Origin of the sequence: Syntrophotalea acetylenivorans, assembly GCF_001887775.1 — a bacterium.
GTDB classification, from domain to species: domain Bacteria; phylum Desulfobacterota; class Desulfuromonadia; order Desulfuromonadales; family Syntrophotaleaceae; genus Syntrophotalea_A; species Syntrophotalea_A acetylenivorans.
Window position 1 is genome coordinate 1,729,011 of record NZ_CP015519.1, and the last position, 57,671, is coordinate 1,786,681.

At 54.7% G+C, this 57,671-nt stretch carries 52 protein-coding genes (2 of these 52 cut by a window edge); 10 read left to right on the top strand and 42 right to left on the bottom strand.

Annotated elements, in window-relative coordinates; genetic code table 11:
• Nucleotides 1-1,068: the 3' portion of a KamA family radical SAM protein gene (locus tag A7E78_RS07935; protein ID WP_072283720.1), read on the top strand. It extends 54 nt beyond the left edge of the window; 1,068 of the gene's 1,122 nt are visible here — the last part of the coding sequence; its start codon lies off the left edge, out of view; its stop codon occupies nucleotides 1,066-1,068.
• 85 nt (nucleotides 1,069-1,153) lie between these two features.
• On the opposite strand, the gene A7E78_RS07940 is transcribed toward A7E78_RS07935, so the two are convergent.
• The 5 genes from A7E78_RS07940 to A7E78_RS07960 form a co-directional block, all read right to left on the bottom strand.
• Nucleotides 1,154-1,582: a macro domain-containing protein gene (locus tag A7E78_RS07940; protein WP_072283721.1), complete on the bottom strand. Its 429-nt coding sequence runs from the start codon at nucleotides 1,580-1,582 to the stop codon at nucleotides 1,154-1,156.
• A gap of 9 nt (nucleotides 1,583-1,591) precedes the next feature.
• Entirely contained in the window at nucleotides 1,592-1,882 is a 291-nt protein-coding gene (locus A7E78_RS07945) for a hypothetical protein (RefSeq protein WP_072283722.1), read from the bottom strand.
• A gap of 39 nt (nucleotides 1,883-1,921) precedes the next feature.
• Entirely contained in the window at nucleotides 1,922-2,170 is a 249-nt protein-coding gene (locus A7E78_RS07950; protein ID WP_072283723.1) for a MerR family transcriptional regulator, read from the bottom strand.
• Between the two features lie 165 nt (nucleotides 2,171-2,335).
• A complete protein-coding gene (locus tag A7E78_RS07955; RefSeq protein ID WP_072283724.1) occupies nucleotides 2,336-2,656 on the bottom strand; it encodes a DUF5320 domain-containing protein in 321 nt (106 codons plus the stop codon).
• Between the two features lie 234 nt (nucleotides 2,657-2,890).
• Entirely contained in the window at nucleotides 2,891-3,871 is a 981-nt protein-coding gene (locus A7E78_RS07960; RefSeq protein ID WP_072285085.1) for a class II fructose-bisphosphate aldolase, read from the bottom strand.
• 290 nt (nucleotides 3,872-4,161) lie between these two features.
• Here A7E78_RS07960 and A7E78_RS07965 point away from each other — a divergent pair, with 290 nt between their 5' ends.
• Entirely contained in the window at nucleotides 4,162-5,607 is a 1,446-nt protein-coding gene (locus A7E78_RS07965; RefSeq protein ID WP_072283725.1) for a glyceraldehyde-3-phosphate dehydrogenase, read from the top strand.
• Nucleotides 5,608-5,693: 86 nt separating this feature from the next.
• Here the strand turns inward: A7E78_RS07965 and rpsU are convergent, their stop codons facing one another.
• A complete protein-coding gene (gene rpsU / locus A7E78_RS07970) occupies nucleotides 5,694-5,888 on the bottom strand; it encodes a 30S ribosomal protein S21 (RefSeq protein WP_072283726.1) in 195 nt (64 codons plus the stop codon).
• Nucleotides 5,889-5,999: 111 nt separating this feature from the next.
• Complete coding sequence (locus A7E78_RS07975; protein ID WP_072283727.1) at nucleotides 6,000-7,112, bottom strand: THUMP domain-containing class I SAM-dependent RNA methyltransferase; 1,113 nt, start codon at nucleotides 7,110-7,112, stop codon at nucleotides 6,000-6,002.
• A 150-nt stretch (nucleotides 7,113-7,262) separates the two neighbouring features.
• Here A7E78_RS07975 and A7E78_RS07980 point away from each other — a divergent pair, with 150 nt between their 5' ends.
• The gene (locus A7E78_RS07980; protein WP_201257995.1) at nucleotides 7,263-8,171 is read left to right on the top strand and encodes an ATP-binding protein; all 909 of its coding nucleotides are present in this window, start codon (nucleotides 7,263-7,265) and stop codon (nucleotides 8,169-8,171) included.
• Nucleotides 8,172-8,243: 72 nt separating this feature from the next.
• On the top strand, nucleotides 8,244-8,975 hold the full coding sequence (locus A7E78_RS07985) for a PilZ domain-containing protein (RefSeq protein WP_072283728.1): 732 nt from the start codon (nucleotides 8,244-8,246) through the stop codon (nucleotides 8,973-8,975).
• 362 nt (nucleotides 8,976-9,337) lie between these two features.
• Here A7E78_RS07985 and aat read toward each other — a convergent pair whose 3' ends face one another.
• From aat to A7E78_RS08000, 3 genes are read right to left on the bottom strand one after another with little or no spacing between them, the layout of a single operon-like run.
• Entirely contained in the window at nucleotides 9,338-10,033 is a 696-nt protein-coding gene (gene aat, locus A7E78_RS07990) for a leucyl/phenylalanyl-tRNA--protein transferase (protein WP_072283729.1), read from the bottom strand.
• Between the two features lie 22 nt (nucleotides 10,034-10,055).
• Nucleotides 10,056-12,296, bottom strand: coding sequence for an ATP-dependent Clp protease ATP-binding subunit ClpA (gene clpA, locus A7E78_RS07995; protein WP_072283730.1), 2,241 nt, complete (start codon nucleotides 12,294-12,296; stop codon nucleotides 10,056-10,058).
• A gap of 11 nt (nucleotides 12,297-12,307) precedes the next feature.
• Complete coding sequence (locus A7E78_RS08000; RefSeq protein WP_083553203.1) at nucleotides 12,308-12,595, bottom strand: ATP-dependent Clp protease adaptor ClpS; 288 nt, start codon at nucleotides 12,593-12,595, stop codon at nucleotides 12,308-12,310.
• A gap of 255 nt (nucleotides 12,596-12,850) precedes the next feature.
• On the opposite strand from A7E78_RS08000, the gene hflK reads away from it, so the two are divergent.
• Together hflK and hflC are read left to right on the top strand one after the other, a co-directional pair.
• Nucleotides 12,851-13,813: an FtsH protease activity modulator HflK gene (hflK, locus tag A7E78_RS08005; protein WP_235606719.1), complete on the top strand. Its 963-nt coding sequence runs from the start codon at nucleotides 12,851-12,853 to the stop codon at nucleotides 13,811-13,813.
• On the top strand, nucleotides 13,810-14,745 hold the full coding sequence (gene hflC / locus A7E78_RS08010; protein WP_072283732.1) for a protease modulator HflC: 936 nt from the start codon (nucleotides 13,810-13,812) through the stop codon (nucleotides 14,743-14,745). The genes hflK and hflC overlap by 4 nt, the downstream gene beginning before the upstream one ends.
• A gap of 110 nt (nucleotides 14,746-14,855) precedes the next feature.
• Here the strand turns inward: hflC and A7E78_RS08015 are convergent, their stop codons facing one another.
• Nucleotides 14,856-15,794, bottom strand: a complete 939-nt coding sequence (locus A7E78_RS08015; RefSeq protein ID WP_083552880.1) for an OmpA family protein — start codon at nucleotides 15,792-15,794, stop codon at nucleotides 14,856-14,858.
• Nucleotides 15,795-15,813: 19 nt separating this feature from the next.
• Entirely contained in the window at nucleotides 15,814-16,191 is a 378-nt protein-coding gene (locus A7E78_RS08020) for a DUF4398 domain-containing protein (protein ID WP_158516087.1), read from the bottom strand.
• A 488-nt stretch (nucleotides 16,192-16,679) separates the two neighbouring features.
• On the opposite strand from A7E78_RS08020, the gene A7E78_RS15040 reads away from it, so the two are divergent.
• On the top strand, nucleotides 16,680-16,817 hold the full coding sequence (locus A7E78_RS15040) for a hypothetical protein (protein ID WP_158516088.1): 138 nt from the start codon (nucleotides 16,680-16,682) through the stop codon (nucleotides 16,815-16,817).
• 79 nt (nucleotides 16,818-16,896) lie between these two features.
• Here A7E78_RS15040 and A7E78_RS08025 read toward each other — a convergent pair whose 3' ends face one another.
• The 7 genes from A7E78_RS08025 to A7E78_RS08055 form a co-directional block, all read right to left on the bottom strand.
• Nucleotides 16,897-17,802: a pyridoxamine 5'-phosphate oxidase family protein gene (locus tag A7E78_RS08025; RefSeq protein ID WP_072283734.1), complete on the bottom strand. Its 906-nt coding sequence runs from the start codon at nucleotides 17,800-17,802 to the stop codon at nucleotides 16,897-16,899.
• A 274-nt stretch (nucleotides 17,803-18,076) separates the two neighbouring features.
• The gene (locus A7E78_RS08030) at nucleotides 18,077-19,678 is read right to left on the bottom strand and encodes a putative bifunctional diguanylate cyclase/phosphodiesterase (RefSeq protein WP_072283735.1); all 1,602 of its coding nucleotides are present in this window, start codon (nucleotides 19,676-19,678) and stop codon (nucleotides 18,077-18,079) included.
• 198 nt (nucleotides 19,679-19,876) lie between these two features.
• Nucleotides 19,877-21,985, bottom strand: coding sequence for a methyl-accepting chemotaxis protein (locus tag A7E78_RS08035; RefSeq protein WP_072283736.1), 2,109 nt, complete (start codon nucleotides 21,983-21,985; stop codon nucleotides 19,877-19,879).
• 83 nt (nucleotides 21,986-22,068) lie between these two features.
• A complete protein-coding gene (locus A7E78_RS08040; protein ID WP_072283737.1) occupies nucleotides 22,069-22,551 on the bottom strand; it encodes a chemotaxis protein CheW in 483 nt (160 codons plus the stop codon).
• 36 nt (nucleotides 22,552-22,587) lie between these two features.
• Nucleotides 22,588-22,965, bottom strand: coding sequence for a response regulator transcription factor (locus A7E78_RS08045; protein ID WP_072283738.1), 378 nt, complete (start codon nucleotides 22,963-22,965; stop codon nucleotides 22,588-22,590).
• A 294-nt stretch (nucleotides 22,966-23,259) separates the two neighbouring features.
• On the bottom strand, nucleotides 23,260-24,684 hold the full coding sequence (locus A7E78_RS08050) for a sigma-54-dependent transcriptional regulator (protein WP_072283739.1): 1,425 nt from the start codon (nucleotides 24,682-24,684) through the stop codon (nucleotides 23,260-23,262).
• Nucleotides 24,681-27,857, bottom strand: coding sequence for a PAS domain S-box protein (locus A7E78_RS08055; RefSeq protein WP_072283740.1), 3,177 nt, complete (start codon nucleotides 27,855-27,857; stop codon nucleotides 24,681-24,683). Before A7E78_RS08055 ends, A7E78_RS08050 begins: the two co-directional genes overlap by 4 nt.
• A gap of 526 nt (nucleotides 27,858-28,383) precedes the next feature.
• On the opposite strand from A7E78_RS08055, the gene A7E78_RS08060 reads away from it, so the two are divergent.
• Nucleotides 28,384-29,061, top strand: a complete 678-nt coding sequence (locus tag A7E78_RS08060; protein WP_072283741.1) for a Crp/Fnr family transcriptional regulator — start codon at nucleotides 28,384-28,386, stop codon at nucleotides 29,059-29,061.
• Here the strand turns inward: A7E78_RS08060 and A7E78_RS08065 are convergent.
• The 9 genes from A7E78_RS08065 to A7E78_RS08105 form a co-directional block, all read right to left on the bottom strand.
• Nucleotides 29,030-29,782 (bottom strand): glutamine amidotransferase, encoded by a 753-nt coding sequence (locus tag A7E78_RS08065; RefSeq protein WP_072283742.1) that lies wholly within the window; start codon nucleotides 29,780-29,782, stop codon nucleotides 29,030-29,032. The genes A7E78_RS08060 and A7E78_RS08065 overlap by 32 nt on opposite strands.
• 262 nt (nucleotides 29,783-30,044) lie before the next feature.
• Complete coding sequence (locus A7E78_RS08070) at nucleotides 30,045-31,181, bottom strand: alpha/beta hydrolase (protein WP_072283743.1); 1,137 nt, start codon at nucleotides 31,179-31,181, stop codon at nucleotides 30,045-30,047.
• Between the two features lie 147 nt (nucleotides 31,182-31,328).
• Nucleotides 31,329-33,452, bottom strand: a complete 2,124-nt coding sequence (locus A7E78_RS08075) for a putative bifunctional diguanylate cyclase/phosphodiesterase (RefSeq protein WP_072283744.1) — start codon at nucleotides 33,450-33,452, stop codon at nucleotides 31,329-31,331.
• Nucleotides 33,433-33,873, bottom strand: coding sequence for a response regulator (locus A7E78_RS08080; RefSeq protein WP_072283745.1), 441 nt, complete (start codon nucleotides 33,871-33,873; stop codon nucleotides 33,433-33,435). Before A7E78_RS08080 ends, A7E78_RS08075 begins: the two co-directional genes overlap by 20 nt.
• A 113-nt stretch (nucleotides 33,874-33,986) precedes the next feature.
• Complete coding sequence (locus tag A7E78_RS15045) at nucleotides 33,987-35,567, bottom strand: sensor histidine kinase (protein WP_072283746.1); 1,581 nt, start codon at nucleotides 35,565-35,567, stop codon at nucleotides 33,987-33,989.
• 5 nt (nucleotides 35,568-35,572) lie between these two features.
• Nucleotides 35,573-36,640 (bottom strand): ABC transporter substrate-binding protein, encoded by a 1,068-nt coding sequence (locus tag A7E78_RS08090; RefSeq protein WP_072283747.1) that lies wholly within the window; start codon nucleotides 36,638-36,640, stop codon nucleotides 35,573-35,575.
• Nucleotides 36,641-36,669: 29 nt separating this feature from the next.
• Nucleotides 36,670-37,674, bottom strand: a complete 1,005-nt coding sequence (locus tag A7E78_RS08095; protein WP_083552889.1) for an ABC transporter substrate-binding protein — start codon at nucleotides 37,672-37,674, stop codon at nucleotides 36,670-36,672.
• A 50-nt stretch (nucleotides 37,675-37,724) separates the two neighbouring features.
• Nucleotides 37,725-38,732, bottom strand: a complete 1,008-nt coding sequence (locus tag A7E78_RS08100) for an ABC transporter substrate-binding protein (protein ID WP_083552891.1) — start codon at nucleotides 38,730-38,732, stop codon at nucleotides 37,725-37,727.
• Nucleotides 38,733-38,782: 50 nt separating this feature from the next.
• Nucleotides 38,783-39,796 (bottom strand): ABC transporter substrate-binding protein, encoded by a 1,014-nt coding sequence (locus A7E78_RS08105; RefSeq protein ID WP_072283748.1) that lies wholly within the window; start codon nucleotides 39,794-39,796, stop codon nucleotides 38,783-38,785.
• A 259-nt stretch (nucleotides 39,797-40,055) separates the two neighbouring features.
• On the opposite strand from A7E78_RS08105, the gene A7E78_RS08110 reads away from it, so the two are divergent.
• Both A7E78_RS08110 and A7E78_RS08115 read left to right on the top strand, forming a co-directional pair.
• Nucleotides 40,056-41,609, top strand: coding sequence for a c-type cytochrome (locus A7E78_RS08110; protein WP_072283749.1), 1,554 nt, complete (start codon nucleotides 40,056-40,058; stop codon nucleotides 41,607-41,609).
• Nucleotides 41,606-42,661, top strand: a complete 1,056-nt coding sequence (locus A7E78_RS08115; protein ID WP_072283750.1) for a hypothetical protein — start codon at nucleotides 41,606-41,608, stop codon at nucleotides 42,659-42,661. The genes A7E78_RS08110 and A7E78_RS08115 overlap by 4 nt, the downstream gene beginning before the upstream one ends.
• Nucleotides 42,662-43,045: 384 nt before the next feature.
• On the opposite strand, the gene A7E78_RS08120 is transcribed toward A7E78_RS08115, so the two are convergent.
• The 14 genes from A7E78_RS08120 to A7E78_RS08185 all read right to left on the bottom strand — a co-directional run.
• The gene (locus A7E78_RS08120; protein WP_072283751.1) at nucleotides 43,046-43,723 is read right to left on the bottom strand and encodes an endonuclease III domain-containing protein; all 678 of its coding nucleotides are present in this window, start codon (nucleotides 43,721-43,723) and stop codon (nucleotides 43,046-43,048) included.
• Between the two features lie 24 nt (nucleotides 43,724-43,747).
• Entirely contained in the window at nucleotides 43,748-44,494 is a 747-nt protein-coding gene (locus A7E78_RS08125) for a ComF family protein (RefSeq protein WP_072283752.1), read from the bottom strand.
• 39 nt (nucleotides 44,495-44,533) lie between these two features.
• Nucleotides 44,534-46,075: a 2,3-bisphosphoglycerate-independent phosphoglycerate mutase gene (gene gpmI, locus A7E78_RS08130; RefSeq protein ID WP_072283753.1), complete on the bottom strand. Its 1,542-nt coding sequence runs from the start codon at nucleotides 46,073-46,075 to the stop codon at nucleotides 44,534-44,536.
• A 1-nt stretch (nucleotide 46,076) separates the two neighbouring features.
• Nucleotides 46,077-47,435: a tetratricopeptide repeat protein gene (locus A7E78_RS08135; protein WP_072283754.1), complete on the bottom strand. Its 1,359-nt coding sequence runs from the start codon at nucleotides 47,433-47,435 to the stop codon at nucleotides 46,077-46,079.
• Nucleotides 47,436-47,629: 194 nt separating this feature from the next.
• The gene (gene rlmH / locus A7E78_RS08140) at nucleotides 47,630-48,103 is read right to left on the bottom strand and encodes a 23S rRNA (pseudouridine(1915)-N(3))-methyltransferase RlmH (protein WP_072283755.1); all 474 of its coding nucleotides are present in this window, start codon (nucleotides 48,101-48,103) and stop codon (nucleotides 47,630-47,632) included.
• Nucleotides 48,100-48,480 carry a ribosome silencing factor gene (gene rsfS / locus A7E78_RS08145; RefSeq protein ID WP_083552897.1) on the bottom strand — a complete coding sequence of 127 codons (381 nt, stop codon included), beginning with the start codon at nucleotides 48,478-48,480 and terminating at the stop codon, nucleotides 48,100-48,102. Before rsfS ends, rlmH begins: the two co-directional genes overlap by 4 nt.
• A gap of 5 nt (nucleotides 48,481-48,485) precedes the next feature.
• Nucleotides 48,486-49,142, bottom strand: a complete 657-nt coding sequence (gene nadD, locus A7E78_RS08150) for a nicotinate-nucleotide adenylyltransferase (RefSeq protein ID WP_072283757.1) — start codon at nucleotides 49,140-49,142, stop codon at nucleotides 48,486-48,488.
• Nucleotides 49,143-49,319: 177 nt separating this feature from the next.
• Nucleotides 49,320-50,576 (bottom strand): glutamate-5-semialdehyde dehydrogenase, encoded by a 1,257-nt coding sequence (locus tag A7E78_RS08155; RefSeq protein ID WP_072283758.1) that lies wholly within the window; start codon nucleotides 50,574-50,576, stop codon nucleotides 49,320-49,322.
• A gap of 3 nt (nucleotides 50,577-50,579) precedes the next feature.
• Nucleotides 50,580-51,734: a glutamate 5-kinase gene (gene proB / locus A7E78_RS08160; RefSeq protein ID WP_072283759.1), complete on the bottom strand. Its 1,155-nt coding sequence runs from the start codon at nucleotides 51,732-51,734 to the stop codon at nucleotides 50,580-50,582.
• Nucleotides 51,735-51,809: 75 nt separating this feature from the next.
• Nucleotides 51,810-52,847, bottom strand: coding sequence for a GTPase ObgE (gene obgE, locus A7E78_RS08165; RefSeq protein ID WP_072283760.1), 1,038 nt, complete (start codon nucleotides 52,845-52,847; stop codon nucleotides 51,810-51,812).
• Between the two features lie 170 nt (nucleotides 52,848-53,017).
• Nucleotides 53,018-53,272, bottom strand: a complete 255-nt coding sequence (gene rpmA / locus A7E78_RS08170) for a 50S ribosomal protein L27 (RefSeq protein ID WP_072283761.1) — start codon at nucleotides 53,270-53,272, stop codon at nucleotides 53,018-53,020.
• A gap of 12 nt (nucleotides 53,273-53,284) precedes the next feature.
• Nucleotides 53,285-53,593, bottom strand: a complete 309-nt coding sequence (gene rplU / locus A7E78_RS08175) for a 50S ribosomal protein L21 (protein ID WP_072283762.1) — start codon at nucleotides 53,591-53,593, stop codon at nucleotides 53,285-53,287.
• A gap of 255 nt (nucleotides 53,594-53,848) precedes the next feature.
• Complete coding sequence (locus A7E78_RS08180) at nucleotides 53,849-55,351, bottom strand: Rne/Rng family ribonuclease (RefSeq protein ID WP_072283763.1); 1,503 nt, start codon at nucleotides 55,349-55,351, stop codon at nucleotides 53,849-53,851.
• 38 nt (nucleotides 55,352-55,389) lie between these two features.
• Nucleotides 55,390-57,671, bottom strand: the 3' portion of a protein-coding gene (locus A7E78_RS08185) for a TIGR03960 family B12-binding radical SAM protein (RefSeq protein WP_235606720.1). Its footprint extends 274 nt past the window's final position; 2,282 of the gene's 2,556 nt are visible here — the last part of the coding sequence; its start codon lies beyond the right edge, outside the window — the gene reads right to left on this strand; it ends in the stop codon at nucleotides 55,390-55,392.

A 57,671-nucleotide genomic window follows, 5' to 3' on the forward strand; every position in this document is an offset into this window, starting at 1 on the left:
ATACCCGCCGCCGAGCTTCGAAAATTAGAAGAAGTAGAACAACGCTATGCGTTTCGCAGCAATGAATACTACCATTCTCTGATTGACTGGAACGACCCCCAAGATCCGATTCGCCGCATTGTTATACCCCACAAGGATGAATTGGAACGCTGGGGCCAACTCGATGCTTCCGGAGAGCATAATTATGCCAAAACCCGCGGCCTGGAACACAAGTATCCCGACACCGCCCTATTGCTGACCAGCGATGTCTGCGGCGGCCTGTGCCGTTTCTGTTTTCGCAAGCGCCTCTTCATGGCCGACAACAACGAAGTCAACCGTGACGTCTCGGCCGGGCTCGAATATATTCGCAACCACCCGGAAATCAACAACGTGCTGCTGACAGGCGGCGACCCGCTACTCCTTTCGACCCGGAATCTGGAAACGATCATATCCGAACTCCGCACAATCGACCATGTTCAAATCATCCGCATTGGCAGTAAGCTACCGGCCTTCAATCCCTTCCGCATTTTAGATGACCCCGATTTGCTGCGCATGCTCAAGCAATACAGCCTGCCCGAACGTCGAATTTACCTCATGGCCCAATTTAACCATCCTCGGGAGCTGACCCCCGAAGCAGTTCAAGCTTTGACACAAATCCGGGAAGCCGGGGTTGCCGTCATGAACCAAACACCTTTGATCCGCGGCGTAAATGATGATGCCGCGACACTGACCGAACTGCTTAACAAGTTATCGTACATGGGCGTTTCCCCTTATTACGTATTTCAATGTCGCCCAACCGAGGGAAACAGCGCCTATACCGTTCCCATCGAGGAAGGTTACCAAATCTTTTCCGAAGCAATCAGCAAATGCTCAGGCCTGGCCAGACGCTGTCGTTATAGCATGTCCCATGTCAGCGGAAAGATCGAGGTGGTCGGCATGACCGCCGAGCAAATATTTTTTCGCTATCATCGCCCGGCCGACCTTGATCAGAATCCCGGAGAAATCATCGCCTGCACACGAAATCCGGACAGCTATTGGTTCGATGACTATATGGACGACGGCCCCGCCGCAGTTGCCAACTGCCGCTAACCGTCAGCCCGACAGAGCAAAAAACACCAACACCCCGCGCGTCCAATGACGGCGGGGTGTTTTGTTTAGCGTTCTCGGGCCGGGATCAAGCCTGGGTGATGATATAAAAACGCTTATCGAAGTGCCGTTCCAGCAAAGGCCGCACCTGACGCCATTCTAAGCCACCCCCACCGCAACCAGGGCGGGGCAACACGACCTTCGACCAGCCCTGCTGATTCGTGAGCTCGACCAGTTCTCGGCAGGAACGTTCGATGATACTCAACTCCGGCACTTCGAAGGGGCTATTTTCGACCGGGAAACTGTACAGACCGTTGCCAAGGTGAAAGACATGATTGCCTTCGACTCGAATGAGAGAGCCCAGCTTCTCCGGCAGATCGGGGAAGCGATCTTTGGCCTGTCGGGCACAGCCGCGGGGCATCATGCATTGCCCTTTCCTGCTCACCTGGCCTCCCGTGGTTATGCCGACGGCAGCAGTACCGTAATAATCCCACAGATCACCAAAGATTTCCTCCACAGCCGACTCCTATCCCACAATGTCGCGCAACTGATCGACGAGGAAATCGAACATATCCTCCCGTTTGGGCTGATAGCCGGGAGGGATACTGTTCACGATGTTTTCCAGCTCATTCAGCACCCTGCCGTCCGTACTTTGCACGGCATCCATCACCGCCTCGAACATGGGGATCACCTCGTAAAGATCTTCACCGTCAAAAGGCAGGGGGTCCGGTTTGCCCTGAAATTTCTGTTCATCTCGAAGCTCTTTTTTACGGCGATACTTAAACTGCAAATCCGACGGCTTTATAGTAACTCCCACTGCGACCTCCCTCTCTTTCTGCCTGTATTTTAGGCATCTTTACTCACAGCTGCCGCAGCCACCGGCCTTACTACAAGCCGACCGACAGGTCGCACGGCCATTCTGCCCGGCTTCGCTGGCGCGAAACGCCGCAAAACTTTCCTGGGCCACTACCCAGCCGCCTTCACTCTCCAGACCTTCCAGCAAACCGCGCTTGATAAAGAGAAGCACGTTGACTGGCGTGGTTCCCAGGGCTTCGGCCACCTCAGCCACTGTCATATCAGTTGACTCTGATTGCTTGCTTGCCATCTTCGTATTCTCCTTTGCTTGATGCGTTCACGCCATTGTTACAGCGCTTGTAGATATCCCTGACTCAACCAACTTACTCCCTGGAAGTTGCAGGGATCGGGCCAGACATAAAAAAGCGGACCAGGCTAGTGCCTGATCCGCTTTTTATCTGGACAAATTACAAGATCAATCTTCCGTCACACCTCCCAGAGTCGCAAGGCGCTGATTGAGAGCCTTCAGCGTTTTTTCCAACCGACCAATTCGATCCTTGAGCTGATCGGCTTCGTTGACCGGCGGCTCTATTGGCCCCCCCATCCCGGACTCCGGAAACCCTGCACCGCGGCGGAATGCCACCCCCCGGCCACCCTGGGCGCGACCACGGCCACGACCGCATCCATAAAATCCGCCTTGTCCATAGCCGGGCTCGTCATACCCGGCGCAATACCCCAACTGCCGTCCGGTCATCTGCCCGCGTCCCAGCGGTCCCGTTCTATCTCCTCTTGGCATCTGCGCCTCCTTTCAGCCACCTTGCGGTGGCACGTCTTTTTTGTGGGCCACACCAACGATTGGCCAAACAACACTTTTAGATGCTTTTCACACCTAGAATACAAAACCACACCATGCTTGTCAAGGGAGCACCCCTGCCAAACTCCAGCCCTGGAAGCAAGGTCAAAAACAAAACGGCAGGCCACCCTGAGGGCGACCTGCCGCATAGTCATTACTTTTCAATGACGCTAATTTTTAGGCTTGTCCGGCGCTGCCAAGAACCTCCTTGTTCTTGTGCTTAATCAATCGCACCAGCTCGCTGCGGGCGGCCCCGAGATATTTACGGGGATCGAATTCGGCCGGATTCTGCGCCAGGTACTCGCGCACCTTGGCGGTTACCGCCAGGCGGCCATCGGAGTCGATATTGATCTTACACACCGAGCTGGCCGCAGCCTTACGCAATTGCTCTTCGGAGACGCCGACCGCTCCCTCCATCTTGCCGCCATACTGGTTGATCAGTTCGACATATTCGGGCACCACGCTGGATGAGCCGTGGAGCACAATGGGAAAGCCGGGGATGCGTTTTTCGATTTCATACAGAATGTCGAACCGCAACGGAGGCGGCTCCTCACCAGGCTTAACCTTGAATTTGAAGGCCCCGTGACTGGTGCCGATGGAGATAGCCAGGGAATCGACTCCGGTCTTGGCGACGAAGTCTTCGACCTCTTCCGGCTTGGTATAGGTAGAATGCTCGGCCTGAACTTCGTCCTCAATACCGGCCAGCACACCGAGCTCGCCCTCGACGGTCACATCGTGCTCATGGGCGTATTCGACCACCTTGCGAGTCAAGGCCACATTGTCATCGTAAGGCAGGTGGGACCCATCGATCATCACCGACGAAAATCCCGACTCGATACAAGCCTGACACAGCTCAAAAGAGTCGCCGTGATCCAGGTGAAGAGCGATGGGAATCTGTGAGCCCATTTCACGGGCCATCTTCACGGCACCCATGGCCATATAGCGCAACATAGTTTCGTTAGCGTAATTACGAGCGCCCTTGCTAACCTGCACGATGACCGGTGAGGCGGTCTCCACGCAGGCGGCAACGATAGCCTGAAGCTGCTCGAGATTATTGAAATTATAAGCCGGAATAGCGTAACCGCCACTAACCGCCTTTTGAAACATTTCTCGAGTATTGGCCAGCCCCAGCTCCCGATAATATACTTGCTTGCTCATGTCTGATCCTCCGCTATAGTTATGCAGCGCCAGCTCAACGCCTATAATCAATTGGCCGCCACTGGCCGACAAAGCCGGTTCTTTCGGGCAGCAAAAAAGTCGTAACCGCTTGCCGGCCCGACATTGAACAATTAATAGCAGATTGACAAATTAAGTCCAGCCAAAAGTCGTACCAAAATCAAGCGAATTGAGTTGAAAATTAGGCGCTACTCGTATAATATGTGGGGCCGTTTGGCCACCTGAAACGGTCATTAACGGTCGAAAAAAACAGCCACCGAAAGGGAGTAACCATGAGCATGGACAAGTACCAAAAATACCTTAACGACTGGATGGGACAGGACGAAGCCGCCCAGACGATGCTGCCTTTGATTGGCCAGCTTTATCGTAGCCGAGGCGTCAACACCAACGTCTACGGTCAGTCGCTGGTCAACAAAACGGTTATCGACATTCTTAATGCCCACGGCTTTGCTCAACAAGTTCTTGGCAGCAAGTTGTCGATTCTCGACACTTTTCCGATCCTGCAAGCCATCAGCAAGCTCGACCTGTCTCCCTCACGGATCGATATTGGCAAACTGACGGTCAAGTACCGCACCCTGAAGGACCAACAATCAATCGATGAGTTTGTTGCTCAGGAACTGGCCGACGTCAACAACGGCCGTGGCTCCCTGCTCAGCGAACCGCGAGACGTGGTCCTGTACGGATTCGGACGCATCGGCCGCCTGCTAGCCCGCGTGCTGGTAGAAAAAACCGGCAGCGGCGACAAGCTGCGGCTGCGAGGCATTGTAGTACGCAAAGGCACCGACGAGGACCTGATGAAACGCGCCAGCCTGCTGGAGCGTGATTCGGTCCACGGCCCCTTCAATGGCGTAATTGACTTTGACGAAGAAGAAAATGCGATTATCGTCAACGGCAACATGATCCGCCTGATCTATGCCAACTCTCCGGAGAGTATCGATTACACGGCCTACGGCATCAACGACGCCATCGTCCTCGACAATACCGGCCTCTGGCGCGACCGGGAAGGGCTCGGCAAGCACCTGCAGGCCAAAGGGGTATCGAAGGTCATTCTCACCGCTCCCGGCAAGGACGACATCCCCAACATCGTATTCGGCATCAACGACGACCAGGTCGACGCCAAGGAAACCATCTTCTCGGCTGCCAGCTGCACCACCAACGCGGTGGTACCGGTACTCAAAGCCATCAATGATCGGTTCGGTATCGAAAGCGGCCACCTCGAAACGTGTCACTCGTATACCAACGACCAGAACCTGATCGACAACTATCACAAAAAAGAGCGCCGCGGACGGGCTGCCGCCCTTAACATGGTTATCACCGAAACCGGTGCCGCCAAAGCATCGGCCAAAGCCTTGCCCGAACTGGCAGGCAAGCTGACGGGCAACGCTATCCGCGTGCCGGTAGCCAATGTTTCTCTAGCGGTCCTTAACCTGAACCTTCAAAAAGAAACCAGCGTCGAAGAGCTCAACGGCTACCTGCGCGATCTGGCGCTTCATTCGCCCCTGCAAAACCAGGTGGCTTATGTCAACTCGCCGGAACTGGTTTCGAGCGACTTCATCGGCTCTCGCCACGCCAGCGTCGTCGATTCACTGGCCACCATCGTCGAAGGCGACCGCTGCGTTCTCTACGTCTGGTACGATAACGAGTTCGGCTATACCTGCCAGGTCGTACGCCTCCTGCAAAAAATTGCCGGAATCGAACTACCAGCCTTGCCGGCCTGATCGGCGACAAGCTGACCACCAATAAAAAAGAGGGCCGATCCTGGGGATCGGCCCTCTTTTTTATTGGTCATTTAAACAGCGAGGCTTTAGAACTTCTTCATCAGCCGCATTTTTTTACGCAAACGGCGCTGGGCTTCCTTCTCTTTGCGCTTGCGCTTAACACTCGGCTTTTCGTAGAACTTGCGCTGCTTCATTTCCCGAAACAGTCCCTCCTGCTGCAACTTACGCTTGAGTACCCGAATGGCTTTTTCGACATTGTTGTCGACCACTTGGATTTCCAAAGACAATCACCTCGCTTTCACTGATCTAAATACTTAGGCCTTCAGCACGTGAAGGCATCCGGAGATATTAAGCAAATATAGCAGAAAGATCAAGGAAAAATAGCCCCATCACTATTCCACAGTAAACAGTCCGACACGGATCCCGCCATTCTGCAAGCTGGCGGCCTGCGCCAGAGGTAAACCGATTCTTTTAGCCAGGCGGGGTTCGGGACACAAAAAGGCTCGTTGCCACTCAGGCAGCACCTGCCGATAAACGCGCCCCAGAGCGCGATAGGTATCGTCCAATTCACCCCGGCCAAGACGAGTTCCGTAGGGCGGATTAGAGAGAGCCAGTCCCGGCGGTGCCGCCGGGGGAGAGAAATGCTGATTTAACTCCAACGGCTGAAACGACAGATATTCCTCTACTCCGGCCCGTTTGGCGTTTTGCCGGGCGGCATCGATCACGGTCGTTTCACGGTCGGCTCCCACCAACATCGGGCAACTATTTTTCTCCTGTTTAGCGGCTTCCAGCAGAAGAGCCTGCCAAAGCCCCGGGCGATAACGGGGCCAGTCCATAAATGCAAATTTTCTCTGGGCTCCGGGAGGCCGTTGAAGGGCCAGCAAGGCTCCCTCTACAAGGAAAGTACCCGAACCACACATGGGATCAAATAACGGCCGATTTCCCTGCCAGTCGAGCAACATGAGGATGCCGGCAGCCAGGGTTTCACGTAAAGGCGCCGGCCCTATATCCTGACGATAGCCACGGCGGTGAAGCAACTCACCAGAGCTGTCCAAGGACAATCGACAAATATCGTCCTCCAAAGAAACAATTAACAGCTGTTTCGGTACATTTTCCTCAGCACCAACTCCCCCCAGAGCCTTGACCATGGCCTCTTTGAGAGTATCTGAAATGCGCTCGGTATGCTGTAAGCGCGAGCGACGGCTGGTCACCCGCACCTGCAGCCGCGTTCCCGGCTTAACATAGCGTCCCCAGGGCAACCTCAGAGCCTTCCGATAGAGAGTGGGAAAATCCCGACAGCGCACCTCACCCAGCCGAGCCACAACACGGCTGGCGGTGCGCAACCAAAGATTGGTCAGGTAAAGTTCCCGCAATCCACCACAAAACTCAACCCCACCGGGAACTGCCTTAACGCCGGGAATACCAAGCGCGATCAATTCGGTCGCACAAACGCCTTCCAAACCGGGTGCCGTTGCGGCGAATAATTGTTCGGTGTGCTTTTTCACTTAGACAAAACCTTTTTCCTGCTCGCAAAAGGGAAAGCGATCCTAACACAAGGACCATTCGCTGGCAATTGGACTGCCTTGCAACGTGCAGGCAATAGCTCCCTCTGTTATCCTTTATATGAACTACAAGAACTCTCGGAAAGGGCCACAATGGATATCGAACGATTGGACATTGACTGGGAGTATGTTGTCGAACGCCTTGACCGAATACTTGATCTCGGCGAAGAGTATCTGACGCGCCGGCTCGTGGAGTATCAGCTTGATCCGGGGATATTCCGTAATTATATCGCTTTTCGCTGGATACAGCATCCTGACAATGGCTATTTGGCTGAGGTAGCCCACCCTGATCTGGCCGACCATGATGAGCTCTTCGGCATTGATCGAATTCTGGAAAATCTACAGCGCAATACCGAACAATTTGTCCACAACTATCCGGCTAACAACGTACTTCTGTGGGGCGAACGGGGTTGCGGCAAATCGGCGGCCATCAAAGGCCTGCTTAAACTCTATTTTCAAGCCGGATTGCGCCTGGTCGAGGTGCAGAAGGAAGACCTGTTCCAACTTCCGCAAATAACTCATCAGCTACGAGACCAACCCTACCGCTTTATCCTGTTTTGCGATGACCTTTCCTTTGACGAAGGGGAACCGGGCTACCGAGAACTCTATTCTTTACTTGAGGGTGGCATCGAAGAACCTGCCGGCAATATCCTGCTCTACGCCACCAGCAATCGACACTACCTGCTGCCAGATCGTTTAAGCGACAACTCCGATGGTCGACACCCCCAATCCGAAGAGGCCTGGTCGGAAAAACTTTCCCTGGACGACCTCTTCGGGATCAGTCTCGGGTTTTATCCCATGAGCCAACCGGTCTACCTGGAAATCGTCGGCTACCTGGCCCAGCAGCGCCGCTTGATCATCTCCGAAGAGGAACTTCATAGCGCGGCCCTGAGTTGGGCAATGGAGCGAGGCAGTCGCTCCGGCCGCGTAGCTCGGCAATTCATGGACGACCTCAGCGGCCGAATGGCGATGGAGGGCAAAATTGCCCCTCTTTCAGACTGAACAATGGAATACTATTTGCTGTCTTACAACTGTTGTTTCCCACTTCCAACAGTGAAAGGGTATTTGAGTATTATGTACAGCCGCTATTTTACCCCAGGTCAAAGACTGCAGGTTCAAACCTTGTATGAGGACAACCTCCCGGCTCGTCGCGAAGCGATGAACGTCCTGTTCACCAATTACGAGCTCGGATATTTCGATGTCGCCATCCCCCATAGCTGGCCCGTCAAGGAAGGGCTCCCCTTTCCGGAAGGAAGTCCCCTGGAGATCGTTTCGGAACGATACGGCCTTTGGCTCAAATCGTCGGCCTCATTTCACAGCCAGCCCTCCGACAAAGTGATTAGACTGCGCATGAACGACGACCTATGCATCTTTCGTCATAGTCCGCAACAACGAGTTGAAACGCAAATTGGTCTGTGTTATAGCGCTCGCAGAGGGGATTTGCCGACTTTTCATCGACAATGGCGGCAACAGATCAAAAAACTGTCCACCACGGCTACGGCCCTGACAGCGCCCTCTTTTAGCCGGGGCCAGGTGAACCTCAGCGCCAGCGGGATTCGTATGCCGCTCCAGACAGCCGTGGAAAAGAACGACCTCTGCCTTTTGATGCTGTCCCTGGACGATGCGAGTGATCCGATCTGCACCCTGACAGAGGTCATCTGGACAGCGCCACAGGAAGAAGGGCAAGGCATCACTACCGGCATGCAGTTTCTCAACATTCTGCAAAAGGACCAACAGCGAATCGAGCAGTTCGTTAACCGAAACCTGCCGCGTAAAACCAAAGGCCCCGCCGTGGCTGACCGCTAAAAGAAGACAATTTTTGTTAATACATTCGGTTGTTTCCCCGACCAGCATGGGCGCAACCGCCCCAGAGCAAGGACCTCGGCGACAGGTACGACCATAGCGAACAGCGCTCCTGCCCCACACAATCAAAGCAGAACAACCCATTGATTCACATAGGTTTTTCGGTTCCATCCACAGGTTAGTGGAAAACCCTGTGGGGAACACCTCTTACCCAAGCGAAAGCCCCCCTGCCGTGGGGCATCCTAGCTGTTTGCCTATTTTTTGGGCACCGCTTGACAAGTCTTTTCTTTAGAACAACCGCCCCCGTATTCAAGGCGGCCACTTCATGGGAAAAGAGGCCACTCCCGGCGATGGCACTGGAAGATCTAACCGTCAAAACTTGCTGGAAAAGGCCCGGAAACAGGCCGGCCGGGAGCCACATCACCTTCCACAAGGTGCTGCAGAAACTCGCTGCGAGGAATAGTGCGGGCGCCAAGAGAAGCGAGGTGGTCGGAGGGAAGTTGACAGTCAACCAGAACGAAACCCCGCTCCCGAAGATGCTGAACAAGGGTTGCAAAGGCGATCTTTGACGCATTGGAGACCCGAAAGAACATGGACTCACCGAAAAAACAGCGGCCCAGACAGACACCGTAAAGCCCCCCGACCAAATTGCCGTCCAGCCAGGCTTCCACCGAATGGGCATAACCGGCTTCATGCAGCCGACAGTAAGCCGTTCGCATCTCATCGGTTATCCAGGTACCGCCATTCTCCTGGCGCAAGGCCGCGCAGCTATCGATGACTTGTGCAAAAGAGCGGTTACTCGTTATATGGAAGGGATTGCGGCGCAAAAGCTTACCAAGACTACGACTGACCTTCAATTCACTTGGAAACAACACGCAACGGGGATCGGGACACCACCAGAGAGGCGGTTCACCTTCGTTGAACCAAGGGAAGATACCAAGGGAATAAGCCAACAATAAGCGGTGGGGGGAGAGGTCCCCCCCCACCGCCAGCAAACCTTCAGGATCAGCCAATTCCGGATTGGGAAATACGAGCTGCTCAGTGAGACGATAGATCGTCATCCACGGCCACCGATACTAAATCTCATTGGTATCGGAAGGTCAGGCGATCCTGACGGCAACCGATCTTAACCGTACCACCGTCGGCCAACTCTCCGAACAGAACTTCGTGGGCTATGACGTCGCTGATCTCGTTCTGAATCAGCCGCGCCAAGGGCCGAGCACCGTAGATCGGATCGTACCCACGACGGGCCATTAAAGAACGTGCCGCAGGGGACATTTTAAGGGTCACGTTTCGATCCTCAAGGCGCTGACGCAGTTCGTTAACAAACTTATCGACGATACGCAGCATCGTTTCTTCACCAAGGGACATGAAGGGCACGATAGCATCCAGGCGGTTACGAAATTCCGGCGAAAAGGCCCGCTCCACCGCTTGGGTAGCGCTGCCCGGAGAACCACCGCCAAAACCGATGGACTTGGCGGTCAGGTCCCGGGCCCCGGCGTTGCTGGTCATAATCAGCACGACGTTGCGAAAATCCGCCTTCTTACCGTTATTATCGGTGAGGTGACCGTGATCCATGACCTGCAATAGAATGTTGAACAGGTCGGGGTGAGCCTTTTCGATTTCATCAAGCAGCAACACCGCATAGGGATGCTTAACAACACTTTCGGTCAACAGGCCGCCCTGCTCGAACCCCACATAACCGGGAGGGGCACCGATCAGGCGAGCAACGGAATGTTTCTCCATGTACTCGCTCATATCAAAGCGCAAGAACTCAACCCCCAGCTGCTGAGCCAACTGCTTGGCCACTTCGGTTTTACCGACCCCCGTCGGCCCGGTAAACAGGAACGACCCGGTCGGCTTCTCCGGATGGCTGAGACCGGCGCGGGCTCGCAGTACGGACCTGCAGAGCAAATCAATCGCCTCTTCCTGACCGAAGACCTGCTTTTTCAGATCACGATCGAGATACTTGAGCCGCTTGCGGTCGGAACTGGAAACAGTCCGCTCGGGAATCCGGGCGATAGAAGCCACCACCTTCTCCACCTCGGGAACACCGATGGTATGCCCGGTCTTATCCGTCAGACGACAGGCAGCGCCGGCTTCATCGATGACATCGATGGCCTTGTCCGGCAGATGACGATAATTAATATGACGGGTAGCGAGTTCCGCCGCCGCCCGCAAAGCTTCATCGGTGTAGGTCACCTGATGGTGGCTTTCGTAGTGCTCACGCAGACCGGCCAGAATTGCTACCGTCTCGTCGATGGTCGGCTCGATCACGTCTATCTTCTGAAACCGCCGCGATAGAGCCCGGTCCTTGTCAAACAGGTTCTTGTATTCTTCATAAGTGGTAGAACCGATACAACGCAGAGCACCGGAAGCCAGAACGGGCTTCAGGAGATTGGACGCATCAAGGGAACCGCCGCTGGTAGCACCGGCGCCTACAATGGTATGAATCTCATCGATAAACAAAATGGCATCGGTACGATCTTCAAGGGCCTTAAGCACCGCCTTGAGGCGTTCCTCGAAATCGCCCCGGAACTTGGTACCGGCCAGCAGCGCCCCCATGTCGAGAAGATAAATATGCACCCCCCGTAAAACCTTGGGCACCCGCTCCTCGTAAATCATCAATGCCAGACCTTCAGCCATGGCCGTTTTACCGACCCCCGGCTCACCGACATAGATAGGATTGTTCTTACGACGACGGCAGAGCACCTGCACAGTGCGCTGCAATTCCTTTTCCCGGCCGATCAGGGGATCGATACGGCCTTCCATGGCGCGCTGCAAAAAGTCGACGGTATAAGCTGCCAGGGGATCGTTTTCCGCCTCGCTCTGCCCTTCCTTGGATGGTCGTTTTCCACCATCGGGAAAGGGCTTGCCCCCTTCCTGTCTCGGCACCTTGCTGACCCCGTGACTGATATAGCTGAGCACATCAAGCCGCGAGACTCCCTGCTGCTCCAGCAACTGCACGGCATGGGATTGCTCCTCTTCAAGCAGGGAAGCCAACACGTCGCCAACGGAAATCTCCTTTTTCCCCGCCGAATGAAGATGCAGTACCGCCCGCTGCAAAACCCGCTGCAGTCCAACGGTCTGCTCGGGCACAATTTCCTTACCTCCGGGCAGGCTCTCAAGATGGCCGGTAAAAAAATCCTCCAGCAGGGTTTTTAACCCTTCCGGGTCGCCACCACATGCCTCGATAATCTCCTGGCCATGCTCTTCAAAGAGCAAAGCATAGAGGACGTGTTCCGTGGTCAGGTATTCATGATGGCGCTTCTGCGCCTCCCGTACCGCAAGGGAAAAGGCAATCTGGACTTCCTGAGTGAACATAGGCTTTCCCTTCAGGCCCTCTCAAGGCTGCATTTCAGGGGATAGCCGGACTGCTGGGCCATACAATGCACCCGGGCTACCTTGGTCTCGGCAATTTCATAGGGATAAGTGCCACAAACGCCGACCCCCTGAGTGTGAATATTCAGCATGATACGATGAGCTTCCGCGGGCGACAGGTGAAAAACCGTCTCCAAGAGACTGACCACAAATTCCATGGTGGTATAATCGTCATTATGCATCAGCACCTTGTACATCGAGGGCAGCTCGTTTTTGCTGCGGCACTGTTTTTCAACCTGCATATTTTCGTTTGGATGTTTATCACTCACGGCTCGCCTCCTCCATGCCATAACAGTTTGTTTATAGAGTAATCGTAGCACAATTCCCGATCTGCTTCCAATGTTCGGACCAATAAGAATATTCGTCAATAAACGGCTTTCCATGTGCTATAGTTACAATTTTAGTGATCCATCTACATACATTTATTGCAAGGGAGGCGCAATGCAATACCATCAGGGGGACGCACCCCCAAATCCATCGACCGTCAGGTTGCCGAGTTGGCCGACCGGCTAAAAAAAGGTGGTGGAGGCAAGATTATCGCCATTGGCATAACTCTGCTGTTGATTTTCGCTGCCACCAGTAGTTTTTACAAAGTGGATACCGAAGAGACCGGCGTGCTGCTTCGTTTCGGTCGCTTCAACAACTTTGCCGAACCGGGCCTGCATATAAAAGTCCCCTTCGGTATCGACCGAGTCTACAAAGCCAAGACCGGCCGCGTCGAAAAAGAAGAGTTCGGTTTTCGCACCGTCAAGGCCGGGGTTCGCACCACCTATACCAAACGGGCTTTGGAAGGCGAATCGTTGACCCTGACCGGCGACCTCAACGTCAGCGACGTGGAGTGGATCGTTCAGTATCAGATTGCCGACCCTTTTAAGTTTTTATTCCGCATTCGCGATCCCCTGGCTACCATCCGCGACATTGCCGAAGCTGTGGCCCGAAAAGTGGTAGGCAACTCCAACGTCACTGAAGTATTAACTATCGAGCGTGCGAATCTGGCGTCGGCCATCGAACATGACCTGCAGCAGATTCTCAACAGCTACGACATCGGCGTGCGTATCGTCACCGTTAAATTTCAGGACGTCAACCCACCAGGCCCGGTTAAGGCGGCTTTCAACGAGGTCAATGAAGCCGAGCAACAAAAGGAAACCCTTATCTTCCAGGCCCGCGAACAGTTTAATCGCGAAGTCCCCAAAGCCCGCGGTGTCGCCCGTCGAACCATCCAGGAAGCCGAAGGCTACGCTGTCGAACGAATTAACAAGGCCCGCGGTGAAACCAGTCGCTACCTGGCTCTGCTCAAAGAATACCGCAAGGCGCCGGCAGTCACCCGCCAGCGCATTTACCTCGAAACCCTGGAGCAGGTTCTTCCGAACCTGGCCGAAATCTACATCATGGACGGCAAAGGCACCAGCGCCCTGCCACTGCTGCCATTACGCGCCCAGGGGCAAGGAGGTAAACAATGAAACGCTTTCTACCGATAATCATCATCGTCCTGTTGTTCCTGGGATTCACTCAAAATCCGCTGTTCGTCGTCAGCGAGGGAGAACAGGCCCTGGTCACCGAATTCGGCAAACCCGTCGGCGGCGTCCTCAGTCCGGGTCTGCACTTTCGTATCCCCTTTATCCAGACCGTGCACCGTTTCGAAACCCGCATTCTCAAATGGGACGGAGACCCCGAGCAAATCACGACCAAGGATAAGCGCTTCATCTTCCTCGACACCACAGCCCGCTGGCGTATCTCCGACCCGCTGTTGTTCTTCAAAACCGTCGCCACCGAACGAGGTGCTCAAGGCCGCCTCGACGATATTATCGACTCGGTGGTGCGCGACGCCGTCTCCGGCCACCTGCTCGTGGAACTGGTTCGGGGCAACGACTACCAGGCTCCCGGCGGAGACGCCGCTGAAGAAATCCAAATCGAGGGTGTGACGATCGCGCCTGAGCAACTGATAGGCCGCGAGCAGATTCTTGCCAACCTGCTGGAAAAAGCCCGAGCCAGCACCCCGGAATACGGCATTGAGCTCATCGATGTACAGATCAAACGCATCAACTACATTGAGCAAGTCCGGCAACGGGTCTACGAACGGATGGTCTCGGAGCGGAAAAAGGTCGCCGCCCAGTTCCGCTCGGAAGGCGAGGGGGAAAAGGCCGACATCCTCGGTCAGATGGAGAAAGAGCTCAAGGGCATCACCTCCGAGGCCTATCGTAAATCGGTAGAAATCCGCGGCAAGGCCGACGCCGAAGCCGCCGCCATCTACGCCGCCGCCTACGGCAGCGACAAAGAGTTCTACGCCTTTTTGCGCAGCCTCGAAGCCTATCGCAAGGCCGACGGCAAAAACGCCAAGTTGGTTCTGTCCACCGACAGCGACTTCTATCGTTTTCTGCAAAAGATGAAATAATCAAAGAAAACAGCTTGGCCATCGAAAGACGAATAAGGGGCGCTGGCATATGCCAGCGCCCCTTATTTATAGCTATTCTCAATTTGCAGTATGATGAACCCTTTTATCCCTTATTTCGTGCGCGCAGGAATGACTCCTGCCTCGTCGGAAATTATTATTTCGACCCTGCGGTTCATCTGGCGACCGGCGGCTGTCACATTGGTTGCAACCGGGAATTCCTCACCATAGCCTTTGAACTCAATGCGGACAGATTCAGTGCCCCTGTCGAGCAGAGCCTGGCGCACCGCGAGCGCGCGCCTTTCAGACAACCCCTGGTTATATTCTGCAGCGCCGGTGCTATCGGTGAATCCTTCGATCATGATCCGCCGCGCAGGATACTCGTCAAGAAATGCTGCCAGTTTCTCGATGGTCAAAATTCCGCCAGGTTTCAATTCTGCCTTATTGACGTCAAACAGCACGTCTCCAAGGGTCATAACCAAGCCACGGTCCGCCTTAACGGCCTGCAATTGGGCAATTTCCGACTCCAGTTTGGCGGCCTTTTCCTGTGCCGCAATTGCCTCGGCCAATGCCTTTTCGGCAGCAGCTTTCTGCATCTCGGCCTCCTGCAACGCTTTCAAGGCCGCGGCCTTTTCCTTAGCGGCCTGTTGCTGGGCAAGGGCCGTTTCGGCACCGCGGGCCTCCAGCAAAACCTTGTTGCGCTCGGCGCTGGCCTGGGCTATGACCGCTTCAGCCATTTTCTGATTGCCAATCTCCTGAGCAATGGCGCTGCGTTGTTTTGCGAGATAGGCCAGGTGTTCAATCTCGGCAACCGTACCTTGCTGCTGCAGCACCTGGTCGGCCATGTCCAACGCCGTCTGCGCTTTTTTTAGTTCCAGCGAAGCATTCCGTACCACAGCCGGATTTGATTGGGCGGCCTGGAAAGCAGTTCTGGCTTCTTCCAGAGCAGCATTACTGGTCATTTTTGGCGCACATCCCGCCAACACCACAGCCGCCATCGTTAGACCGGATAAGCCTAGAGTGACCTTATACATTAAATTTCTGCTGAACATGATCGCCTCCTGACTATGGTTATTGGGCTTGCTTGCGATTAATTTCGTCACGCAGCATATCGATGCTTTTCTGCAGTTCGGCCACTGCTTGTTGCGACTTTGCCGTAGCAGACTTCGCCTCCGCCAATTTGGCATCGACTTCCGCCTCCTGCAATAGACGTTTTGCGGTCACATTATCTTTAGACTGCATGGCCTGCTTAGCCTGATTAATTTTGTCTTGTGCCGCCTTCAACTCCACAGGAGCGTATTCATAAGCACCCGCAGCCGTTGCCTCCTCCACAGCCTCGGTTGCCAACGCCATCTGGCTATCTGGCGGTTGCACAGCAGGAGCGCAGGACGATAAAATAAGCAGGCTCAAACCTAACAATGGGGCTTTTTGCTTCAGACCGGTCTTCATTGATCGCTCCTCCATAAAATGGATTGTTATGAACTTTAAACCCGTGACTTAAATTATATCCACTATTTTTATGGTGTGGGAGCAAGGCTGAATTTTTCTACCAGATGAACAGAAAAGGTTATACAAAATACTCCTATGACCTTACGCCCGTCGATGATAATTTGCAGCAAGACCAACAACATATACGTCAAGTTGGCGACGGTCACCGCCGCGCCTGACAGGGAGGATGTAGCGGTGGAAAAAACTTCTCTAACAACCGGACCGAGCCAGCGAGTTCACCATACCGTTCAAGGTACAGAGAATTTGTTTCGCGCAACAGCGCAACGAAAACCCAACATATTATTTCCCTCGCTTGAGATTAGCCAATGGAGTTCTGATCTTAAATACGCCGGGTGCTAAAACAGGCATATCGGGACGCAACGATGCACCCCAACATCAGTAGAAGAAGGCGACGGTCAACGACGATCCCACCTTCTATTAAGACAACGATGTCGTTACAAATCCATCTTATTCAGGAGGTGACCGAACTGCCCATACCGTTTGCTGAAAAGTGCGTCGTTCTGCAACGCTCCGACGGCGCCCGCTGTCAACAGGAAAACAAACTTGTGGCACGTTATCTCGGCTGATTGACCGGTAAATGACCAACAAAAAGTCCCTGCGAATTTCCCCGAGGCACAGCTCCGGAGACTCTCCCTTCATTCTCGCTCAACAGAACCACGGATTATCCGGCGAATAGCCAGTGAATCGGCCCCGCAGAGGGGTGGCGTGCCGGGCCTCTATGACTGAGTGGATCTTGAATTCCACCAGCCGCTCGGCGCCGGGAATGGCAGCGGCGCGCTCTGGATCCGAGATGATCGTTGCGGTGCCGGACAGTTGCAGGATGTCTCCCTGATCGAAATCGATGAACAGCAATCCGGCCTGGGGATTCTCTCTGAGATTGCCGAGAGTATTGAACATACCGTTGCCGTTGTATTCGGGCCAGAGCAGGGCCTGCTCGTCGGTAGCCTGTACAAACCCGGGGAAACCACCGCGGTGGGAGACATCGGCACCGCTCTGGGGGTGGAAACTCGCTATAAAGAAGGTATCCACCTGGCTCACTTGCTGAATAATCTCATCATTTAGAGAGGTCATCTGACGGACCGTAGCCGCAGCCGGAGCATCCTGCCTCAACTCGCATTCCCGCGCCTGGATGTAGCGAGGACAATTGGCGTAGACCTGCCGCGTATGCACGGCGAAACCTCCTTTTCTCATCCTTACAGTGCCGTTGATCCGCAAGCGACGCCGGGTAACGAAGTCGATCAGCAACAAACCGACCTCGCTGTTATCGTAAAGATTCTGCTGCAATGGATCGCTTGACTTCGGCAAAGCCTCAACGCGTAGAGTCTGTTCGTCTTCTACCGCCATGAACCCCGCCGGGCCGCACAATAGAGAAGCCCACACCTGGCCCTGGTCACCGACCGAAGCCAATACCAGCAAAGATTGGCTGTGGATAAAGTCTACATACCGATGAGAGATGACGGGCAGTACGGTGCGCTCCATACTGGCCGCTAGCTTGCGGGCCCCGGCCTGCTTCTGAATATCGATCTCACCGCGATGGTAGACAGTAGTCATGGGCTGCCCCTCATCTGTCTTTCTTGATCTGCAAAACTTTTGCATCCTGTACAAGTTTACAACATTGAAAACCTTGGGACAAACCGCCGCCAATATTCTCAGCAAGCGGCACTCCCCCTGAAGGCCAACTCCCGCATGCTCCTTACCCGTAACCTGGATCAAACCGCCTACAATAATCTGTGCACCGAATAGGTCAAAAAGTACCGCCCGGCGAGACGTCCGGTGTGTTTTCCCCTCTGTACCTAAAACAGATTGAGCTTAGATCCCAACCGGACTAAGCAAAAGCCCCAATCCGTCGGCCAATGGGGGGATCGTAAAATCCGAGGATGTCACTGGGGCAACAATCTTGTTGATGTTCTGCGCTGGACATCAGATATGCGGTAAAAGCTTTTGCGCTAAGAGGCCGGTTGAAAAAATATCCTTGAAGATCAGTGCAGCCGTTGCCGGCCAAAAAGGTTGCCTGCTCCTCGGTCTCCACCCCCTCGGCAATAACACTCAGTTTAAGTTGTTTGGCCATGGAGATGATCGCCTGTACAATTGCTGTACTATCGGGGCAGCGTTCGAGATCCTGGACAAAAGAGCGATCTATCTTCAGGCTGTCGATGGGTAACTTTTTCAGATAGCTTAGAGATGAATAGCCCGTGCCGAAATCATCGACGGAGATTTTCACTCCCATATTCCGCAATTGGTTGAGTTTCTCCGTCGCTTCCCGGATATCGAGCATAAGGATATTTTCGGTAACTTCCATTTCCAGCCAGCAAGGGTCAAGCTTCGACTCCCGGAGCATTCGATAGACCATTACCTCAAAATTTGGATTGAACAGTTGTCGCGGGGAGAGGTTTATCGCTACCCGGAAGGGTTCAACCCCCGCATCCTGCCATTGTCTGACCTGGGTGCAAACTTCTCGGATAACCCACTCGCCAATCGATTCGATCATGCCCGTCGCTTCGGCAATTGGAATAAATTCGGCGGGAGAAACATTTCCTAATTCAGCGTTGTTCCAACGCAGCAAAGCCTCGCAACCGATCATTTGATTGGAAATGCACTCATGCATCAGGCCGGACCTGTCGACATCATTGCGGCAGGACATCCTGTACTGGGGCTGGTAATGGAGGGAAAATTCATTTTTCTCCAAAGCCTTGCGCAACAAGTTCTCCAGTTGAAGCTGGCGTGATGCTTTCGCATGCAACGCATCACAGAAAAACCGGGAGGTGTTTCGACCCGCTTCTTTGGCCTTGTTCATTGCCGCATCGGCATTTTTTAACAGGCTCACGGCATCGTCCCCCCCCTGGGGATAACGGGTTATACCGATGCTGATGGTCAAAAACACCTCCTGCCCTTCGATACAAAAGGGCTCCCGCAAGGCGGCCATCATACTTGCCACGATGGTCTCGATCTCTTTATCCCCTGTGACCTTTGGCAGAAGCAGGAAAAAGCGGTCGCCGCCTTTGCGTGAAAGGATACTGTCGGAGTCCAGCACCGCACCGATTCTCTCGGCAAATAAGCTGAGCAAGCGATCACCGGCCTCGTGGCCAAAGGCATAATTCACGTTGCGAAAACGATCGATATCGAAGAACAGAACCGCAAAGGAATGCCTCGAATCTTTGGCACGTTCCAAAATGACGGCAAGCTGTTCATTGAACAATCTCCAACTGGGGAGATTAGTTAATGGATCATAAAAAATGATCTGTCGGAGCCTCTCGACGATCTTCTTGTAGGCCAACACTTGTTGGCCAAGGGGGATAGCCCCCTGCACCAGATCGCAAACATCCGAGTTCAGCAGAGCCTCTCGAGGAATTTTAGCTTCTCCCGCTGCGCCAGCATCGTTAATCCACCCTGTTACTTTACAAGGGGTTGCCTTAATATCTCGGTTCATAACCTTTTCCGTTTCGCCAAAAGCATTGTTGTCTGCCCCTTAGGTAACCGCACGCTTTAAAGAGTATTGTCGCCTCTTTTAAAGGGTCTTTAAAGGCAAGTCCTGAATTGCAGAAGGACACTTTAGAAACCGTCGATATTCGTTTTTGCGTTTTTGCAATGCGGGCCGTCTGCTATGACGGCCCGCCAATTCATGGTTTCAATATCTTCCAAATTCCGAGCTATCCAATGCAATCATTTCGCTGGGATCTGCGGGCTGGGGCAGCATTGTTCTGGCCGCGATCGCCATGGGGACTTGCGGTTCGTTACTCTGCCAGGCAGCGCCCCCCTTCGGTGTCGGCAAAGCCGAAGCTGTATTAGCTTGGGCCAGTTTAAAACGACCCAGCATACCCCGCATCTGTTCAGCCTGAGCGGAAAGCTCTTCCGCTGCGGCGGCGCTCTCTTCAGCGTTTGCCGTGTTCTGCTGGGTCACTTGATCGATTTGACCGAGGCCCTGATTGATTTGACCAATGCCTTCGGACTGCTCGTTGGAGGCTGCGGCTATCTCACCGACCAAATCCGTAACCTTGGAGATTTCATTTACGATCCCTTGCAGGGATGCGGCAGTTTCATCGGCTACTGCTGCACCATCCTTAGCCTTCGCCACTGAACCATCGATCAACTCTTCTGTTTCCTTAGCAGCTTGAGCACTGCGGGCGGCCAGGTTACGCACCTCTTCCGCCACTACGGCAAAGCCCTTGCCGTGCTGGCCGGCCCGGGCCGCTTCCACTGCCGCATTGAGAGCCAATAGGTTGGTCTGGAAGGCAATTTCATCGATGACCCTGATAATCTTCGATATATTCTGCCCCGCCTGATTGATGTCTGCCATAGCACTGACCATGCCCTGCATCTGCTGGTTGCCCTGCTCGGCGACATTTTTGGCACTGCCAACCAACTGATTAGCCTGGGCTGCATTCTCTGCATTGAGTCTCGTTTGGGAGGCCAACTCTGTCATGGATGCGGCAATCTCCTCCAGTGAAGCGGCGGATTCCGTAGCTCCCTGAGAAAGACTCTGGCTTGAATCGGAGACCTGTACCGAACCGGACGCAATCTGTTCACCGGACAGTTGAATCTGGCCGATCAGTGCCGCCAAGTTGGCCACCATCCCTTTCAAAGCCCTGCCCAGATGGTCCTGTTCAGAAGCAACTGGAACCTCCACTGTAAGGTCGCCGCCGGCAATAGCCTCGGCCACCTGCGCCTTTTGGTGCAAGCCTTCGGCCATGGAATCCAGGGCCGACGCCAGCTGGCCGATCTCATCGTTGCGCTTCAGGTTCAAGCGCTTAGACAGATCGCCAGCGCGGACGGTTTCTGCAAATTCAACCCCGCTTTTCAGACTCCTGACGATGGGATTAACAACCAGCACGATCACCAGGGTGGCTATTGAGATAACAAGCACAGCAATCAGAATGTTTTCGTTGCGGATTTCCCTGGCCGAGGCAAAGATGTCGTTTGTCGATGCTCCAACGCCGACTGTCCACCCAGTTAAATTGTCGGTACTAAAAGCGACGAGCTTTTCCATATCGTTGAAGGTATAGGTAAGAAGCCCGGTTTTCATCTCGGCTATTTTTTTACCCCAATCTAAATCCTGAAAGTTTGTTACCAGAATCGCATTTTTATCCGGATGAGCCGCTACCAGGCCATTGCGTGCCATCAAATAAGCGTACCCTTCCTGGCCGACCTTCACCGGGTCGATTACCCGGCTGGAAAAGCTGGTAAGATCCACGGCGCCATACAAAACCCCCAGAACCTTGCCAGCTTGCGCAATCGGCAAAGCCAGAACACAAATCGGTTTGCCAGTGACTTTGCTGGCCAAGACATCGGATATTGCAGACCGGCCGGATAGCGCCTTTTTAAAATAATCCCGATCCGCCACATTCACCTGACCAACGAGGCTTGAATCCGAAGCTGCCACCGTCTGTCCGCTGGCATCGGCCAGGGCAAGAAATTCGTAGTAACTGTATTTTTGTGCAAAGTCTCGCATTCCTTTGCCAGAAACCTGTGAAGCATCAATGTTATTGCTTGTGACGGCAGCGACAAAGGAAGACTCATTGGCCACCCTCAAGGCCTCGATATCGACTTGCAGGTCCCCTATCCATGCCTCAATCTGGTTGCTGATACTTGCCGCAATTTGTACGATCTGACCGGTCATGGCATCCTGAATGGCGCTTTTTGACGACCGATAAGAAAGTACCGTAGCTACTAACATCCCAACGGCAATTACGGTCAGAGTCGGCAACAGAAAACGTCCACGCAATTTCATTTTGAACATGGCCTTACCCTCCTGTTAGATGTTTCTTGTTCTTTTCGGACAAATTATTTCAAGCCAGACACAGTTGCTGACAAACGGTAAATCTAACAATTGAATAGTGGTTTAACATCCAGCAACACCTTGACACTGTCGCCAACCTTTCCAAGACCGCAGACATAGCTCTCTGGGCCGCCCCCATTGGCAGCGGCTGGCGGTTCTACTTGCTCGGCTGGGATTTCCAGCACTTCGTTGACCCGGTCGACAATTAATCCCGTGATCCGCCCTTCAACATCGGTCACGATCACACAGGTTCGATCATCATAGGCTTCTTCCCCTAATCCGAAGCGAATCCGACCATCCATCAAAGGAATGATCTTGCCGCGCAGATTGATCACCCCTTTCATAAACGGAGGTTGATTGGGAACCGCTGTGATTTTCTGCAGACCCACGATTTCCACTACATGGCAAATCGCGATGCCGTAATCTTCACTCCCCAGCCTGAAGGTCAGGTAGCGTCCTTCCTGACTGTCCTCCATCCCATCCAGTGCAGCGCTGTCTTCTACCGCGAGATTACTCCGGTTCTCCATAACCTTCACTCCCCCTAAATACAGATTTCAAACAATCTAAATTCGACCGAATATTTTTTTTGTTTCAACAGTAATATTGGTTGTATTGCAGAAATATATGTTTTCTGTTCGGTACAGGTTGTCGAAAGAGTCCGACTCGGACGGTAAGCAAGGGTCTCTTTCAGCGATGAGTATTTTTACTTGTTGTGGAATCTTTCTTAAGAAATCAAAACCTTTTTGCGTGATACGTGAAAGCTCGGTACCTGAAAGCACCAACATGTCGAAATTGCGAATGAAATACCGGTAAATGTCATTTAAGTTGATGGCCTCTTCCATACTTCTGACCAGACTCACTTCAAAACCTGCCAACTGCAACACAAAGGATATATTTTCATTTAAGGTATCTGTGCTTCCTACCAACAAAATTCTTTCCATTGGCAATCTCCGTTTTACAAACGTAAGGTAAACGAACAACCACAGCCGCCCGGTCATGCATATACTTAGCAAGCCAGATGCCAACAACATAAAAACACGTAAGATGCTGATTTATATTGATTTTTAACCGATCAATTCGACTTTAAACCGCGAAACCCCCGCAACCAAAGTTGCGGGGGTTTCGTAGCAAACTACCGAAAAGCAGCAAAAAGCCTGGGGCACAAAGCAGTGCAGCCTAAGTTGCCTGCGCAACTCTGGTTGCACCCTTTTCAAGAGGGGGAGAAAAAGGGAAAGTCAGCTGGTGAGTTTTTTCAGACGTTTGCTCAAAGCCTGACGGGTGATACCAAGTAGCCCTGCGGCAATAGTTTGGTTCCCCTGGGCACGTTTCATCGCTTCGGCGACCAACATCTCAGCATTCTCGGCAAGGGTCGGCAACCGTTCCGAAAAGAGGACCCCGGCAGCGGCTTCCTGGCCCGAATTGGCAGGGCTTACTTGGCCATTTTCCGGCCGGGCCTCACTCAACACCCGTTTAAAAGAATCCATCGACAGAACACCCGACTCATGGAGAGAAATGGCATCATAAACCATGGCTCGCAGTTCCCTAACATTACCCGGGAAGTGGTAAGTCGCCAAAAGGACCGGTAACTCACTCGGTGGAGTCGGTTTTTTCTTGCTCATCGCCTGGGCGGCTTCTTCAAAAAAATGGTCAAGCAGCAGGGGAAGGTCTTCCCGTCGCTCTTGCAAGGACGGAACATGAACATGGTGGGCGCAGAGCCGGTAATAAAGGTCTTTACGGAAATGCCCTTTAGCCTGACTTGCCGCAAGATCGACATTGGTAGCTACCACAATACGAGCCCGCAGTTTCTGTGGATAATCACTGCCAAGAGGGTAATATTCCCCCTCCTGCAACAGACGCAGCAACTTCACCTGTGAGGCTGCGCTCAGATCACCGATTTCGTCCAGAAACAAAGTGCCCGAGCCTGCCTTGGCGATCATTCCGCCGCGGGTTTGCTCAGCTCCGGTAAATGCCCCCTTGGCGTGTCCGAACAGGGTATCGGAAAAGACATTGTCATCCAAGCCGGCGACATTCACCGCAACCCAGGGTTCGTCTGCGCCACGCAATTCATGAACAGCCCTTGCGACCAGCTCCTTGCCAACACCGCTTTCTCCCGTTACCAACAGTGGTTCAGGACTGTGAGCCACGGCCTCCAGATACTGGAAAAGGGCTTGCATCCGCCTGTTGCGAGTGACAATACCGGCAAAAGCCCCAGGATTATCCAGACGGTCTTGCAAGACGCGCTCTTTCAGGCGAACATTCTCCTGCTGCAAGCGCTGGTATTCGAGGGTACGCTCTATACTGGCAATCAGCCGCTCGGTATCATCGGATTTGATAAAATAATCCCGCGCCCCGTTCCGCATACAACGCACCGCAGTCTCAATCTGATTAACACCGCTGACCACAATGACCGGAATCTCCGGATAATCCCTGACAATCATCGACAGCAACTCTTCACCTGAGAGATGCGGCATGGTCAAATCGAGCAGTATCATGCTGACTTGAACCGACGCCAGAAGCTCCATGACTTCACGGCTGTCTTCGCACCTGAGAACATTGTTTATTCCCGCATCCTTTTTCAGCGTCAGCGAAAGGCTACGTAGCCAGGCGGCTTCATCATCCACCGAGAGCAATGGGATATTCGGAAATTTGGGGGAACTCATAAAACTTCTCCTTCGTCAAGAGCTGGCAGGGCTAGCCGCACAGTCGTTCCCTGGCCCGGCAAAGAGAAAAAATCGAGTTTTCCGCCATGTTCTCTGACAATACGGGCAGAAACCGAAAGGCCAAGACCGGTGCCACCATTCTGACGTTTGGTCGTGAAAAACGGTTCTGCGATATGGGGCAACACCTTCGGGTCGATACCCTTACCCTCGTCGCGCACTTCGAGAATGCAGCTTCGAAGAGCTTCATCGAAATAGGTGCTCACAAAAATGTTGCCTTTTTTATCGCCGAATGACTGGCAGGCGTTGACGACCAAATTAATGGTCACCTGCTCCAACTGCTGAAAGATACCCTTGACCCTGGGCAAGTCAGCCCCATGGCATACTTCAAAACCAGGGGCGAATTTTTTGAGGGTACTGCCGGTGAGCCGAACTGCCATTTCCACAACTTCATTCAGATCCACCGGGCTAAAAAATGGCGTTGATTCCGACTGTACAAACCGCTTCAAGTCCTTGACAATGCCGTTGATACGCTTGCTGCTATCCTGCATGTCAGTAAGCATCTGCGGAATTTCTGTGTCCATTTCAGAGGCATCCAGTCCTGCGAGGCTCTCGATTCCTTGCTTCTGCAGAAAGTTAGACAATTCCGGCAAAGCCTCCGTGAAAAAATCCGCCAGGATCTTTGAATTGAGCAGCAACACGCCGTTGGGATTATTAATTTCATGAGCCACTCCGGCCGCCAACTCTCCTAACGAGGCCAGGCGTGCGGACCGTTCCGCTTCGTCCCGCAGTTTTACTTTTTCGGTAATGTCGACGGCCATTTTAATAACATTCTCCACCTCTCCCATGGCATTTTTCAGGGGGAAAGCCTTCACTCCCCAAATTTTCCCGTCAGGGTAGGCAAGCGGCTGTTCCTCGGCCTTGCCACTCTCGAAGCATCTTGCTACCGGACAATCGGGACAGGTTTCCGCCTGGCCAGTCCAGAGGCTGCAGCAAGACTCACCCGGCAGTGCTTTGACATGCACCCCTAGATGGCGAGCAGCACCCTCATTGCCCCAGACAATGTTCATGTCTGGGGTCAACAGAAAAATTGCATCGGGAATACCGTCCAGCAAGGCCTGGAATTGGCGGAACAGCCTTTTGTACTTCTGCTGACTCTCCAGCAAGCCCTGCTCGGCCCGCTTTGACTCTAACAATCGCACCAACCCCTGGCCCAACAAATTGAGTTGCCGGACATCGGCATCGTCGTATTTACCTGCCTTATTGCCCACGCCGATAATGGCTACTACCTTGTCTTGGTCCAGCAGCGGCACCCCCATAAACCGCTCTATGGAGGTATGCCCCTCTGGGATACCTTTTTTCACCAGTTGCGGGTAGGCATAGTTATTGATAATTATCGGCTTTTTATGGCGTACCACTTCTGCCCAGAGTCCGGCCTTCTCGATCGAATAGCCGGCGGAGGACTTCTCCATGGTGCATTCCTGCAACGCCCCGCGCGTCCAGCCATGCTTAATCAAAGTCCCTGCCGCTTCATTGACAAAGGCAAGGTAACCGATCTTGCTTTTCGTAAGGCTTATTACCGAAGAAACTATAAAATCAATAATATCCTCGACAGAGGACTCCCCCATCTGGTTGAGAGCCACCAGGGCTTCCAGACGCGCCTCGTCTAAACGCAGGTCAGCCTCGGCAGCCTTCCGCTTGGTAATATCCTGAACGATGGAAACAAGGCGATTGATCCGCCCATCGGGCTGCCGTAAGGCCCTTGTCGAAAGCTCCACATGAATTAAAGCGCCGTCCTTACAAACATATCGTTTATCCTGTGTGAAGCGATCGATTTCCCCTGCACAAAGGGCTTCAAATTTTTCGTAAGACTCCGTCAGATCATCGGGATGAGTTACATCGATCCAGCTTTTTCTCTGCAACTCCTCCCGGGAATATTTAATCATTTCGCAAAATCGGTCGTTTACTTCCAGCCATTTGCCAGACGCCGACATCGTGATCATCCCCACCAGGTTAAGATCAAAATAACCGCGAAAATGCGCCTCGGTTTCGCGCAGCGCCTTTTCTGCACGATATCGTGAGTAAACATTCTTCAGCAAAAAGAGGCCACCTAATGCCAGACCAGCCAGAAGAAACAGGACCTTGAGAAACTTCGCTTTAGGAATGGCATAAACGGGCAGGTCCCGCTTGATTATCTGGCTGCCGGCCGGCAGAGCCGAATGCCGGATAGAGAAGCGCCGCAGCTCTTTGTCGTCGAACCTGAACTTGCCAATATCCTGATCCACAATCGGGATAGCATCAGCGCTTTCGCCATTAAGAATGCGTTGAGCCAATTCAGCGGCCAATCTGCCTTGGTCGCTGCCAGAGAGCAACTTACCACCGACAATTCCCTGGCCCAGGAAAAAGTCCCACACCCCATATAGCGGCACCGAACAAAATTGGCGTATCCGCTGACAACTTTCCTCAAAAGACAAAACCCCAAGGTCTTCATCTTCTATGACATCGGTCAGCAAAACCAGTTGCCCTGGGTTTAGTTCGGTGAGACGGTTTTGCAGTTCCCCCCACGGCAAATCGCTCCAGAAACGGAACCGAACCCGACTGTTGAATCGGGAAACAACCTCATCCAGCACCCTTTTTGTGATTTCTCCCGTTAAGTGCCTTGTCCGGTTGATCACTACAATCTCGGTCGTCCCCGCATGCAACCGCATTGCTAATTCAATAGTTTCGGCGAACCCTGGCGACTCTTCAACACCGGTAATGGCCGTCAAACCCTCGATCATGGCAGGCCGAAACTGGTTCACACCGCAGAAGACAATGGGGATATTGGCAAACAGGCCGTTGCGGTGATTCCGTACAAACTGGAAGGCGTGGTCATCGGAAACCAACACAAGGTCGTAGCTTCTGATAGCTAACTTTAGCTCCAGCAACCTGGCAGTCTGTTCAGCGAACGCTTTAATCCCGTAGCGCTTGGCGTCCAGATACTCCACCTGGAGATGGACCGGTGTTTTTGAGATGGAAAATTGCTGATTTATTGCGTTATGGATATCATCCGTCCACTTCAATCCGGAATGATAGGAATGGATCACCAACACTTCTTTGGCGTCGGGAGCCTCTTGGGCAGAGGCATCTTGCCAACCACAACCAAGCAGCAGTAAAAAACCGACCACACAAAGCATTACGGCCTGCTTTACGAATGCGATACGATTTATAAAAATTGTACATTTGCGCTTCATCGGAATTTCACCATAACGAACCGATATTCTGCCCCAGATATCTCCCATTGGTACCAATTGCATAAAAGGAAGACAGCTCAACCGGTTTCAAGTAGAAACAAACAAGGTCGGAGTGAAACCTACCATCGGACAAAGACCTTTGACAACCTAAAACTGCCAGCAAATGGCACACTTAGCTTTAACTAACAACATAATCCAAATTCATTTTCTCGCTAATGACAGCCCAGGGCATCTAGAAGCAATCAATCCATAGTAGAATGAAACCAAGCAGAAGCCTTTGCCTTGCTCAATATCTGTTACGTCTCTATATCAGAACAAAGTAGATGGCACGGGGATCTACTATCGAAGCGAATTTTCGGTAACAAAACCGGGTTTATGATACCTATTTCGTTTTGCCTGTTGAGCTTTAAGCCAGTAGATGATACCTAAAGAGAAACCTACTGAATTAAGCCTCGGGAAAGGATCGACGATGGAGCGAAACAAGGCCATAGAACTGTTCCTCAAACGTTTTTTCGGCAGAACCTCCGAAGACCTGTACGAACTGATTGATGACATCAGTGTCATGCAGAAACGTAACAAAAAGGAAGTCCTGTTTCTGGAGGGGGAAGAGGGAAGTGCGCTGCATTTTCTTGTTTCTGGCCGGGTCAAGCTTTACCGCTCCAACGAAGAAGGCAAGGAAGCGGTGATCCGCTTCGTTCAGCAAGGAGAATTTTTTGCCGAGATTCTTTTGGAACTACGCAACCGCTATCCGGTCAACGCCCTAGCCCTTGAGGATTGCAACCTGTTGCTGATTGACGTCCATCGGCTGTTCGAAAAGATTCAGCAGACGCCGGGGCTGGCCATGTCGCTAATCGGAGCTCTGTCAAAGCGCATCAGCTATCTGCTCAACCGGGTGGAGCAATTGGCTATCGCCGATGTTCGAGAACGATTCGTCCGCTATCTGCATCTGCTCGACCAGACCCACCGCACCGGGGTCGTTTTTCTGCCCGCCCCCAAGCGGGAGATTGCCCTGCTCCTGGGCACTACTCCCGAGACCTTTTCCCGTCTGCTGAAAAAACTTTCTGATGAGGGGCTGATTCAGGCCAGCGGCAAGACCATTCAACTGTTGGCAGGATTCAAGGAGCTGACAGAGAATACGAACGGATAGAGTTAGAGTCCGCAATCAGCCGAGAAAACCTCTGCAACAGGCTTTGTGCGGCAGGCGCAGACTGCAGCTTTTGCCGTAAGGCGACGGGATCGAATCCGGCCCGGATTAACTGCTCCTCTGCAAAATCGAGATAGGTGGCCATAACCTCCCCATCGAACTCGGGGTGAAACTGCACCCCCCAGGCCCGGTCAGCAAAACGAACGGCCTGGTGCGGCTCTCGCTGGCTACTGGCCAGGACCTGGGCGCTGGGCGGCAAATGCAGAACGCTCTGGCGGTGAAACAGCTGGCAGGGAAAGACCTCGGGCAGGTCGCCAAACAGAGGATCTGAAGCGGCCGCATTGGCTAAGCGCACCGTCACTGTACCGAATTCACCGCCGTCAGGATGATCCCCTACATCACCGCCCAAGGCTCGGGCCAGCAGTTGGTGGCCGAAACAAATACCCAGAACCGGCACTCCCAGCGCCACGACTCGAGGCAGCCACCGGGAAAGGGTTTCGCTCCATGGCTGTTGCTCGGTGACCATGGCATGGGAGCCCGTTACCACCAATGCAGTCACCGCCTCCGGAGCAGGCAGAGTTTCACCGGCAAAAGCGGCGACCACCTTCAGCCTGCTTGAATCAACGGCTAATCCCGTCCCTATCCAATCGGCAAAATCTCCTCGCTGCCCGGCCAGCGGCTCAAAGGTGCGACCGGCTTCGATAATGGTAATCTGTTGTCCCATCGATTCGTTCCTTTGTTATGGATCGCACAGACCGCTATCCCCACTCTTTCTGCTGCAATTAACAGACCCGCGAGTAACGAGGCCAACGACAGGGATAAAAACGGCGCCTGTAGACTGCCAGGGACTAAACGCCGGGGAAATGCCTATATTTTGCACAAGCGGACGAATGTTTTTGACCTTTATTACGCAGCCGGTAACGCCGCACCGAAACCGGATCGGGGATCCCTGCAACAGCCCGGTGTAACTCAAGGATCAGGAGACGTCAAAGCTTTCCGTCCCTAGCCGCCAGCAGGGACTTGACGGCCCGCCACAATCGCCAGCGGTCCGGAAGCCCCGGCGCAACATCGACGTGCACCAAGCCGCGAACCAGAAAGAGCTTGGAGCGCCCTTTCGGCAGCGCTTCGGCGAGGGCGACACTCTGGGGAAAGGGAATCATCGGGTCGTCCAGACCATGTACCAAGATCACCCGCGCGGCCAGGTGCGACCAGTCTTTGTTGGCCAGATCGAGGGTCCTGAGATCACTGCGGACCGTTGCCGGCAGAGCGGCCAGTAACGCCGGGGTCTGCTGCGGATCTCGGTTGTTGATGAGGGCATAGAGAGTGCGGCCTTCCGCTCCCAGACCGGCGGCCAGGTCTGCCACGGGAGCCGCCGGATCCAGCTGCTTGCGTTCGGCCATCTCTCGCAGCAGCCGCCGATCGTTAGCCGCCTCAAGATGGTGCAGATTAGCAGCCACGAAAGCCCACTTGCCATAATCGTTGGGCCGCAGGTAGTGCCATTGCTGGTGGTGTCGATAGTAACCGGTGGTAAAGAAGGTCAGCACCTGTGGCAGGTCGTAGTAGCCGCCGACCACAAAGACGAACCGGACCCGGGCGCGGATCGACTCCTCGCGGGCCGCCAGCAGAACCGGTCCGGCGGCATAGCTGAAAGCGGCCATACCGGCTCTGCCCTGCGGGGCCAGACAGGGATCAGACACCAGCCAGTCAAAGGCATCCGCCACCTCGCCGACATCGGCCGGGCTTACTTGCAGCTGCCGCAGCCTGAATAGATCGGGCACCAGCACGGCAAAACCGGCCCGCGCCAGGGTGGTTGCAAAAGCCACCAGACGCGGGTCATCCTTGCCGGTCTCAGCCACCCCTGGAATGAGCAGCAGCGCCGCTCTGGTCTCTGCCGCCGGCCGGTAGAGGTCGCCCTGCCCCATGCGACCATCCGTCCAGTAGCCAACCGTTATGCGCTGCGGCTTCCGGGTAGTGTGTTTTAGTCGGCTCGGGCTGTCGGCGGCGGCGATATCGCTAAGCACCAGAACTGCTTCATAGCTCCGCCAAGGCCGACTACAACCGGCAGCGAGCAACAGCCCAACCGCCAGTAATGCGATAACCGTAAATGCTGCCTGCTTGCCCATCGATCCTCCGCTGCGTCCATAGACTCTTCTACTGCCACTATTTTATCGTTTGGCGGCCAGCATCTCAATCTGAAGGACAAACATAAAAAGCGGGAGAGACCCAAAGGTCCCTCCCGCGTTATGCATGTATCTGCGTGATTCGAAACGTTATTTGTTTTTGTCGGTAAAATGACGACTCAAGAAGAGTTCGGCCCGGTCGACGGGATGGGGCCGGCTGAAGTAAAAACCTTGCACCTCCTCGCAACCGCAACCACGCAGAAATTCTAATTGCTCCTCTGTTTCGACTCCTTCGGCGACCACCTTCAGCTTAAGGCTATGAGCCATAACAACAATGGCCTCGGTGATGGCAGCATCATCCGAATCGGTGGTGATGTCCCGCACAAAGCTGCGATCGATCTTGATGCGGTCGATGGGGAAATACTTGAGATAGCTGAGCATGCTGTAGCCGGTACCGAAATCGTCGATGGCCAGCTTGATACCGCGTATTTTAAGGTCGGTCAGAGTCATCAGAGTCTCTTCGGAGCGCTCCATGACGATACTCTCGGTCAGTTCGACCTCCAGATACTCCGGATCGAGTCCTGTCTCCTGGAAAACCTGGTCAAGGCGCTCGATAAAGTCAGGCTGTTTGAACTGACAGGCAGAGATATTCACCGCCATGCGTAGGTTGTCAAATCCAGCCTGATGCCATTGACGGGCCTGCTTACAGGCTGTTTCCAACACCCATGCGCCGATGGGCAGAATCAGCCCCGTCTCTTCTGCCAAAGAAATGAATTGGGCCGGTGAAACGCTACCCAGAGCGGAAGAATCCCAACGCAACAGGGCTTCCATGCCGATAACCTTGCCACTACGCAAATCGATCTGCGGCTGGTAATGGAGACTCAGTTCCTGCCGCTCCAAAGCCTGCCGCAGGTGGGTCTCCATGGCCAGGCGTTGGCAGGTGACGAGGTTCATCTCCGGATCATAGAAACGGTAACTGCCTGTACCCTGTTCCTTGGATTTGTGCAGAGCTACACCGGCGTGCTTGATCAGGGTATCAACGTTGCCACCATCCGTAGGATAAAGAGCCAAGCCAATGCTTGCCGAGCAGTACAGGGGTTGCTCTGCCAATTCAATGGGGGCACTCAGGACAATCAGTATTTTCTCGGCAAGAAAAGAAAGGCTTTCCGGATTGTCAATATCGGGCAGAGCCACAGCGAACTCGTCGGGTCCCAGGCGCGCCAGGATCGCCCCTTTTTCCAAACAATCGGCCAAGCGCTCGCTTACTTCCTGAAGACACTGGTCGCCTATATCATGACCAAAGGTATCGTTGATACCCTTGAAACGATCCAGGTCGATTATTAACACTCCAACCGGATGCTTCCCCGACAGAGACAACAGATCGCTGCAGCGTTCTCGAAACAGCTGGCGGTTGGGCAAACCGGTCAAGGTATCGAAGTAAGCCAGTTGCCGTATCTCCTGCTGGGCCTGCAGATGCGGAGTGATATCGTGCACCAGACTGATACAGTAAGTCACCTGCTTCTGGTCATCAAACAACCAACTGGTTGAGACATGGGCCCAAAGAGTATCACCGTCCTTGCATAGAAACCGTTTTTCGTAATCGACGGACTGACGTTGACCAGCTTTTGCTTCACTAAACAAGCGGCGAGTCAAAGCAACATCAGAGGGGTGGGTAAAATCGTAGGTGGTTTTGCCAACCAGTTCCTCTTCCGAACGCTGCAGCATCTTACAGAAGGCAGGGTTAACTTGTAGAAACTTTCCTTCCGCCGAGAGGGTCGCCATGCCGGTAATCGCATTGAGAAAGATAGAGCGAAAACGTTGTTCGCTGTCCAGCAGAGTCTCTTCCGCGCAACGCTTTTGACGGCGACTGGCCGCCTCGCGAAGTTCACGGTCAATAGCCGGCAGCAGGCGTGCAGTGTGGCCCTTCATGACATAATCATGGGCACCGGCTCGCATCGATTCGACGGCGGTTTCCTCGCCGATGTTCCCCGACAGGACAATAAAGGGGATGTCGAGGCCACTCTGCTTCAACACCTCCAGGGCGGCCAGAGCGCTGAAATGGGGCATGGAATAATCGGAAATGACGATATCCCACTCCCGCTCGGCCAGCGCAGAAGTCATCGCCTTGCCTGTATCGACCTGCTCGTAGACCAGATCGTAACCGGCCTGCCGAAGGGAGCGCGCCAACAGCAGGGCGTCATCCTCGGCATCCTCGATGATCAGCACCCGCAGGGGCACCCGATCTTTTGATTCCTTATTGACAGGGTTGTTCATTCAGATTCAACCAATAATTCCCCAATTGACCAACTTCATCCAGAAAACAATTGAAATCTACCGGCTTACGAATGTAACTGTTGGCGCCAAGGGAATAAGCTTCTTTGATATCCTGCTCTTCGCGAGAAGAGGTTAATACAACCACCGGCAGAAGACGGGTACGCTGGTCGAGACGTAGTCGCTCCAGCACTTCGAGGCCACCGATTTTGGGCAATTTGAGATCCAGTAAAATCACCGCCGGCAGTTCCGGTTTGCTGCAATCGGCATAGGGGCCACGACCGAAAAGATAATCCAGAGCTTCGGCACCATCACGGACCACCACCACCGGGTTTTCGATACGGTTTTTGCGCAATGCTCGCAGAGTTAACACCTCATCATCGGAATTATCTTCGACAAGCAAGATATTTTTAGTCTTTTTCATTTCAATTGTCCATTACAAAGCAAAAGAGGCGCATGCCTTTAAACTCCCAATCATTGGTCAAGCACTAGCCACCACTAGAAACATTTACAGTTTCTTAATATCACATTTATCCATTACAAAGTAAAAAAGAAGGTCGCACCCTTTTCCACTTCGCCCTCAGCCCAGACTTGGCCACCATGACGATGAATAATGCGCTTCACTGTAGCTAGACCGATACCGGTGCCTGGAAACTCATCGACCCGGTGCAAGCGCTGAAAAACACCGAACAGCTTGTCGGCATAAGCAGGATCGAACCCGGCACCATTGTCCCGCACATAATAAGCGTCACCGGCTGGTGAACCATCGCCTGCAGAGGGCCGACTCTTTTCGACACCGAATTCAATACGGCCCTGTTCCCGCCGACCGGTGAATTTCCAGGCATTGCCAAGCAGGTTTTCCAGTACCACCCGCAGCAACCGGGGGTCTCCATCGGCGGTAACATTGGGCTGAATCACTGTTTCCACCTCCTGCCACGGATTGTCCAATTTCAACTCTTGAGAAACTAGTCCGACCAAACCGCTAAGATCGACCGGCTGCCGAACCATCTCCCCACGGGTAATGCGGGACAAATAGAGCAAATCATCGATGAGCTGGGCCATACGCTGGGAAGCTCCCCGCACCCGCTGTAGAAATTCCTGGCCTTCCTCATCGAGCTGCTCTCCGTAATCGTCGAGAAGGGCCTGGCTGAAACCATCGATGCTGCGCAGAGGCGCCCGCAAATCGTGGGAAACCGAATAGGCAAAAGCCTCCAGTTCCCGGTTGGCGACCTTGAGCTGAGCGGTCCGCTGGCTTACCCGTTGCTCAAGCTCCTGGTTGAGGTAAAAAATATCCTGTTGAGTCTGCTGATGTTCGGTAATTTCCAGATGCAACCGGGTATTGGTCTTCTGTAAGGCCTTGGCCTGCTTCTCCAAGTCGCCATGAGCAGCCAGGAGATGTTCTGACATCTGACTGAAAGCCCGAGTCAGGTCGCCAACTTCGTCCACCGCATTGGACTGGGGCAGATTCTTCTTCCAATCGCCGTGGCTGATAGCCAAAGCCGCTTGGGAAAGCTGCTGCACCGGGGCGGCAATGGTCCTGGCGAACCAGGCAAATATCAGCAGACCGCCGACCAGACCAAGTAATAGAATCCACGCGACCTGGCTGAGAAAAGCATTGCGCTCGACAAGCATTTCATCGACGTCCACCGACATGAGTACAATCCAGTTCCAGGCGGGGAACCGGGCATGATAGTGGAACAAAGCCTTTTTGCCATGGTCATGCTCCCAAAACCCCTGGATTCCCTGAGCTGCAATTGCATGGTGAATGATATCAGAGTTCTGGTCCTTCGCCAATTGCGGCAACAGCTGCCTGGAGTCCGGCTCGGCAAGAATATTTATCCGGCCGGTCCGGCCAAAACGGAACTCTCGATACTTATCCAGGATATCTGCCTGAGCCCTGTACACATAGCTGTCGACAGCAGCCACACCACTTTCGGTCAGTACTTTATGGGCGCTGCGAATATCTTCCAGGACTTTAACAACCTCCGCCTCCATCAATTTGCGGTTCATACGGTAGGCCAGCCGTTCGATGGTAAAGACACCGGCAATACTGATGGCGATGCCGACCGCAAACAGAACGCCGAGAGCCAACAGGTTGAACTTATATCTGAGTTTCATAGATTCTACCGTGCCTCGGACAGGGGAGCAGCGTCTTTTTTGTATACTTCCTGACCGATAACCTCCGCCGTCTGCAGCAGCGAGACCGGCAGTACGAGACCGGCAGCCTTGGCCATCTTCAGGTTGACCACCAGGTGGGCCAGCCGGTTACGCTCCACGGGCAGATCCGCAGGCCGCGCACCGGCTAGAATGCGCAAGGCGGTGGTGGCGGCATATTCCCCCTGCTCTTCCGCAACCTTGGCGATAGTCAACAGGTTGAAGGGTTGCATCCAGGGCAGCACCGAGCCGGACGGCACAGTGGTATGCGCTGCCACAAAGGCCTCGGCTTCGGCGGCATCCCAGCCGGTAAGGCCAACATGGTTTCGGAAAAACAGCATATCGACTTCCTGCTGGACCTGCAGAAAGGCCTCCTTGAATTCGGCAAAGGAGCGCACCAGGTAGCAACGCATCCGGCCGTCGAAAAACCGCTGGTTGTATTGGTCCGCAACAATCCGGTTGGTGTTCACATCTGCGCCGATGAAACCGGCCCGATCCCCCTTGGCCAAACGCCGCAGATGCATGACCAGCCCCTCGGCCATTTCATCTTCGATCATGCCGGTCACATTGCTGCTGGGGTAACCATAATTCGCGAGGTCTTCATTCACGCCGCAGAACACCACCGGCAGGGCGGTATCTTTGAGGTAGGGGACCACCAGAAAACGTTGGGCATTGTCGTCGGAGGCGATGACCACATCGGGCCGGAATTCCTCGATAATCTTTTTTGCCCGGCGGCCGGCCTGGCGATGAAAATCCTCTTCGAGGTGGTTCTTCGTGTCCATTTGAAAGATTTTCAGCTCCACGCCGCTTCCATACAACGCGACGCGAAGCCCCTTTTCAATTCCGGAGCTCCAGGCGTATCCGGCATCATAGGAATCAACCCAAAGAATTCTTTTACCACGGTAGAAAGATTTCAAATCCTTTGCGTTATCTTCGGCCATTACCGTCGTAGCGATACCGGTCAAGAGCATCACCAGCAGCAGACTGTTCACAATACGCAACCCAATCAAACCAGCTCCCCCTACAACTACAAACATGACAATTCCTTATGGCAATAATCCATCGCCTACTCTTGCAATGCCTCCTGGCCGATAACTTCCGCCGTTTGCAGCAGAGACACCGGCACGACAATGCCGGCCGCCTGGGCCATCTTCAGGTTAACGGTCAGCTGCGCCTCTTGATTTTTCACGATGGGAATATCCTCGGGCTGCGCTCCTGCAAGAATTCGCAGAGCCGTAGCAGCCGCATAGGCCCCCTGCTCTTCCGGAACTTTGGCCAGGTTGAAAATTACGAATGACTTCATCCAGGGATTAAATCCACCGGTGGGGATACGGGTGTGCTCAGTCAGGAAGGTTTCAGCAAGGTCATTTTGCCAGCCTTCGATCCCGGCGTTGTTCGGCAAACACAGAATATCCACTTCTTGCTGGGCACGCAGGAAGGCCTCCTTGAATTCGTCGAAGTTCTGGACCAGGTAGACTTTCAGCCGTTCGCCAAAAACATGGTGGTTGTAATCATCAGCGATAATCTGGTCGGTTTCCCGTTGACAGGCGATCATGCCGATACGGTCACCGCCGGCAAAATTACGCATTCGCTGGACAAGATCCGCGACAAAATCGACTTCATGCATACCGGTCACATTGCGGGCGGGGTAGCCGTATTCGCTCGGGGCGCGGTTGACTCCACAGAATACCACCGGCAAGTCGCTCCCTCTGAGATAGGGCACCACCAAAAACCGTTGGGCATTGTCGTCGGAGGCGATGATCACATCGGGGCGATATTCCTCGACCAGCCTTCGGGCAGTGTCCCCGGCCTGCTGACCATAGGCTTCGGAGCGATTTCGCAAGGTGTCCATGTGCCAGCTTTTTAACTCGACCCCACTGCCGGAGAGAGTTTTTTGGATACCGCGACCGATGCCATCCGCCCAGAGATAGCCCTGGTGATAGGAGTTAACCCAAAGTACTTTTTTTCCGCGATAGGCATCGACAGAGTCGGCAACATGATCCGCCGCCGTTGCCTCAACAGCACAGATACCGCATAAAAAAATGACCGCGAACAGCACCCAGCGTGACAAAACGTTTCCTCCCCCCTAAACCCCTTTAAAAAAATAGCGACGACAGTCTATCAGCGCAGAGCCTCCTGGCCGATAACCTTGCCCGCCGCCTTGAGAGTCTCCACCGGCAACTGAATCCCTGCCGCTTTGGCCATTTTAAGATTCAGGGTCAGGCTGGCCCGCTCGTTGGAGGCCAGCGGGATATCCTTAGGGTCCACACCACCAAGAATGCGCAGAGCGGTACGAGCAGCCCACTCACCCTGCTCCTGCGGCACCTTGGCAACGGTGAAGGTAACGAAGCGCTCCATATACCCAAGACGGGAGCCGGTCGGCTTGGCGACATTCTGCAACAGGAATTCCTCGACTTGAGGAGAATCCCAACCGGGCATGTCGGAATGGTTGGCAATGTAGATCATGTCGACTTCCTGTTGGGCTTTTAGAAAGAGTTCCTTGAAATGGGTAAAATCCCGGGCCAGATACGACTTCATCTTGCCGTTGAAGAAATGATGGTTATAGACGCTGACTACTTTGCGTTCGGAAACGGTATCGGCGCTCAGATATCCGAGGCGATTGCCCTCGGCATAACGATGCAGGTGCCGGACCAGGGCCGTCACCGGCTCGACCTCCAGCATGCCGGTGACGTTGCGGCAGGGAAAGCCGTAGGGCGAAGCATCCCAGTTGATGCCGCAAAAGACCACCGGCAGGTCGGTATCCTTCAGGTAGGGCGCGACCAGGTACTTGGCGGCGTTGTCATCGGAGGCAATAACCACATCGGGCCGAAAGGTCTCGATAGCCTTCTTGGCTTTGAGGGCGGCCTGTTGGCGACACTTCTCCTCGACAATCCATTTGGTGTTCATCCGCTCGATACGCAGTTCAACACCGCTGCCCGAAAGAACCTGGCGAATGCCCTCTTCAATACCGGCCGTCCAGGCATAACCCTCGTGATAGGAATCGACCCAAAGAATCTTCTTTCCCCGATAAGGCAACTCCCCCTGCTCTATCTTCTCGGCCTGTACCAGGGTCGGCATGAGCAAAAGGATCAGCAGAATACAAAATTTCCCCATAACATTGATGTTCATAACAAGTCTTTTCTCTATCCTATGATATTTACTGTTCAGCTTTCGGTTTGTTATTCAATGCCCTCTTGGCCGATGACCCTGCTGGCAGCTCTAAGAATTTCCACGGGCAGCACAATACCGGCCGCTTTGGCCATCCTGAGATTGAGGGTCAGGCTGGCGCGCTCGTTAGACGCCAGCGGGATGGAGTCGGGCTGAGCTCCATCTAGAATCCGCAGTGCGGTTCTGGCCGCCCACTCACCCTGCTCTTCCGGCATCTTGGCCACAGTGACAATCACGTAGCGTGCCATGTAGGACGTTCGCGAGCCGGTCGGTAGCTTAATGTTGCGGGTCAGAAAGTCCTCAACCACCTGTGGGTCCCAACCGGGCATGTCGGAATAATTGGCGAGGTAGATCATATCCACTTCCTGTTGAGCGTGCAGAAAGAGTTCCTTAAATTGGGTGAAGTCCCGGGCCAGGTAAACCGTCATCGAGCCGTCTGACAAACGCTCTTTATAAATTTGAATCCTCTTTTGCTCAAGGACGGTATCGGCACAGAGGTAGCCTATCCGGTCGCCTTCGGCGTAACGCCGCAAATGCCGAACCAGGGCCTCCAGAATCTCTGGCGGCTCAACCTCGAGCATGCCGGTCACATTGCTGCAGGGAAAGCCGTAAGGAGAAGCGTCCCAGTTGATACCGCAGAAAACTACCGGAAGATCTGTGTCTTTCAGATAGGGTACTACCAGGTACTTGGCGGCATTGTCGTCGGAAGCAATGACGACATCAGGGCAAAACTCCTCGATCGCTGCCTTGGCTTTGAGCGCGGCCTCTCGCCGAAAGGCCTCATCGAGGTTCCACTTGGTGTTCATGCGCACGATGCGCAACTCAACGCCGCTGTTCTGCAACTCTCGGCGGATACCTGTCTCGATACCAGCAGACCACTCGTAGGCTTGGTTATAGGAGTCGACCCAGAGGATTTTCTTGCCCGGAAAAGACGGACCGGTGCCGGTTGCAGAGGCAGCCAACACCAGCGAAGGTAGAGCCATAAGCAACCAGCCACAACATCGAATGACCCTGACTATGTTCATTCGCACCCTTTCTTCCACACGGCGTGGAACAACCAAAAGGATAACTGAGTTCAGGAACTGCTCATCCATTGCCAGAACAACTTTAAACGAACTTTTAAGAAAACAGGCTAAAAAAGAAACTCTATTTTTAAAACAGTATTTTACTATTTGCAACAAAATAGTCCGACATAGCGGCTCAAACGGTGCAATACAGCGCCAGGTTTGACAAAAATTAATTTAAGGGGTATTAAAAAACCAGCCCTTCCCTTCAGGAGACCGTATGAACTATCCAGTTTGGTACCTGCCGACCATCGGCGGTGGCACATTGATCGCCCTGATCGCCATCGGTCACGTCTTCGTATCCCATTTCGCCGTCGGTGGCGGCCTGTTATTGGCCCTGAGCGAACGCCTGGCCCGCAAGCGCAACGATAGCAATCTGCTTTTCTTTACTAAGCGGTTCGCCCGTCTTTTCGTTTTGTTGACCCTGGTCTACGGCAGCCTGACGGGGGTCGGTATCTGGTTTGTCATTTCTCTGGTTCAGCCGGGGGGCACATCTTTACTCATTCATCAGTTCGTCTTCGCCTGGGCGGCGGAATGGGTCTTCTTTTTGATCGAAATCGTCGCCATCTCGGTCTATCTCTATTCTTTTGATCGCATGCCAGCAACCATCCATCAAGCGGTGGCCTGGATTTATTTTGGCGCCGCCTGGTGCAGCCTGTTTATTATCAACGGCATCATCACCTTTATGCTTACTTCCGGCAACTGGGCCAGCAACGGATCGTTCTGGAGCGCTTTTTTCAATCCCAGCTTCTGGCCTTCGCTGGTCTTTCGCACCCTGTTGGCCGTCATCAATGCCGGCCTATTCGCCCTGCTGTTCAGTGCCTTCAGCAAAGACCTCAATCTGCGCCGGCAAGTGGTTAGCTACTGTAACCGCCTGATGTTACCGGCCCTGCTCGCCACTTTACCCACGGCCTGGTGGTACCTGCGCAGCCTGCCCGAACCGGCCAGGGACCTGGTCACTGCGGGATCGCCGACCATCGTTCGTGCCCTGCATGGAGGGGCTATCGGTGCTATCCTTGTGCTTTTGGTTCTATTATTCAGCTTATTCGCTCCGCTTCGTTATCGCCGGTCTCTGGCCGTTCTGGCTCTGGCTTCGGGATTGCTTTTGATGGGAAGTTTCGAATGGACTCGGGAGGCAGCCAGGCGACCCTTTGTTGTGCAGCAAACGATGTTCTGCAACGGTATGACTCCCGAGCAAGTACCGCAACTCAAAGAGCAGGGGTTCCTGGCAAAGGCGCGCTGGAGCCAGATCCACCAGGCCACCTCCGATCCGGCAACAGCAGGTCGTGAACTTTTCAAGTTTCAGTGTTACTCGTGCCACACCCTAGATGGCTTCAACAACGACCTTTTGCAGCGAACCCGTCCTTTGAGCCAGGCCGCCCTCGCCGGTTATATCGACAGCCTGCATCAGGTTCGATATTTCATGCCCCCCTTTGCCGGTAATAATAATGAGCGGCAGGTCCTCGCCGCCTTTCTCACCGACGGCCTGTTCCCCAGCTTTGACAAGTCTGCCGAGACACCCAAAGAAGTTCCTCCGGACCGATTGCTATTTGAGCAAAACTGTACCCTGTGCCATACGACTAAGCTGGTCGCAACCCGTACCGCAGATTGGTCTAAAGTCCGTATTCGCAACGCACTCGACCATCTGAACCGGCTCCATCCGGCCATGCCAGACTATAAAGGAGCTCCGGAAGAAAAAGACCGTCTCGCCGACTATATTTATCAATTGAATCGCTCGGCTGCTCAAAAGCCGGCCACGGGAGTCACTCCATGAACCCACTGATCCCCCTGCCGGACCCGATCCCTGTCCCGTGGGGCTACCTTATCGCCCTTTTGATGCTGGTCTTCCCTTTGCACCTGTTGTTCATGAACTGTCTGCTCGGCACCACGGCGGTGACCCTTTACCTGCAACGCCGCTCCGACGCCGTGGCGACACAACTTGCGACGGAACTAAGCCGCGCCCTGCCCCTTATCATGGCCTTTGTGGTCAATTCAGGGGTCGCTTCACTGCTCTTTCTACAAGTGCTGTACGGCCAGTTTTTTTACACCAGTTCAATTCTTATGGGCAGCTACTGGTTGGCCATCATTCCCCTGCTGATCGTGGCCTACTATGCCCTCTACTGGGTCGACTTCCGCTACCGACGCCTGGGCCGGTATCGTTGGCTGTTGCTGTCCGGTGTATTGCTTGTGTTGCTGCTGGTGCCCTTTATGTTCAGCAACAACATGACCCTGATGCTCCGCCCGCAGAGCTGGTCGGCTTACTTCGATCGGGACAACGGCACTCTGCTGAACCTGACCGATCTCAGCCTCTGGCCCCGTTACGCCCATTTCGTGGTGGCCGCCCTCGCCGTCGGCGGCCTGTTCACCGCCACCCTGGGCCGCTGCTATCGGTCAAGGGCTCCTGAGCTGGCCGCCTATGCCCGGAATCTCGGCATGGCCTTGTTCAGCCGCCTGACTCTGCTCCAACTACTTATCGGCCCCCTGTTTTTATTCAGCCTGCCACAACCACTGCGCTGGCAGATTCTCGGCGGCTCTCCCCTGGCGGCTATGCTTTTATGTACCGCCCTGGCTTTGCTGGCAGCGTTGCTGGTCAATGCTTTTCAGCAACGGGTACTTACCAGCCTGGCCCTGCTGGTTCCCCTGGTCTGCTGCATGGTCGCACTGCGGGCATGGCTGCGCAGCGCTTTTCTGCAGCCGCACTTCACCCTGGACCAGCTACATGTGGCCCCCCAATACTCTCCCTTACTAGTATTTGTGATCGTCCTGTTATTGGGCAGCGTCGTGATCAGCTGGCTGCTCTATCAGGCGGCGGCAGCGCAGCGCTAAGCTTAAGGGCCGGCCACTGGCCATTGGATTTTGTCAGCAGGTTTCAGCAGGAAATATGCTGGCCCCGCAATATCCAAGACAAGACTCAAGCAACGGAACAGCAAGCCTATCAAGGACATAACCGTCTTCACGCCCGTTCACTACGCTCACTTGAAACGCTGAGACCGCGGGCAAAACAAAACCAGATTTCTCTGGGCATCCGCGTCTTTGCGCGATAAATATTCTCTGATCTTTTAGGGGTTCTTAAAGAGGCTCGCATTGAATCCGGAAACCGGGTGGTTGCCGGGCTTGAAGGACCGTAGCGAAAAATTGGAGGGAATCTGGGCCGATCAGACGATTTTCAGGCGGTTCATGGCCAAGTCCGACAGTCTCCCAGGACAAGACTTAGGAAAAATTGCCACTCCGGACGGCGACGCAATCGGTCTGTAGAGGGCATTCGGAACAGAGGGGTTTGACGCGGCAGTACTGTTTGCACTGTTCGACTATGAGGGCGTGATATTCGTTAAACAGATCGCTATTGTGGGGCAGGTGGGTCATGAACAACTCACGGATCTGGCCATAAGACTCACGACCGTTTAGAAGGCCGAGGCGACTAAGTAACCGCCGGGTATAAGCATCAACCACAAAGGAAGGCCGACCGCCGGCATAGAGCAGGATGGAATCGGCTGTCTCCGGCCCCACCCCCTTGCACTGCAACAATTCCTCCCTTGCTTCTGACAGCGAGCCGGCCAGCATTGCGCTCAGGTCACCGGCGTGGCAAGTCATGAGATGGGCGGCAAAAAGCTGCAGACGTTCGGCTTTCTGACGGAAAAAACCGGCGGGACGAATCAGCGTCTCAAGCCGCTGGCGCTCGATTCCTAGCAGGTTGCGAGCGGTAAGAGACATCTCTTCCTTGAGGGCAGCAATGGCCATTTCGACGTTACGCCAATTGGTATTCTGAGTCAGGATCGCCCCGACCACTACTTCAAAAGGGCTGTCGGCGGGCCACCAATGCAACTCGCCAAAGTGCTCCAGAAGACGATTAAAGATGTCGTTCAAACTGTCGGCCAGCGATTTTTCCATCGGCTTGATCCTCCCTCAACCCAATCAGCCACGCAATCGAGCCCGGGCCAGAACGGCCACTGCTACGGCACTCGCACCACCATCGAGCAAAGTGCGACTACACTCCCGGGCCGTGGCGGCGGTCGTCATTACATCGTCCACCAACAACACCCGCTCGCCTTGTAACGGTCGACTCAGGGCAAAGGCACCACGCAGGTTACGCCGACGTTGGGCCGCCTTGAATCCGATTTGAGGCGGTGTCGGGCGGATGCGCAGCAGCAACCGGGACGCCACGGGCAGCTGCCAACTGCGCCCCAGGAATTTGGCCAACAATAACGCCTGATTATAGCTGCGCTGACGCAGTCGATCGATATGCAAGGGGACCGGCAACAGCAGGTCGGGACGAAAGTCTTCCAGCGCCCCCTGCAACGTCTTTTCCATCAAAGCCGCCAGAGGCCGGTCGAGGTTGAAATCTCCCTCATATTTGAATTTTCGCACTGCCCGGCGCAAGGTTCCGTCGTAGAGGCCGACACTTTTGGCCCACAAAAATGGCGGAGGATCCTGCAGACAGGATTGGCAAAGATGGTCGCCACCATCGAGTGCGGCAAAGGGTAGATCGCAACAGGAACAACGGGGAGAGACGACAGGGACAATGCCTCCAAGGCAAGTGAGACAGAAGAGCGTCGAGGCCTGCAAGGTTTGGCGACAGAGGGGACAAACAGAAGGAAAGCAGAGATCGGCCAGGCCGATCAACTCCCTACGCAGAAACTGCCAGAGGCTGTTGAAGCTCATCAGGATAGCTCCCCGCCACGCCACCGGCGGATCGAGGGATCACTCCTGCAGCAGGCTGCAGCCGGTCATCTCCGACGGCTGAACCAAACCAAGCAACTGCAGCAGGGTCGGCGCGATGTCGGCCAATTTACCGCGACGAAGCGAACTGTGCTGGCGGTCGGGATCGACCAGAATCAAAGGAACCGGGTTGGCGGTATGGGCCGTATGGGGCGAGCCGTCTGCTGCGCTCATCTGCTCGCAGTTGCCGTGATCGGAAGTGATCAACAGACTGCCGCCAGCCTCCAGAACCGCATCGACCACCTGGCCGACACAGTTATCGACCGTTTCCATAGCCTCTACTGCGGCATCCATGACGCCGGTATGACCGACCATGTCCGGATTGGCAAAATTGAGAACGATCAGGTCGTAACTACCACCGGCCACCCGCTCCAACATCTCTGCGGTAACCTGCGGCGCGCTCATGGCCGGCTTTTGGTCGTAGGTGGCCACCTCCTGCGGCGAAGGAATAAGCACCCTCTCTTCTCCGGCAAAAGGACTCTCGCTGCCCCCGTTGAAAAAAAACGTCACATGAGCGTATTTTTCCGTTTCAGCAATCCGCAACTGCTGAAGACCGGCCTTGGCCACAACTTCGCCGAGGATGGCGGGATAACTGGCCGGAGGAAAAGCCACCGGCAAGGCAAAGGTTTCGTCATATTCGGTAAGACAGACGAAACCGGCCAGCCGGGGGCTTTTGGAACGTTGAAAACCGCTGAACTCGCATTCGGTGAAGGTGCGGCTGATCTCCCGCGCCCGGTCAGCGCGAAAGTTGAAAAAGATCATACCGTCACCGTCATCGACGGTATTTGACGCACCGTCCCGGTTGATGACGCAGGGCTCAACGAACTCATCTGTCTGACCGGCACCATAGGCTTTGGAAATCGCTTCGGCACTGCTGTCGAAGGACAGGCCCCGGCCTTCGGTCATGGCCTGATAGGCCCGCCCGACCCGCTCCCATCGGTTGTCTCGATCCATGGCGTAATAACGCCCGATGACCGATGCCACGCGGCCGAGCCCAAGGGTCGTCAAGCGCTCCTCCAGCTGAGCCAGATAGCTTTGACCGCTCTGCGGCGGCGTATCGCGGCCATCGAGAAAGGCATGAATACAGACTTCGGAAAGGCCCTGTTGTCTGGCCATTTCAACCAGGGCGTAGAGATGGCTATTGTGGGAGTGCACGCCACCGTCGGAGAGCAGCCCCATGAGGTGCAACTTGCCGCCTTGGCGCTTAATCTCGGCCATGGCTTCGATCAACACCGGGTTGCTGAAAAAATCGCCCTGTTCGATAGCCCGACTGATGCGGGTCAACTCCTGATAAACGATGCGACCGGCACCGATATTAAGATGTCCGACTTCGGAATTTCCCATCTGCCCTTCGGGCAGGCCAACGGCTAGTCCCGAGGCGTCGATTTCGGTGGTGGGATAATCGCGACGCAACCTGTCCAGGCGCGGTGTATAGGCCTGACAAGCGGCATTATGATCGCAACTCGGGTTAATCCCCCAGCCGTCAAGAATCATCAGGACCAATGGGCGGCGTACTGCAGACATGCTATTCTCGTTCTCCGTGGTGAATTTCCCGAACTTCCGGCGCAGGCAGATTCGCAGTTGCAGGCACCTCACTTAGTTCCATGCAGCCCCAGCAACCGCACTGCTCGCAACGCCCATTCCAGGAAACCGCACCGGCCCCGCACAGACTGCAGACATAAGCAAACCGGAACCGGTCTTCCCCGCCCAAGGCTTTCTGGTATTCTGCCACCGCATCGCTCAAGCGCTGACGGCGCATATGGCTTTCAGCCAGCAACAGGTGCAGCTGTGGAAAGTCAGCACAGCTCTTTTCCAGAGTATGGAGCTGCTCCATTGCCTCGTCAATCATTTCCACCCGCAAACAGAACTTGCCAAAGAAGAAACGTAGCAATAGATCGTCGGGATGTTCCGCCACCTGCTGCCGGTAATAATTCAGCAGGGTAGTCGGATCCTCCTCGGCCATCGCCTGTTGTTCCAAACGCTTGAGAAACACACTGTGGCCAAAGCGCCGATAACCGGCCTGCCAGGTTGCCGCAGCCTGCTCCGAACGCCCCTTCTGAAGGAGCATGGCTCCCACCGATACTTGGGCAGGCAAAAAATCGGGAGCATCCTTGGCCAACTTCTGATAATCGGCCAATGCCTCGTCAAAATGCTCTTCGGCCTCCGCCTGCTGAGCCAACTGATAACGCAGACCGTTGAGCAGATCTTTTTCGGCAACCTGCGCCTCGCCGGAGCTCTTTTTAACCAGCTTCTTCTGAAGAGCAAGAGCCTCGCTCCACTGTTGCTGGGTCAGAAACAAATCGCGCAATCCGATCATGCCCTGATAATTATCCCCATCCAGTTCGAGCAGTTCGCGATAACAGTCCTCCGCCTCGCTTAAGCGCTGGGTCTGCGAATAAGTCTCGGCCAGCGCAAAGAGCACTGTCAAATTCTTGGGAGCAAGCTTGCGGGCGCGCTGCAGCAGGCTGATGCTTTCGTCTACTTCATCTTCGGCCAACTGAACTTTAGCCAGGTCGCTCAATACCTCAATGCGACTACCATCCATACCCAGGGCCTTCTGCAACAGTCGGCGGGCCTTGGTGCTATCCCCGGAACGCAGCCGGGCCAGCCCTTCGCGATGCAGTTCGGTCACTTCCCGCTCCCGCTTCTCCGAGCGGGTGCGCCGCCACCCCTTGAACAGATAGCTGGCCGCTCCGTAGAGATGCAACAGATAGCCGATGGTCAGGCCCAGCACGATGCAGGCTACCACCACGACCGCCGGAGATGCGTGAAGCACATGATCCGGATAGAAGACAATGGCCATTTCTGCAGGATTAAGCTGCAGAAAGTAGATAAAAAACACCATGAACAGAATCATCAGCAGCAGTAAGGTCATGAGGGTCATGGTCTTCCTCCTTGGTCGCCGAAGCGACAAACAGTGCTTCAAAGGTAGATGGTTTTACAAACAGTTATAAGATGGCTAAGTAAAATTTCGACATGCAAGGCATAGTGTTTTTTCAGGGGTGAAGACACTCTACAGGATATGTAGAAGTCCTGAAGGACACTGAAACGCACCAGGGCGAACCTTATGCAACGCCATCAACGGTTGTGGTAGGGCTCGTTGCGCAAAATAGTAAAACCCCGATAAAGTTGTTCAAGCAACAACAGCCGGGCCATTTGATGGGTCAGGGTCATGGCCGAGAGGGACAGTTGCAGGTTGGCGCGTTCTTTAACGGCTCGGCTCAAGCCATAAGCGCCGCCGATGGCAAACACCAACTCCCCCGTACCCTGCAGCATATGCCGGCCAAGAAATTCAGCCAGCTCTTCCGAACCGTAATTGCGGCCACGTTCGTCGAGGACGACAAGATAGGCACCATCCGGCACACGGGCCAGGATGCGCTCGCCTTCCTGTTCGCGAATCACTTTGGGATCGGGCTTTGATCCGCCCTTGGACTCTTTAAGCTCATGGCTGTTATAAGAGATATAGCGCTGGAGCCGACCGGCATATTCAGCCACGCCATCCCTGAGGAAGGCTTGCGAAAGCTTGCCGACGCTGATCAGGCCAATTTTCACGCAGGACCAGCAGGCCGCTCCGGCGGCGTCCCCTCGGTAACGGTCAGTTCCGCTGCTTCACTCCAGAGACCGTCCAGGTCGTAATATTCCCGAACCGCTTCCTGAAAGACATGAACCATAACATCGCCATAATCGAGCAAAACCCAACGGCCCTCTTTCAGACCTTCGATAGCCAGGGGCATGGTGGTGTGATCATTCTTCAGACCGAGATGGATGGAATCAGCCACCGCTTGTACTTGACGGTCGGAACGCCCCGAAACGATCAGCAGGTAGTCGGTCAGCGAAGAAATCTTTCGCACATCGAGCAAACGGACATTGAAAGCCTTCTTGTCCAGAGCATAAGCGGCGCAGAGCTGCGCACGTTCTTGGGATTGCAAAATCTTTATAACCTTTCCCGGCCACGATATAGATCGTGCCGGCAGATGTAATCTTCTACAACAGAGGGGACTAAATAACGAATGGAACCCTGTTCAGCGACCTGCTGGCGAATCCGGGTCGAGGAGATGTCGAGAAAAGTCTCTTTCAGCAAAATCACCCGGTTACCACTGCAGTGCCGCAACACATTTGACGGGCCATCGTAACAGAACTGCCCCCGTATGACAACGGGCAGCAGCGCCAGCGGATCGTCTCCGGCGTGGCCCGGACGGGCAGCCACAACCAGATTGGTCAGCTCGAAGAGACGGCTATAATCTTTCCAGGTGTCGATGGCCCGGTAGGAATCCATACCAATTATAAAATAGAATTCGTCATCGGGGAACCGGTCATGCAAAATTTCCAGGGTAGCAACCGAATAACTCTTACCCGGGCGCTGCGCTTCAAGATCACAGGCGGAGAACGCAGGATTGTCGGCCACTGCCGCTTCCACCATGGCATAGCGATGAACAAAAGCAATATCGTCGGCCAGAGGCTTGTGGGGCGGAGTCGCCGCCGGCATGAACAACACCCGGTCAAGTCCGCAAGCCAGGCGCACCTCCTCGGCAATCCGCAAATGAGCCAGATGAATGGGATTGAAGGTCCCGCCAAGAATACCGGTCTTCATGAACTTATCCTTCACCGCCAACCGTCCTGAAACGCCAACAATGCGCTGGAGCCCAGGGATAAGCGACCCAAACAGAGGACCGGTTTCCCCGTCCTTTATTTTGTTAGCCAGATGGAAACTGTGTTTACAGCTTGTGTCTTTGCAAAAGGTCAGGGATGGCCTTTTGCAACCGAACCATCAGGGACGAACCTGACCGTCACCAAGTACCACGAATTTACGGGTGGTCAGATCCTCCAGCCCCATGGGGCCGAAAGAATGAAGCTTGGTCGTGGAGATACCGATCTCGGCCCCGAGACCGAACTGGTTGCCGTCGGAGAAACGGGACGAGGCGTTCACCATGACCACGCTACTGTTGACCTCCCGCACGAAACGCTGGGAATTCCGGTAATCGTTGGTAACGATAACTTCGGTATGCAGCGAACAATACTGGCGGATATGCTCAATCGCCTCGTCGATATCTTCGACCACCTTGACCGCCAGGATCAGATCGAGAAATTCGGCACCCCAGTCTTCTTCCTTAGCGGCGATCACCTCGGGGGCGAATTCCCGGACCACAGAGCAACCGCGCAACTCGACGCCCTTGCCCTTGAGGGTGGCGACGATGCGCGGCACGAAAGTTTCGGCGATATCCTTGTGAATCAGCAGGGTTTCCATGGCATTGCAAACCCCGGGTCGCTGAACCTTGGCGTTGACGCAGATACGCTCGGCCATCTCGTAGTCGGCACTGGCATCGATGAACGTATGGCAGACCCCTTTATAATGCTTGATGACAGGAATCCGCGAATTTTCACTGACAAAGCGAATCAACCCTTCACCCCCGCGGGGGATAATCAGGTCGATATACTCTTCCAGCTTCAGCAATTCGTTGATGGCGCCGCGATCGGTGGTGGTCACTACCTGCAAAGCACCAGCAGGCAGTCCCATGGCCAGCAGTTCCTTCTTCAACACGTCACCGATGGCGACGTTGGAATTAATGGCTTCGGAGCCACCGCGCAGGACAACCGCGTTGCCGCTCTTCAAGCACAGACCGGCAGCATCGGCGGTCACGTTGGGACGGGATTCGTAGACGATGCCGATCACTCCCAGAGGGATCCGCATGCGACCGACCTGAATACCGTTGGGTCTGCGCCGCATGTCGCTGATTTCACCGACCGGGTCGGGCAGTTCAGCCACCTCGCGCAGGCCATCGGCCATGGCGGCAATACGTTCGTCGTTAAGCATTAAACGATCGACCATGGCGGCAGACAGCCCCTTTTCCCGGGCCCGAGCCAGGTCCTTTTCATTGGCCTCGACAAGAGCCGGCGCGGCCTGCTCTAAAGCATCGGCCATGCGCCGCAGCATATCGTTTTTGGCGGTAGCCGACAGGTTGGCCATAATCCGGGTTGCCTCTTGCGCTTCCTGCGCCAACACCAGCATCTGTTCCTGAATCGTCATTGCTTACTCCTTGCAGATAGCGGCCCGTTGCCCAGCCCGCTTTTTCAATACCAGATTGTCCCGATGAACCACCTCGGCACCGTACTGGTAGCCAAGCAGTTCTTCGATATCCTGAGAATTATGTCCTTGAATGCGCACCAGCTCTGCCTGCGAATAGTTGATGATGCCCCGGGCGAACTCCCGCCCCTCAGCATCGCAAAGCCGTACCGCATCGCCACGCTCAAAGTTCCCCTCGACCTCGATGATTCCCGAAGGAAGCAGGCTCTTACCTTTGTCTGCCAGCGCTTGATGCGCCCCCTCGTCGAGCAACAACCGGCCACGAATCTTTTTGGTAAAGGCGATCCAGTGTTTGCGGGCATTGAGACGGTCAACCGCGGGCAAAAACCAGCTGCCCAGCTCCTCGCCGGCGAACAATCGGGACAGCACATGAGGCTGACGACCGTTGACAATGACCGTGCTAACGCCGTAGAGAGACGCCCGCTTAGCCGCCTCGATCTTGGTCGCCATGCCGCCGGTACCGACCTCGCTGCCGGCCCCCCCGGCCATGCCTTCGATCTCCGGAGTGATATGCTCGATCTTATTGATCAACCTGGCCTGGGGATTCGTGCGGGGATTACTGTCGTAGAGACCATCGACATCGGAAAGGATGACCAGAAGATCGGATTCGGCCAGATTGGTCACCAGTGCCGACAGATTATCGTTGTCGCCAAAACGGATTTCATCCACCACCACAGTGTCGTTCTCGTTAATGATGGGAATGATGCCGTATTCAAGCAGCGTCATGAGGGTATTGCGGGCATTGAGAAATCGCCGCCGATTGGCCAGGTCGTCCCGAGTCAGCAGAATCTGCGCAACCCGCCGGCCACAAGTACGGAAAGCGTCTTTGTAATAGCGCATCAACCGGCTTTGACCGATGGCGGCCGCCGCCTGCTTCAGGGGGATGGTAGGGGGCCGGCCGACGATGCCAAGATCGCCCTTGCCGGTAGCAACCGCGCCGGAAGAGACCAGCAACACCTCGTAGCCCTGCTCGACAACCTTGCAGAGATCCTTAACCAACGCTTCGATAATGGCGGGGTCGACCCCGTCCTGGCCGACCAGTACACCACTGCCGACCTTGATGACGACACGCTTAACTTGTGCGAGAAGCTCTTTGCGCATGCCCGACCCTTCCCTGCAAACCGGCATGATTCTTGATGATTTCGGCTCGAATTTTACTTTCGGCGCCGCTGCTTGTCAAGCCGGACCGAACTCGTCAAAATCCTCGCCGGAACGCAGTCTGGACAGTTCCTGAGCAACGCAAGCCACCAGTTCATCGAGGCCCTCTTTGGTCACCGCCGAAATCAGCAGGGTTTTGAAACCCCGCTCAGCAAAGACCGCAGCAATCTCATCGGCCTGCTCGCGCACCTCGGTGACATCGGCCTTGCTCAAGACGACCAGCTGAGGCTTATCCAGCAACCGGGGGTTGTGACGCTCCAGCTCCCGATTGATGGTATCGAAGCATTCCACCGGGTCTCCCTCCTGCAGGTCAGACAAATCGACCAGATGCAGGAACAGGTCGGTACGCTCGATGTGACGCAAAAACCGGGTACCCAGGCCGTGCCCTTCGCTGGCACCCTCTATGAGACCGGGGATATCTGCAACAACAAAGCTCTGATACCCGCCGTAACCCACCACTCCGAGATTGGGCACCAAAGTAGTAAAGGGATAGTCGGCGATCTTCGGCTTGGCGGAGGATATGGCAGAAATCAGGGTCGATTTACCGGCGTTGGGCATACCGACCAGACCGACATCTGCCAGCAATTTGAGTTCCAGGCGCAGCCAGATCTCCTCACCGGGCAGCCCCGGTTGCACATGGCGGGGCGCCCTGTTGGTGCTGGTCTTAAAACGGGCGTTTCCACGACCTCCCTGACCGCCCTTGGCGGCTACGAACCGCTGGCCCCGCTCTTTGAGGTCGGCCAACAACTCACCCGTTTCGTGGTTATAGATCAATACTCCCGGCGGCACACAGATCAGAAGATCCTCGCCATTTTTTCCATGGCGGTTGGCGCCCATGCCGTGGCCGCCCCTCTTGGCTTTGTAGCGGACCTTGTAGCGCAGATCAAGCAAGGTTCCCAAACCCTCGTCGACCTGAAAAATGACGTCGCCGCCGTCACCGCCGTCACCACCGTCCGGCCCCCCCATGGGAATAAACTTCTCCCGTCGAAAGGAGAGGCAACCGCGGCCGCCGTCACCGGCAGTGACGTGAATTTTTACTTCATCTATAAACTGCATAGGAAATCCGCCTAAACCTTAGCTTTGTTTAAAACTGCTTATATACAACTGCATTGCTTGTCACGCAGCCTATGAGAAAATCGAAAATAAGGCGATGCACGACGAAAAAAGCCCGAAGTTCGTTCAGGAACATCGGGCTCTTCTCATGGATCCAAAGTCGCTGGGCTATATCAGGCCGTGTATACGCTGACCTTCTTCTTGTCCTTGCCCTTGCGTTCAAAGGTAACGACTCCGTCCACCAGGGCGAACAGAGTGTAATCCTTGCCGCAACCGACATTGTTGCCAGGATGGATAGTGGTGCCGCGCTGCCGCACCAGAATCGACCCGGCAGTTACTTGCTGGCCGCCGTAACGCTTCACGCCAAGGCGCTTGCCAATACTGTCGCGGCCGTTCTTTGAACTGCCACCAGCTTTTTTATGAGCCATGGGTTAGCCTCCTTAAGCCTGAATGCCTGTAATTTGCAGGCGGGTGAGAGGTTGACGGTGTCCATAGGTCTTGCGATAGCCCTTGCGTCGCTTGTGGTGGAATACCAGGACTTTCTTGTCCTTGCCTTGCTCCACAATGCGCGCCGTGACTTTCGCTTCTGGCAATAGAGGTGTTCCGATTTTAACCTCTTCTCCGCCGACCATGAGGACCTCGTCCAACGCGATAGTGTCACCCACCGCGCCTTCAATCTTCTCGATCTTGAGCAGATCGCCTTCGGATACTTTGTATTGTTTTCCTCCGGTCTTGATCACCGCATACATGTTGCTTCACCTCGCTCTCACTGAGTATAGTATTTATCACAGAAGAGGCAATATAGCCCCGCCCCGCAGCCCTGTCAAGCAAAAATACCCGCAACCTGCTGCCTTACCCTGGAACGTTTTCGAATTGGAAACGAGGGATTTTTCGTCGTAGCAAGGAAATCAAGGAATTGCACGGAGGCGTACATCGGTACGCCGCACACGCAATTCCGCAGACTGACGCAGCTACGGCGGAAAAGAACCGTTTCCAACCGAAAATTAACTGGCCACGATGTCGAACTGCTCCCGATGATAATCAAAACGCGCAGTGATCGCGATCTGCTTACCCGAGTGGGTCTCCAGATCGTCGATTTCGCAGCGCTCTTCGTCACAAATCAAGGAAGCGAGGTCGGGATGAACCAGCAGGTTCACCTGCTTTCCGGGCAGACTGCCGATGTCTCTCCGCAACTGGCGGAAGATCTCATAGACCATGGTAGGGCGACTCTTGACGTAACCCTTGCCCTCACAATAGGGGCAGGGCTCGCAGAGGGTTCGGGCCAGGTTCTCACGCACCCGCTTACGGGTCATCTCCACCAACCCCAACTCGGATATTTTAAGAATATTGGTCTTGGCGCGATCGGGACGCAGAGCCTCCTCAAGAGCCAGATACACTTTTTCCCGGTGGGTCTCTTTTTCCATATCGATAAAGTCGACGATGATCAGCCCGCCGAGATTGCGCAACCGCAACTGGAAAGCAACCTCTCGCACAGCCTCAAGGTTCGTCTTGAGAATCGTGTCTTCAAGGTTGCGCTTGCCGACGAAGCGGCCGGTATTAACATCGATGGCGGTCAGGGCCTCGGTCTGCTCGATAATGATGTAGCCGCCGCTCTTCAGCCACACTCGCGTATTGAGTGCACGGGCAATTTCCGTTTCGAGACCGAGGGCTTCGTACACCGGCTCCTGACCCTGGTACAGCTCGATGCTGTACTCCAGGCTGGGCATAAAGGTTTCGATAAACTGCACGATCTTGCCATATTCCCGCTTGGAATCGACAACAATGCGCCGTACGTCTTCGGTGAGGATGTCCCGCAACACCTTGCTGATCACATCGAGATCGGAATAGATCAGGCTGGGAGCCGGGTTGCGCCGTTGCAGGCCACAGATGTCCTGCCACAGTCCCGACAAAAACTCCATATCGGAGCGCAGGTCCTCTTCGCTCTTGCCTTCGGAAACGGTGCGGACGATAAAGCCCGCTCCTTCCGGGCGAATCTCTTCGACCAGCTGGCGCAGGCGCTCTTTCTCTTCCTCGTTTTCGATACGCCGGGAAATCCCGACATGATCGACGGTCGGCATATAGACCAGATGCCGGCCCGGAAGGGAGATATGAGCCGTGATTCGCGCCCCCTTGGTGCCGATAGGTTCTTTGGAAACCTGTACCAGGACCTCCTGGCCTTCCTGTAGCAAGTCCTGAATGGGGGGCAGAATCGGCGCCTCCTCCTTGCCGCCCTCGGCCAGGGCGCTGCCCTCGTCGATATAGCGTTCAACCCCCTGAACTTCATCGAGGACATCCGCGACATAAAGAAAGGCGGCCTTTTCCAGGCCGATATCGACAAAAGCGGCCTGCATACCGGGCAACACCCGCAGTACCTTGCCCTTGTAAATATTGCCGACGATCCCCCTTTCGCGGATGCGCTCGATATAGAGTTCGGCAATGTGGCCGTTCTCCAGAAGCGCCACTCGCGTCTCATGGGAAGTGGTATTGATGACCAGCTCTTTGGTCATGGTCTCTGTTCTCCTGATATGTAACTTTATAAAAAATACTAACCGATAACAGGTTCGTCTGAAAGAGGGGCACACAGCCGTACATCTGTCTTGCGCAGTCCGAGAACGGCCGTCTTTTCCGGCGCCAGATCAAGCAGGTGGCCCGCCAGCAGAGTCGGACTGCCTTTGCTCATCTTCAGTCGCAGGATCCCGTCGCACCATTGCAGGTCGACCACGCCGGCTCGCACCTCAACCAGCTGCTCGCGACCCTTTTTCAGGCGCGTTGCATAGACCTCTTCAGCAGCCATAAAGCGGGCAATGCGCTCCGCCAGGTCTGCCGGAGCCTGATCACCCAACGGAATGCTATAGATCGTCTCCTCGATACACAGCGACGGCGCCGGCGTCTTCCAGGGCACGGATTCTGCCTTTTCCACCGCAAATCCGGCGGGCAGCTGGGCATTTAAAGCCGCCATCAAATCCTGCACACCCACAGGGTGCCGTAGCTTGAAATCGATAATCTCTGCCTCACTCTCGACCCCGGTCGGCAAGGCGTCAGGAAAGGAAATCTGCGGAGCCGGATGGAAACCACCGGAATAGCGGATCGGCAATCCCGCCCGTCGCACCGCCCGATGAACCACGGTCATGAATTCCAGATGGCCGACAAACCGGCCCCGGCCCAGTTTACTTACCCACAGCCGCACCTTGCACGGCTGCTCATCTTCCGACGAATCCGAGGCCATGACTGCGGAGGGCAGGGTTTCAAGGGCTGTTTTCTGACCGGGATCGGTAGCGTAACGCATCCGCACCGTCTCAAAATCGCACACACCGCACCCGGTGCATCCCCCATCCCGGCAATCGATGGTTGCGTTACCGCTCAAGGCCTGTTGCCACTCGTCAAGCAGATATTGCCGGGTGACCCCGCAATCGATATGATCCCAGGGCAGAATTTCATCGGTGGCACGCTCGCGCAGATACCATTCCGGATCGATGCCGCAATCGGCAAAAGCCTGCTGCCAGAGATCGAAGCGAAAGTGTTCCCGCCAGCTGTCGAAACGGCAGCCGAGGGCCAGGGCGCGCTCCAGCACCGGAGCCAAACGCCGGTCGCCGCGGGCAAAGACCCCCTCGACAAAGGAGAGTTGCGCCTCATGCCACTTAAGACGCAGCTTTTTACTGCGCAGCTTCTGCCGCAGCGTATCCTGCTTAGCCAGGGTTTCGTCGATACCGATCTGACGCTGCCACTGAAAAGGGGTCTGGGGCTTAGGCACCAGGGTCGAAACCGAAACGTTCACATCGGCGCCGCCGGGAGTTCCTTTGCCGATACGCTTAACCCGTGCCGCCAGATCGACAATGGCATCCAGATCGGCTTCTTGTTCCGTCGGCAGGCCGATCATGAAATAAAGCTTTATAATTCGCCAGCCGAGAGAAAAGGCGTTGTCGGCCGCGATCAGCAGGTCCTCTTCGCTGATGCCTTTATTAATCAATTGCCGCAGACGTTCGCTACCGGCTTCGGGCGCCAACGTAAAACCTGTTTTACGGACCTTTTTAATCTCTTCCATCAGGTCGCTTGTCAGCGAACCGACGCGCAAACTGGGCAATGAAACGGCAATCCGCTCTTCCCGGTAACGATCCATCAGCCCCTTGAGCAACGGACCGATGCAGCTGTAATCACCCGTCGACAGGGAAAGCAGGGAAACTTCATCGTAACCCGAATGCCTCAGGGAGCGATCGATGACATCGACAATCTCTTCCAGGCTTCGCTCTCGCAGCGGACGGCCGATGTAACCGGCCTGGCAAAACCGGCAACCGCGGGTACAGCCCCGGGCGATCTCCACCGCCACCCGATTATGCACCGTATTCATAAAGGGCACGATGGGCGTTACCGGATAGTCGACCGCCGCCAGATCGGCCAGCACCCTGCGCCGTACTTTCGTATAATCAGTGCGCAACGGCCGCAACTCAGCGATGCGGCCATCATCATGATAGGAAACATCGAACAGGGACGGCACATAGACTCCGTCAATATCAGCCAACGCCTGGAGCAGTTGTGCCCGCGAGCTGCCGGCTCGCTTGGCCTCGCGAACCGCCCGGCAAAGGTCGGCGACAGCCTCCTCACCATCGCCAATCACCGCGCAATCGACGAAATCGGCCAAGGGTTCCGGATTGGTGGCACAGGGCCCACCGACCACCACCAGGGGAGCCTGCTCATCGCGCTGGTCACGACGCAGCGGCACACCAGCCAGCTCCAGCATGGCCAACAGATTGGTATAGGACAGCTCATGCTGCAGGGTAAAACCGAGCAAATCGAATTCTGCGAGGGACCGTTGAGACTCCAGAGACGTCA

What these genes read in the sequence shown, in the direction of transcription:
- A7E78_RS07950 (WP_072283723.1), bottom strand. Translation starts at nt 2,170, where the DNA reads ATGGCAAGCAAGCAATCAGAGTCAACTGATATGACAGTGGCTGAGGTG.
- A7E78_RS07955 (WP_072283724.1), bottom strand. Translation starts at nt 2,656, where the DNA reads ATGCCAAGAGGAGATAGAACGGGACCGCTGGGACGCGGGCAGATGACC.
- A7E78_RS07960 (WP_072285085.1), bottom strand. Translation starts at nt 3,871, where the DNA reads ATGAGCAAGCAAGTATATTATCGGGAGCTGGGGCTGGCCAATACTCGA.
- A7E78_RS07965 (WP_072283725.1), top strand. Translation starts at nt 4,162, where the DNA reads ATGAGCATGGACAAGTACCAAAAATACCTTAACGACTGGATGGGACAG.
- A7E78_RS07980 (WP_201257995.1), top strand. Translation starts at nt 7,263, where the DNA reads ATGGATATCGAACGATTGGACATTGACTGGGAGTATGTTGTCGAACGC.
- A7E78_RS07985 (WP_072283728.1), top strand. Translation starts at nt 8,244, where the DNA reads ATGTACAGCCGCTATTTTACCCCAGGTCAAAGACTGCAGGTTCAAACC.
- aat (WP_072283729.1), bottom strand. Translation starts at nt 10,033, where the DNA reads ATGACGATCTATCGTCTCACTGAGCAGCTCGTATTTCCCAATCCGGAA.
- clpA (WP_072283730.1), bottom strand. Translation starts at nt 12,296, where the DNA reads ATGTTCACTCAGGAAGTCCAGATTGCCTTTTCCCTTGCGGTACGGGAG.
- A7E78_RS08000 (WP_083553203.1), bottom strand. Translation starts at nt 12,595, where the DNA reads ATGCAGGTTGAAAAACAGTGCCGCAGCAAAAACGAGCTGCCCTCGATG.
- hflC (WP_072283732.1), top strand. Translation starts at nt 13,810, where the DNA reads ATGAAACGCTTTCTACCGATAATCATCATCGTCCTGTTGTTCCTGGGA.
- A7E78_RS08015 (WP_083552880.1), bottom strand. Translation starts at nt 15,794, where the DNA reads ATGTTCAGCAGAAATTTAATGTATAAGGTCACTCTAGGCTTATCCGGT.
- A7E78_RS08020 (WP_158516087.1), bottom strand. Translation starts at nt 16,191, where the DNA reads ATGAAGACCGGTCTGAAGCAAAAAGCCCCATTGTTAGGTTTGAGCCTG.
- A7E78_RS15040 (WP_158516088.1), top strand. Translation starts at nt 16,680, where the DNA reads ATGTCGTTACAAATCCATCTTATTCAGGAGGTGACCGAACTGCCCATA.
- A7E78_RS08025 (WP_072283734.1), bottom strand. Translation starts at nt 17,802, where the DNA reads ATGACTACTGTCTACCATCGCGGTGAGATCGATATTCAGAAGCAGGCC.
- A7E78_RS08030 (WP_072283735.1), bottom strand. Translation starts at nt 19,678, where the DNA reads ATGAACCGAGATATTAAGGCAACCCCTTGTAAAGTAACAGGGTGGATT.
- A7E78_RS08035 (WP_072283736.1), bottom strand. Translation starts at nt 21,985, where the DNA reads ATGTTCAAAATGAAATTGCGTGGACGTTTTCTGTTGCCGACTCTGACC.
- A7E78_RS08040 (WP_072283737.1), bottom strand. Translation starts at nt 22,551, where the DNA reads ATGGAGAACCGGAGTAATCTCGCGGTAGAAGACAGCGCTGCACTGGAT.
- A7E78_RS08045 (WP_072283738.1), bottom strand. Translation starts at nt 22,965, where the DNA reads ATGGAAAGAATTTTGTTGGTAGGAAGCACAGATACCTTAAATGAAAAT.
- A7E78_RS08050 (WP_072283739.1), bottom strand. Translation starts at nt 24,684, where the DNA reads ATGAGTTCCCCCAAATTTCCGAATATCCCATTGCTCTCGGTGGATGAT.
- A7E78_RS08055 (WP_072283740.1), bottom strand. Translation starts at nt 27,857, where the DNA reads ATGCTTTGTGTGGTCGGTTTTTTACTGCTGCTTGGTTGTGGTTGGCAA.
- A7E78_RS08060 (WP_072283741.1), top strand. Translation starts at nt 28,384, where the DNA reads ATGGAGCGAAACAAGGCCATAGAACTGTTCCTCAAACGTTTTTTCGGC.
- A7E78_RS08065 (WP_072283742.1), bottom strand. Translation starts at nt 29,782, where the DNA reads ATGGGACAACAGATTACCATTATCGAAGCCGGTCGCACCTTTGAGCCG.
- A7E78_RS08070 (WP_072283743.1), bottom strand. Translation starts at nt 31,181, where the DNA reads ATGGGCAAGCAGGCAGCATTTACGGTTATCGCATTACTGGCGGTTGGG.
- A7E78_RS08075 (WP_072283744.1), bottom strand. Translation starts at nt 33,452, where the DNA reads ATGAACAACCCTGTCAATAAGGAATCAAAAGATCGGGTGCCCCTGCGG.
- A7E78_RS08080 (WP_072283745.1), bottom strand. Translation starts at nt 33,873, where the DNA reads ATGAAAAAGACTAAAAATATCTTGCTTGTCGAAGATAATTCCGATGAT.
- A7E78_RS15045 (WP_072283746.1), bottom strand. Translation starts at nt 35,567, where the DNA reads ATGAAACTCAGATATAAGTTCAACCTGTTGGCTCTCGGCGTTCTGTTT.
- A7E78_RS08090 (WP_072283747.1), bottom strand. Translation starts at nt 36,640, where the DNA reads ATGTTTGTAGTTGTAGGGGGAGCTGGTTTGATTGGGTTGCGTATTGTG.
- A7E78_RS08100 (WP_083552891.1), bottom strand. Translation starts at nt 38,732, where the DNA reads ATGAACATCAATGTTATGGGGAAATTTTGTATTCTGCTGATCCTTTTG.
- A7E78_RS08105 (WP_072283748.1), bottom strand. Translation starts at nt 39,796, where the DNA reads ATGAACATAGTCAGGGTCATTCGATGTTGTGGCTGGTTGCTTATGGCT.
- A7E78_RS08110 (WP_072283749.1), top strand. Translation starts at nt 40,056, where the DNA reads ATGAACTATCCAGTTTGGTACCTGCCGACCATCGGCGGTGGCACATTG.
- A7E78_RS08115 (WP_072283750.1), top strand. Translation starts at nt 41,606, where the DNA reads ATGAACCCACTGATCCCCCTGCCGGACCCGATCCCTGTCCCGTGGGGC.
- A7E78_RS08120 (WP_072283751.1), bottom strand. Translation starts at nt 43,723, where the DNA reads ATGGAAAAATCGCTGGCCGACAGTTTGAACGACATCTTTAATCGTCTT.
- A7E78_RS08125 (WP_072283752.1), bottom strand. Translation starts at nt 44,494, where the DNA reads ATGAGCTTCAACAGCCTCTGGCAGTTTCTGCGTAGGGAGTTGATCGGC.
- gpmI (WP_072283753.1), bottom strand. Translation starts at nt 46,075, where the DNA reads ATGTCTGCAGTACGCCGCCCATTGGTCCTGATGATTCTTGACGGCTGG.
- A7E78_RS08135 (WP_072283754.1), bottom strand. Translation starts at nt 47,435, where the DNA reads ATGACCCTCATGACCTTACTGCTGCTGATGATTCTGTTCATGGTGTTT.
- nadD (WP_072283757.1), bottom strand. Translation starts at nt 49,142, where the DNA reads ATGAAGACCGGTATTCTTGGCGGGACCTTCAATCCCATTCATCTGGCT.
- A7E78_RS08155 (WP_072283758.1), bottom strand. Translation starts at nt 50,576, where the DNA reads ATGACGATTCAGGAACAGATGCTGGTGTTGGCGCAGGAAGCGCAAGAG.
- proB (WP_072283759.1), bottom strand. Translation starts at nt 51,734, where the DNA reads ATGCGCAAAGAGCTTCTCGCACAAGTTAAGCGTGTCGTCATCAAGGTC.
- obgE (WP_072283760.1), bottom strand. Translation starts at nt 52,847, where the DNA reads ATGCAGTTTATAGATGAAGTAAAAATTCACGTCACTGCCGGTGACGGC.
- rpmA (WP_072283761.1), bottom strand. Translation starts at nt 53,272, where the DNA reads ATGGCTCATAAAAAAGCTGGTGGCAGTTCAAAGAACGGCCGCGACAGT.
- rplU (WP_072283762.1), bottom strand. Translation starts at nt 53,593, where the DNA reads ATGTATGCGGTGATCAAGACCGGAGGAAAACAATACAAAGTATCCGAA.
- A7E78_RS08180 (WP_072283763.1), bottom strand. Translation starts at nt 55,351, where the DNA reads ATGACCAAAGAGCTGGTCATCAATACCACTTCCCATGAGACGCGAGTG.